40 protein-coding genes (1 of these 40 running past the window's edge) are annotated in these 57,671 nt (G+C 69.8%); 26 read left to right on the top strand and 14 right to left on the bottom strand.

Annotated features, from left to right (window positions below; translation table 11 throughout):
* The 3 genes in view from B0F77_RS22585 to B0F77_RS22575 are tightly spaced (at most 54 nt apart) and all read left to right on the top strand, a layout consistent with a single transcriptional unit that may run on beyond the window.
* A protein-coding gene (locus B0F77_RS22585; RefSeq protein WP_086664951.1) for an RHS repeat-associated core domain-containing protein crosses the window boundary here: on the top strand, positions 1-8,802 show its 3' portion. The gene continues 522 nt to the left of window position 1, outside the view; the window shows 8,802 of its 9,324 coding nt (coding positions 523-9,324); its start codon lies beyond the left edge, outside the window; the stop codon is at positions 8,800-8,802.
* A gap of 13 nt (positions 8,803-8,815) precedes the next feature.
* Positions 8,816-11,050 (top strand): DUF8189 domain-containing protein, encoded by a 2,235-nt coding sequence (locus tag B0F77_RS22580; protein ID WP_086664950.1) that lies wholly within the window; start codon positions 8,816-8,818, stop codon positions 11,048-11,050.
* 54 nt (positions 11,051-11,104) lie between these two features.
* Positions 11,105-14,302 carry a LamG-like jellyroll fold domain-containing protein gene (locus B0F77_RS22575; RefSeq protein WP_086664949.1) on the top strand — a complete coding sequence of 1,066 codons (3,198 nt, stop codon included), beginning with the start codon at positions 11,105-11,107 and terminating at the stop codon, positions 14,300-14,302.
* A gap of 55 nt (positions 14,303-14,357) precedes the next feature.
* On the opposite strand, the gene B0F77_RS22570 is transcribed toward B0F77_RS22575, so the two are convergent.
* From B0F77_RS22570 to B0F77_RS22555, 4 genes are read right to left on the bottom strand one after another with little or no spacing between them, the layout of a single operon-like run.
* Entirely contained in the window at positions 14,358-15,410 is a 1,053-nt protein-coding gene (locus B0F77_RS22570) for a cobalamin-independent methionine synthase II family protein (RefSeq protein WP_086664948.1), read from the bottom strand.
* Between the two features lie 24 nt (positions 15,411-15,434).
* The gene (locus tag B0F77_RS22565; RefSeq protein WP_086664947.1) at positions 15,435-16,832 is read right to left on the bottom strand and encodes a carotenoid oxygenase family protein; all 1,398 of its coding nucleotides are present in this window, start codon (positions 16,830-16,832) and stop codon (positions 15,435-15,437) included.
* The gene (locus B0F77_RS22560) at positions 16,829-18,199 is read right to left on the bottom strand and encodes a M28 family peptidase (protein ID WP_086664946.1); all 1,371 of its coding nucleotides are present in this window, start codon (positions 18,197-18,199) and stop codon (positions 16,829-16,831) included. The genes B0F77_RS22565 and B0F77_RS22560 overlap by 4 nt, the downstream gene beginning before the upstream one ends.
* 16 nt (positions 18,200-18,215) lie before the next feature.
* Positions 18,216-18,707, bottom strand: a complete 492-nt coding sequence (locus B0F77_RS22555) for a DUF3224 domain-containing protein (protein ID WP_086664945.1) — start codon at positions 18,705-18,707, stop codon at positions 18,216-18,218.
* A 188-nt stretch (positions 18,708-18,895) separates the two neighbouring features.
* On the opposite strand from B0F77_RS22555, the gene B0F77_RS22550 reads away from it, so the two are divergent.
* The 5 genes from B0F77_RS22550 (at position 18,896) to B0F77_RS22530 (ending at position 24,513) form a co-directional block, all read left to right on the top strand.
* Complete coding sequence (locus B0F77_RS22550) at positions 18,896-20,419, top strand: amidase family protein (RefSeq protein WP_086664944.1); 1,524 nt, start codon at positions 18,896-18,898, stop codon at positions 20,417-20,419.
* A gap of 301 nt (positions 20,420-20,720) precedes the next feature.
* Positions 20,721-21,662: an NAD(P)H-dependent oxidoreductase gene (locus tag B0F77_RS22545; protein ID WP_158102792.1), complete on the top strand. Its 942-nt coding sequence runs from the start codon at positions 20,721-20,723 to the stop codon at positions 21,660-21,662.
* Between the two features lie 100 nt (positions 21,663-21,762).
* Positions 21,763-22,977 (top strand): glycosyltransferase 87 family protein, encoded by a 1,215-nt coding sequence (locus B0F77_RS22540; RefSeq protein WP_143466856.1) that lies wholly within the window; start codon positions 21,763-21,765, stop codon positions 22,975-22,977.
* Between the two features lies 1 nt (position 22,978).
* Positions 22,979-23,866, top strand: coding sequence for a decaprenyl-phosphate phosphoribosyltransferase (locus tag B0F77_RS22535; protein WP_086664941.1), 888 nt, complete (start codon positions 22,979-22,981; stop codon positions 23,864-23,866).
* Positions 23,863-24,513 (top strand): methyltransferase domain-containing protein, encoded by a 651-nt coding sequence (locus B0F77_RS22530; RefSeq protein ID WP_086664940.1) that lies wholly within the window; start codon positions 23,863-23,865, stop codon positions 24,511-24,513. Before B0F77_RS22535 ends, B0F77_RS22530 begins: the two co-directional genes overlap by 4 nt.
* An 8-nt stretch (positions 24,514-24,521) precedes the next feature.
* On the opposite strand, the gene B0F77_RS22525 is transcribed toward B0F77_RS22530, so the two are convergent.
* Positions 24,522-25,109 carry a TetR/AcrR family transcriptional regulator gene (locus tag B0F77_RS22525; protein WP_086664939.1) on the bottom strand — a complete coding sequence of 196 codons (588 nt, stop codon included), beginning with the start codon at positions 25,107-25,109 and terminating at the stop codon, positions 24,522-24,524.
* A gap of 105 nt (positions 25,110-25,214) precedes the next feature.
* Between B0F77_RS22525 and B0F77_RS22520 the strand changes: the two genes are divergently transcribed.
* From B0F77_RS22520 to B0F77_RS22510, 3 genes are all read left to right on the top strand, one after another.
* Positions 25,215-26,705, top strand: coding sequence for an MFS transporter (locus B0F77_RS22520; protein WP_086664938.1), 1,491 nt, complete (start codon positions 25,215-25,217; stop codon positions 26,703-26,705).
* Entirely contained in the window at positions 26,702-27,019 is a 318-nt protein-coding gene (locus B0F77_RS22515; protein ID WP_086664937.1) for a hypothetical protein, read from the top strand. The genes B0F77_RS22520 and B0F77_RS22515 overlap by 4 nt, the downstream gene beginning before the upstream one ends.
* Positions 27,020-27,293: 274 nt before the next feature.
* Complete coding sequence (locus B0F77_RS22510) at positions 27,294-27,653, top strand: VOC family protein (protein ID WP_211293934.1); 360 nt, start codon at positions 27,294-27,296, stop codon at positions 27,651-27,653.
* On the opposite strand, the gene B0F77_RS22505 is transcribed toward B0F77_RS22510, so the two are convergent.
* Genes B0F77_RS22505 through B0F77_RS22495 form a run of 3 tightly spaced genes read right to left on the bottom strand, consistent with a single transcriptional unit; the run spans position 27,640 to position 31,347 of the window.
* The gene (locus tag B0F77_RS22505) at positions 27,640-28,818 is read right to left on the bottom strand and encodes an MFS transporter (protein WP_086664936.1); all 1,179 of its coding nucleotides are present in this window, start codon (positions 28,816-28,818) and stop codon (positions 27,640-27,642) included. The genes B0F77_RS22510 and B0F77_RS22505 overlap by 14 nt on opposite strands.
* Positions 28,819-28,828: 10 nt before the next feature.
* On the bottom strand, positions 28,829-30,061 hold the full coding sequence (locus B0F77_RS22500) for an ABC1 kinase family protein (protein WP_086664935.1): 1,233 nt from the start codon (positions 30,059-30,061) through the stop codon (positions 28,829-28,831).
* Positions 30,058-31,347: an aminotransferase class V-fold PLP-dependent enzyme gene (locus B0F77_RS22495; protein WP_158102791.1), complete on the bottom strand. Its 1,290-nt coding sequence runs from the start codon at positions 31,345-31,347 to the stop codon at positions 30,058-30,060. Before B0F77_RS22495 ends, B0F77_RS22500 begins: the two co-directional genes overlap by 4 nt.
* A 223-nt stretch (positions 31,348-31,570) precedes the next feature.
* On the opposite strand from B0F77_RS22495, the gene B0F77_RS49935 reads away from it, so the two are divergent.
* The 3 genes from B0F77_RS49935 to B0F77_RS22480 are packed head-to-tail and all read left to right on the top strand — an operon-like array spanning position 31,571 to position 35,381.
* Complete coding sequence (locus tag B0F77_RS49935; RefSeq protein WP_143466855.1) at positions 31,571-32,287, top strand: SRPBCC family protein; 717 nt, start codon at positions 31,571-31,573, stop codon at positions 32,285-32,287.
* A gap of 11 nt (positions 32,288-32,298) precedes the next feature.
* Positions 32,299-33,906, top strand: a complete 1,608-nt coding sequence (locus B0F77_RS22485) for a peptide ABC transporter substrate-binding protein (protein WP_143466854.1) — start codon at positions 32,299-32,301, stop codon at positions 33,904-33,906.
* Positions 33,888-35,381 (top strand): ABC transporter substrate-binding protein, encoded by a 1,494-nt coding sequence (locus B0F77_RS22480; protein WP_143466853.1) that lies wholly within the window; start codon positions 33,888-33,890, stop codon positions 35,379-35,381. Before B0F77_RS22485 ends, B0F77_RS22480 begins: the two co-directional genes overlap by 19 nt.
* On the opposite strand, the gene B0F77_RS22475 is transcribed toward B0F77_RS22480, so the two are convergent.
* Positions 35,320-35,784, bottom strand: a complete 465-nt coding sequence (locus tag B0F77_RS22475) for an acyl-CoA thioesterase (RefSeq protein ID WP_211293933.1) — start codon at positions 35,782-35,784, stop codon at positions 35,320-35,322. The genes B0F77_RS22480 and B0F77_RS22475 overlap by 62 nt on opposite strands.
* 193 nt (positions 35,785-35,977) lie before the next feature.
* Between B0F77_RS22475 and B0F77_RS22470 the strand changes: the two genes are divergently transcribed.
* The 5 genes from B0F77_RS22470 to B0F77_RS22450 are packed head-to-tail and all read left to right on the top strand — an operon-like array spanning position 35,978 to position 46,092.
* Entirely contained in the window at positions 35,978-37,807 is a 1,830-nt protein-coding gene (locus B0F77_RS22470; protein ID WP_143466852.1) for a CRTAC1 family protein, read from the top strand.
* 1 nt (position 37,808) lies between these two features.
* Positions 37,809-38,801 (top strand): enediyne biosynthesis protein UnbU, encoded by a 993-nt coding sequence (locus B0F77_RS22465; protein ID WP_211293932.1) that lies wholly within the window; start codon positions 37,809-37,811, stop codon positions 38,799-38,801.
* Complete coding sequence (locus B0F77_RS22460) at positions 38,798-44,365, top strand: type I polyketide synthase (protein WP_143466851.1); 5,568 nt, start codon at positions 38,798-38,800, stop codon at positions 44,363-44,365. Before B0F77_RS22465 ends, B0F77_RS22460 begins: the two co-directional genes overlap by 4 nt.
* On the top strand, positions 44,346-45,341 hold the full coding sequence (locus B0F77_RS22455) for an NAD(P)H-dependent oxidoreductase (protein WP_086664929.1): 996 nt from the start codon (positions 44,346-44,348) through the stop codon (positions 45,339-45,341). The genes B0F77_RS22460 and B0F77_RS22455 overlap by 20 nt, the downstream gene beginning before the upstream one ends.
* On the top strand, positions 45,325-46,092 hold the full coding sequence (locus B0F77_RS22450) for a class I SAM-dependent methyltransferase (RefSeq protein ID WP_086664928.1): 768 nt from the start codon (positions 45,325-45,327) through the stop codon (positions 46,090-46,092). The genes B0F77_RS22455 and B0F77_RS22450 overlap by 17 nt, the downstream gene beginning before the upstream one ends.
* Here the strand turns inward: B0F77_RS22450 and B0F77_RS22445 are convergent.
* The 3 genes from B0F77_RS22445 to B0F77_RS22435 are packed head-to-tail and all read right to left on the bottom strand — an operon-like array spanning position 46,085 to position 48,922.
* A complete protein-coding gene (locus B0F77_RS22445) occupies positions 46,085-47,083 on the bottom strand; it encodes a DUF1702 family protein (RefSeq protein WP_086664927.1) in 999 nt (332 codons plus the stop codon). The two genes, B0F77_RS22450 and B0F77_RS22445, sit on opposite strands and share 8 nt — an antisense overlap.
* A 24-nt stretch (positions 47,084-47,107) precedes the next feature.
* Positions 47,108-48,322, bottom strand: coding sequence for an NAD(P)/FAD-dependent oxidoreductase (locus B0F77_RS22440; protein WP_086664926.1), 1,215 nt, complete (start codon positions 48,320-48,322; stop codon positions 47,108-47,110).
* 57 nt (positions 48,323-48,379) lie between these two features.
* Positions 48,380-48,922 (bottom strand): hypothetical protein, encoded by a 543-nt coding sequence (locus B0F77_RS22435; protein ID WP_086664925.1) that lies wholly within the window; start codon positions 48,920-48,922, stop codon positions 48,380-48,382.
* Positions 48,923-49,173: 251 nt separating this feature from the next.
* Here B0F77_RS22435 and B0F77_RS22430 point away from each other — a divergent pair, with 251 nt between their 5' ends.
* A complete protein-coding gene (locus B0F77_RS22430) occupies positions 49,174-49,494 on the top strand; it encodes a VOC family protein (protein WP_086664924.1) in 321 nt (106 codons plus the stop codon).
* Positions 49,495-49,507: 13 nt separating this feature from the next.
* Here the strand turns inward: B0F77_RS22430 and B0F77_RS22425 are convergent, their stop codons facing one another.
* Both B0F77_RS22425 and B0F77_RS22420 read right to left on the bottom strand, forming a co-directional pair.
* Positions 49,508-50,056: a carboxymuconolactone decarboxylase family protein gene (locus B0F77_RS22425; RefSeq protein WP_086664923.1), complete on the bottom strand. Its 549-nt coding sequence runs from the start codon at positions 50,054-50,056 to the stop codon at positions 49,508-49,510.
* A 55-nt stretch (positions 50,057-50,111) separates the two neighbouring features.
* Positions 50,112-50,732, bottom strand: a complete 621-nt coding sequence (locus B0F77_RS22420) for a MerR family transcriptional regulator (protein ID WP_086664922.1) — start codon at positions 50,730-50,732, stop codon at positions 50,112-50,114.
* A gap of 217 nt (positions 50,733-50,949) precedes the next feature.
* Between B0F77_RS22420 and B0F77_RS22415 the strand changes: the two genes are divergently transcribed.
* The 6 genes from B0F77_RS22415 to B0F77_RS22390 form a co-directional block, all read left to right on the top strand.
* Positions 50,950-51,438, top strand: a complete 489-nt coding sequence (locus B0F77_RS22415) for a hypothetical protein (protein WP_245848545.1) — start codon at positions 50,950-50,952, stop codon at positions 51,436-51,438.
* A 22-nt stretch (positions 51,439-51,460) separates the two neighbouring features.
* Positions 51,461-52,429, top strand: coding sequence for a hypothetical protein (locus B0F77_RS22410; protein ID WP_086664920.1), 969 nt, complete (start codon positions 51,461-51,463; stop codon positions 52,427-52,429).
* Positions 52,430-52,544: 115 nt separating this feature from the next.
* Positions 52,545-52,991, top strand: a complete 447-nt coding sequence (locus B0F77_RS22405; protein WP_086664991.1) for a DUF4240 domain-containing protein — start codon at positions 52,545-52,547, stop codon at positions 52,989-52,991.
* A gap of 428 nt (positions 52,992-53,419) precedes the next feature.
* Positions 53,420-54,106, top strand: a complete 687-nt coding sequence (locus B0F77_RS22400) for a glycoside hydrolase family 11 protein (RefSeq protein ID WP_086664919.1) — start codon at positions 53,420-53,422, stop codon at positions 54,104-54,106.
* A 96-nt stretch (positions 54,107-54,202) separates the two neighbouring features.
* The gene (locus tag B0F77_RS22395) at positions 54,203-54,961 is read left to right on the top strand and encodes an SDR family NAD(P)-dependent oxidoreductase (RefSeq protein ID WP_158102790.1); all 759 of its coding nucleotides are present in this window, start codon (positions 54,203-54,205) and stop codon (positions 54,959-54,961) included.
* Positions 54,962-55,370: 409 nt separating this feature from the next.
* Positions 55,371-57,671: immunoglobulin-like domain-containing protein (locus tag B0F77_RS22390; protein ID WP_211293931.1), on the top strand; the 2,301-nt coding region annotated here is incomplete at its 3' end.

Genomic DNA, 57,671 nt, shown 5'->3' with positions numbered 1-57,671 from the left:
GCCGCCGACGAGGTGGGCATCAGCTTCGCCAAGCAGGCCGACGCCGCCGATCTGGTCACGCTGACCGTCGATGAGAACCACTCGGTGTCGTACACCCTGGCCGGCGCCGCGGCTTCCACGCCCAAGGTCGACGGCGCCACCATCACGTATCCCGCCGTCAGGTCCAAGGTGGACCTCAAGCTCGAGTCACGGCCGGGCGGGGTCAAGGAAACCCTCGTGCTGTCCGGGCCGGACGCGCCGACGAGTTTCACCTTTCCCCTGCGGCTCAAGGGACTGACGCCGCGGATCAGCGACGGCCAGGTCGTGTTCATCGACGAGAAGGGCGCGACCCGTGCGGTCATCCCGCCCGGCGACATGGTGGACGCCAAGGGCGTTGTGTCGAAGGGCGTGGCCTACCGGCTGGCCGGCGGTGCGCTCGAACTGACGGTGGACGCCGGCTGGTTGACCGAACCGGGCAGGGCGTTCCCGGTCGCGGTCGATCCGACCGTGCAGCTGCCGGTCAACAGCGGCTCGGCGGACGCGAGCATGACGGCGGGTTCTGCCGGCTCCGGCGAGCTCGCGGTCGGGTCGAACGCCAACGCCTACATCAAGTTCGGCGACCTGGTGAACCGGCTGCAGTTCCACACGATCTTCGGTGCCCAGCTGTGGATGGTGAACTTCGAGGCCGAGTCCTGCGCCCCGCGCCCGGTCAGCGTCCACCCGGTCACCGAGAACTGGTCCTCCGGCTCCGGAACCTATCCCGGGCCCGCCGTCGGCGGCGCGCTGGCCAGCAAGTCCTTCGCGCACGGCTACATCGCGTTCGGGGAGTCGTCCTCGGCCTGCCCTCGCGCGGGTGAGCTGTTCAACCTCGGTGGAGCCGGCCGGGATCTGGTGCAGCGCTGGGTGAACGGCGAACAGCCCAACTACGGTCTGTCGATCCGCGGGTCGGGCGCCAAGAAGTTCACCGACCGCGGCACCGCGAACCCGCCGAAGCTCTACGTCACGCACAGCCCGTACAACGCGACCTACAAGCTGACCGATCCACGGCCGAACCCGCCTGTGCTGCAGAACCAGGACGGCAAGGTCAAGATCCAGGTCACCAACAAAAGCGCGTCCGCGTGGGCTCCTGGCGACTACTACCTGGCCTACCGCGCGTACAAGGCCGACGGCAGTGCCTTCGGCCAGCAGCGTGCGGCGAACCTCACCACGACCGTGCAGCGCAACGGGAAAGTCACGCTCGACGCCACCATCAAGGCGATGCCGCCCGGCAAGTACTTCCTCGACTTCACTATGGTCAGGACCGGTGGCACGGTCTTCACCGACCACCAGGTCCCACCCGGCCGGATCATCCTGCAGGTCTTCGACATCCCGCCGGTGCTGCAGGAACTGTTCCCGCCCAACGGGTACCAGGCGCCGACGCTGACGCCGCAGCTGTGGGCGCGAGCGCTGGACGTCGACGCGCCGCCCAGCGTGAACCTGCAGTTCAAGTTCGAGATCTGCGAACGCGACGCGGCCGGCAAGCCGATCAACTGCACGAACTCCGGGTACGGGACGAAAACGGCGTGGACGGTCCCGGCCGGCACGCTGAGCTGGAGCAAGGCGTATCTGTGGCGTGCGTTCGTGAAGGACGCCACGACCGAGGTGCCCTCGCAGTACTCGACGCTGCTCACGAACGTGCCGCAGCCGGAGATCACCGCGCGGGTGTCGTCGTCGCCGGGCGGTCTGCAGGAGCGGGACTTCGACCCGCAGACCGGCAACTTCACCACGTCCGCGGTCGACGCGGCCGCCACCACGGCCGGACCGGCGCTGTCCGTGACGAGGACCTACAACAGCATCGACTCACGTCGTGACGGCATGTTCGGCGCCGGCTGGACGAGTGTGTTCGACATGAAGGTCGTGCCGGACGACGACGGCTCCGGCAGCGTGGTCGTCACGTATGCCGACGGGCAGACCGTCCGATTCGGACGCAACGCCAACGGGACCTACGTGCCACCGACCGGCCGGACGGTGTCGCTGACGCAGGACAGCTCGTCCTGGAAGCTGCTGGACCAGTCCGGCACGACCTACCAGTTCGCGCTGACCGGCAAGCTCTCGAAGATCACCGACGTGTCCAACCGGTCGATCGTGCTGACCTACCAGGACGGCAAGCTCCGCAAGGCGCAGGTGGCCAACAGCCAGACCAACACCGCCGGGCGGTCGCTGACGTTCACCTGGACCGGCAACCACGTGACCAAGCTCGACACGGACCCGGTCGGTGGAGCCGCGTTGAGCTGGAACTACAGCTACACCGGCGACCTGCTCACCAAGGTGTGCGGGCCGACGCCCGGCTGCACGAACTACGAGCACAGCGCCGGTTCGCACTATCGCAGCGCCGTGCTCGACTCGCGGCCCGAGTCGTACTGGCGGCTGGGAGAGGACGAGGGCACCACGGCCGCGAGCGAGGTCGCGACCAACCTGGGCAAGGACAGCGGCACGTACAGGAACGTCACGCCCAACGCGGCCGGCGCACTCGCCGGCACGACCGACACCGCCGCGTCGTTCAACGGCACGTCGTCCACTGTGGACCTGCCCAAGGGAACGGTGAAGAAGAGCCGTGACGGTGCGGTCGAACTGTGGTTCCGCAACTCCCTCACCGGCTCGGGCGGCCCGCTGATCGGCTACCAGGACAAGGCCCTGGGCTCGGCGAGCACCACCGGCGTCCCGGTGCTCTACGTCGGCACCGACGGCAAGCTGCGCGGCCAGTTCGGCACCGGGTCGGTCAACCCGATCACCTCGCCGGGCCAGGTGAACGAGGGCCGGTGGCACCACGTCGTGCTGTCGTCGATGGGTTCCACCCAGACGCTCTACCTGGACGGCGTGAAGATCGGTGAGCTGACCGGCAAGACGATCGACCACAGCCTGCTGACGTTCAACCAGATCGGTGCCGCCTACGCGAGCACGCCCGGCTCCTGGCCGGCGTGGGGCACGACCGCCCAGAAGTCGTACAACGGCATGATCGACGACGTCGCCCTCTACTCCGGCCCGCTCGGCGCGGCGTCGGTCGCGGCCCACTACCAGGCCGCGATCACGCAGGCGGACCTGATGAGCAAGGTCACGCTGCCCAGCGGCCGGGTCGACTCCATCGCCACGTACGACGTGGGCCGTGACCGCGTCAAGCAGTACACCGACGGCAACGGCGGTGTGTGGAAGGTCGGCGCGCCAACGGTGTACGGCGGCGACACGGACCTTCGCCGCAGCATCGAGGTGCTCGACCCCGGCAACCGCACCAGCCTCTACGAGTTCGACGCGCTCAGCGGTCAGTTGCTGCGCCTCGGCATGCCGCTCGGCATGGAGACCCGGTCGGAGGACAAACCGGGTGAGCCGGCCGAGACGCCGCCGGATCCCGTGCGGCAGTGCACCCAGCCCGACCCGAACGACCCCGCGTTCTGCACCGTCATCCCGGACGACTCCGGCGGACCGGTGTTCGTCCGCTACGGCGTGGACGGGTTGAGCATCCGCACCTTCGAGTACAACGACGACGGCGTGCTGACCACGGTCCGGGACGAGAACGGCAACCCGACCACGATGACGTACGACGCCCGCGGCAACGTCACCTCGACGAAGACGTGCCGCGACACCAGCGCGAACCAGTGCAACACGTCGTACAAGTCCTACCCCGCAACGGTCACGAACCTCTACGACCCGCGCAACAACCTGCCGACCGAGAGCAGGGACGCGCGCTCGGCGAGCGCGACGGACAACACCTACCGGATCCAGTACGCGTACCACCCGAGCGGTCAGCTGGCGACGCAGACGTCTCCTGACGGCACGCAGACGTCGTACAGGTACACGACCGGAGGCGAAGGGGCGGTCGGCGGCGGTACGCAGCCCGCAGGCCTCGTCGACTCGATGACGAACGCGCGGGGCAAGATCACCAAGTACGCGTACTACGCCAACGGTGACCTGGCGAAGGTCACCGAGCCGTCCGGCCGGTCGACCGAGTACACCTACGACGCGCTCGGCCGGATGATCAGCAAGAAGGACGTGTCGGACAGCTTCACCGCCGGCGTGGTGACCACGTACACCTACGACGGCATGTCCAGGCTGCGCACCACCACGCTGCCGGTGACGACCAACGCGGTCACGAACGTCAAGCATCAGAAGCGGATCACCAACACCTACGACTCGGACGGCAACGTCACGGCGGTCGAGGTCGCCGACGCGCTCGGCAACGACCCCGCCCGCATCACCTCGTCGACTCTCGACGAACACGGCCGCACGATCACGACGACCGACCCAGAAGGCGCCCAGACCTGGTTCGACCACGACGCCTTCGGCAACGTCACGTCCACCACGGACCCCAACGGCAACAGGTACGACTTCGCCTACACCGGCCGCAACACGCTCGCCGAGGTCCGGCTGCGCGACTGGCGCAGCGACCCGGCGGGCGCTCCGGCGACCACGGGGGACTACCTCGTTCTCCAGGCGTACAGCTACGACTTCGCCGGACGACTCGCCAGCCGGACCGACGCGATGGGGCGGCGGATCGAGTACACGTACTTCGACGACGGCCTGCTGGCCAAGGCGGTGCTCAAGAGGTTCCGCAACCCCGACGGCACCACGCGCGACTACGTGCTGGAGGACAACACCTACGACGGCGACGGAAACCCGACGCGTCAGGTGACCGCCAACGGCAAGACGGTCAAAACCAGCACCTACGACAAGCTGGGCAGGGTCGCGACCTCGACCGCAGATCCGGCCGGCCTGATGCGCGGCACGGCGTTCACCTATGACAGCAACGGAAACGTCAAGACCGTCACCACCACCGGGAAGCCGTCGAACGTTCCCTGGGTCACCGGCAACAGCCAGGAACAGGTGACCTACGACTACGACGACGCCGACAACGTCACCCAGGAGACCATCTCCAACGGCACCGTCTCCCGGGTCACCAGGACGCGCTACGACCAGCGCGGCCTGGCGACGTCCACCATCGACCCCCGCGGCAACGCCGCCGGCGCCGACCCGAACGCGTTCACCGCGCGGCTGACCTACGACGAGATCGGCCAGTTGGTCACCTCGGCCGCGGCGCCGTTGTCGGCGGAAAGCGGCGGTGCGGCCGCGAGCACGGTCACGCCGACCGCGACGACCGGCTACAACACGTTCGGTGAGCTCGTCGATCACCGGGACGAGCTCGGCAACGTCTCCCGCACGGCCTACGACCGCAACGGCCGGGTGACCAGCTCGGCCAGGCCGCCATACCAGGCACCCGGTGCCGCGCAGGCCGTCACCCCGACGACCTTCACCAAGTACGACGGCAACAGCAACGTGGTGGAGGTCAAGGACCCGCGCGGCAACATCACGCGGACCACCTACGACCAGCTCAACCGGGTCGCGAAGGTCGACGCGCCCGCGTCGACCAACGACGAGCGCGCCATCACGACGTTCGGCTACACCCGCACCGGCCGGGTCCTGTCCACTGTGGACCCGACCGGGATCCGGACCGAGGCCACCTTCGACGACCTCGACCGCCAGGTGACGACCACCTCGATCGAACGCGTCCCCGCGGCGGGAGCGTTCACCAGCAAGGTGGTCTACGACGACGCGAGCAACGTGGTCAGCGCGATCACTCCCAAGCAGGCCACGACGACCAACACCTACGACGCGCTCAACCAGCTGACCAAGTCCGTCGACCCGAACGGCGTGCAGGTCCAGTACGGCTACGACTTCGTCGGGCACACCGTCCGCGCTGCCGACGCGCAGGGCCGCACCTCGCAGGCGATCTACGACCCGTTCGGCCAGAAGATCGCCGACAACGTCCTGAAGGCCGACGGTTCGACCCTGCGCAGCACGACGTACGGCTACGACCTGGCCGGAAACCTGATCACGGTCACGGATCCGAACCAGACCGTGCGCACCTACACCTACAACTCGGCCAACCAGCTGATCAGCCAGGTGGAGCCGGTGGCGGACAACAAGTCCATCACCAGCTCGTACGGCGTGGACGCGGCCGGCCATCGGACCCGCTACACCGACGGCCGCGGCAACTCCACGATCACCACCTACAACGGCCTCGGTCTGCCCGAGTCCACGATCGACCCGCCGACGACCGCGCACCCCGCCGCCGCGGACCGGACGTGGACGACCGGCTACGACGAGAACGGCAACGCGGTGCAGATGACCGCGCCGGGCGGCGTCGTCACCAGGCGGGACCACGACGCGGCGAACCGGCCCAAGTCGGAGACCGGCACGGGTGCGGAGGCGCAGACCACGACGACCACCTACAGCTACGACCTGTCCAACAGGTTGCGCTCGGTCAGTGCGGTCGGCGGCACCAACACCTACCTCTACGACGACCGGGGCAACCTGTTCACCACGGCGGGTCCGGGCGGTGTCGCCGAGTTCCGCTACGACGAGGAAGGCAGCGTCGTCAGCCGCAAGGACGCCGCCGGGACCGCGGCCTTCGGCTACGACAAGGGCCGCCTCGACACCGTGGCCGACGGCCTCACCGGCACGAGCCAGAAGTTCGGCTACGACAACACCGGGGCGATCAAGACGATCGACTTCGGCGCCGGCCGCAAGCGGACCCTCGGCTACGACGACTTCGCCCGGCTGAGCTCGGACGTCGTCACGAACTCCGCCAACGCCACCGTCGCCTCGACGACGTACGGGTACAACCCCACCGACACCCTCGCCAGCCGGACCACGACAGGTGTGGCCGGTGCCGGCACCACGACCTACGACTACGACAAGGGCTACCGGCTCAAGAGCAGCACGTCCGGTGGCGTGACCACCGGTTACGAGTGGGACGACGCGGGCAACCGCACCAAGATCGGCTCGAAGCAGTCCACCTTCGACGAACGGAACCGGCTGCTGTCCGACGGCGACAGCACCTACACGTACACGCCACGAGGAACGCTGCGGTCGAAGACGACCGGTTCGCAGACCCAGCAGTTCGGTTTCGACGCGCTCGACCGGATGATCACCGCCGGGGCGCGGACCTACGCCTACGACGGTCTCGACCGGGTCGCGACCCGCGACGGCACGACGTTCACCTACGCGGGCCAGAACGACGAGATCGTCTCGGACGGGAGCGAGAAGTACGCCCGCGGGCCGAGTGACGAACTGGTGGCGACCGGCAGGGGCGACACCAAGCGACTGTCCCTTTCGGACGCACACGGCGATGTCGTCGGCGGCTTCGACCCGGCGGACACCACGCTGGGCGCGTTGCCGGACTCGACCACGTACGACCCGTTCGGCAAGGTGATCGCGAAGGCGGGGAACACCGGCGCGCTGGGCTTCCAGGGCGACTGGACCGATCAGTCGACCGGCCAGGTCGACATGGGCGCACGCTGGTACGACCCGTCCACCGGCGGATTCGTCTCCCGGGACGACGTGGACACCAGCGGCGGCTCGGCGGTGAACGCCAACCGTTACGGCTACGGCGCGGGGAACCCGGTGTCCAACACCGACCCGACCGGCCACTACTGCCAGGCGGGCAAGGGATACACCGTGTGCGCTCCGCGCGTGCCCGTGCACATCACGCCGCCGAAGATCTCGTGGTGGTCGCGGATCGGCAAGGGCGCCAAGTGGGGACTGGGCCGGATCTCGATTCCGGCGTGGTTCGCGTGGCAGGTGCTCAAGCCGACCCAGATGCCCTACGACGGGTGCGAGCACTGGTCCGGTGGGCTGAGCTGCGGTGACTACTACAAGTACAGCCACAATCCGCAGTCGGTGCGCGACCAGTTCTGCGACACGCACGCGTGGACGAAGCAATGTGGTGGTGGCGGCGCGTCCCCGTGGGAGTTGGCGAACGAACCCGACACCGACGAGGACGTCGACGGTGATGGTGACGTCGACACGCAGGACGACGCCGCGGCCCGCGCCGAGGCCGCCCGGATCGCCGCGTATCTCCGGGCGAAGGCGATCTCGGACAAGGCGCGCGCGGACAACGCCGCCGCGGCCAAGAACACGCCGATCGCGGTGAGCGCTGGCGCGACCAAGCCGATTCTCCTGCCGGGTGACCAGGTGTCCTCGACGCCTGACGCACCGGCCGGACACGTTGGTGCGCAACGGGATGTCGTCGACGACGCACGAGCCGACGCGAATGACATCTACCAGCGCGCGGTGCAGGTGGCCGGCCAGATCATGCACAACGTGTCGTCCGCGTCGCGGGCCGTCGTGGTCACGATCAACACCTCCGACGAGCGGCACCGGTTGATCCCCGACCAGCGGCAACGGCAGAAGCGCGACTGCCGCCAGTCGTTGCCGACGCCGAACTACATGCCGGTGGACTCGGCGCACGGCAACCGGGCGACCGGCGTCGAGGCGTGCATCACCGACCTGTCCGAACGCAACGAGGCCGTGCGCGGTCCCGGTTACGAGTGGACGCAGAAGCACGTCGCTCTGAACTACGGCGTGGAAGCGAGCAAGACCATTAACTCGTGTCACCTCCTTGCCGCCGTGCTCGGCGGTGACGGGAGCAGGTACGAGAACGTGGCGACCTGCAGCCGTGCCGCGAACACCTACGTCAGAGGTGCCGGCCGGGTCGGTGACAACATGCGCCGGTTCGAGGCGAGCGCGGCGGACGCCGTCAGGGGTGGTCAAGTCGTCTACTACAAGGTGATTCCCCAGTATGCGGGCGACCGCACGGTCCCGGTGTCGTTCGAGATGACCGCCGAGGGCTTCTACAAGGACGGTCGCCCAGGCGGCATCAACAAGCACGAGGTCGTGCCCAACTTCCTCTACAACCCACGAGGTCACCGGGGCAACACCCCCGGCATGACCAACCTCGGGCTGCTGCAGGACCTCGACGGAAGACCCGCGCCGACGGGTTTCACAAAGTGAAGAGAGTGAATCCGTGTTGAGAACACTGAGAGCCACCCTGGCGGCCGTCCTGGTCGCGACGGTGTTGCCCCTCGCCGGGACGCAGGCAGCGCACGCCGACGCGGCGGGCAAGGGCGGCGACTACGTCCCGGTCCCGTCGTCACCGGTGGTGCTGAACACCCTGACCGGTGTCGGTGCGACCGGGGAACGCGGCGAGGCCAGCACGACCACGTTCACGGTCACCGGGGGAGCGGTGCCCACGACCGGCGTCGGCTCGGTGGTGCTGCGCATCGGGCTGCTCAAGCCGACCGAGGCGACGTGGGCCGTGGCGTGGCCGGCCGGCCAGACCCGGCCGGGCACCACGATGATCTCGGCGGGCGTGGGTGAGCAGATCTCCAACACCGCCGTGGTCGAGGTCGGCGCGCAGGGCAAGGTGTCGATCTACAACGCGTCCGGCAAGACCCACATGGTCGCCGAGGTCCAGGGCTACTTCACCAGTGCCCAGGGTGCGACCGGCGGCGGCTTCGTCCCGGTGAACCACACCAGGGTGGTCGACACCCGCAACGGCACCGGCACCACGACCGGCACCATCCCGGCCGGCGGCAGCCGCACGGTGACGCTGACCGGCGGCGTGATCCCGGCCGGTGCCGCCGCGGCGAAGGTGAACCTGCTGGTGCCGGGCGCGCCCGCGGACGGCTACCTCGCCGCCGGGCCCGGGACCTCGGTCAACCGCACGGTGTTCAACTTCGAGGCGGGATCGACCCAGTCCGGTGCGGTGCTCGCCCTGTCGACCGACGGCAAGGCGACCATTCGCAACAACGGCCCGGACGCGATCAACCTGGTCGTCACCGCCGAGGGCTACTTCGGCAAGGTGTCCAACCAGGGCGCGGGATGGCGTGAGCTGACCAAGCGCCTGATCAACACCAGGACGGCGGGCAACGGCGCGCCGCTCGCGGCGAACGCCACGGTCGACGTCCAGGTCGGCGGGATCACCGGGATGGCCACGCAGGGCGTCGCGGGCGCGGCCGTCAACCTGATCGTCACCCCGGAGGCCGCCGGCTACCTCAAGGCGTGGCCGGTGGGGCAGACCGAACCCGCGGTGTCCGTGATGGACTTCAAGGCGGACGTCTGGCGCGGCAACATGATCGTGCTCAAGCCGGGCACCGACGGCAAGATCCGCATCCGCAACGGCAGTTCGAAGCCCGCGCACGTGATCGTGGACCTGCAGGGCTGGTTCGCCGACCCGGCACCGGCCGTGCCGATCGAGCAGGACTCCAAGATGTCCATGACGATGGCCGCTCCGGTGGGCGAGGCACCCGCGGGCATCCTGCACCACACCTACGTGGACGACGGCGGCGACATCCGCTGGGGCAAGCAGACCCAGGTGGACGTCGAAGGTTCCGTCACGTGGACGGTGCTGTCCGAAGGGCAGTCCTTCACCGGCCAGCCGGCCATCACCCAGCTGTCCAGCGGGCAGATGCGGATCTTCGCCCTGCGGCCCAACGGTGCCGTGTGGTCGCGCACGCAGACCGGTCTGGACACCCCGAGCTGGGACCCGTGGGCGGACCTGGGCGGTTCCATGGCCGCACCGCCGGAGGTCGCCAAGCTCGGCGGCGGTACGGTCGTGCTGTTCGCTTCCGACAGCGAGGGCAAGCTGTGGGCGTACGCGCAGACCGGCTCCGTTCCGTTCTGGCGCGGCCTGGGTGACCAGGACCTCGTGCCCGGCACGGTCCGTGCCGTCGAGGTGCAGGGCGGCGTGCGGATCTTCGGTGTCAACGGCGCCGGTGCGGTGAAGACGATGCAGTACTACGACGACGGTGGCCTGTCCGGCTGGACCGACCTCGGTGGTCAGGGGCTCAACGGCAAGCCCGCCGTGGTGTTGCGGCCCGGTTTCGTGCCGCAGCTGTTCGTACGTGGTGCCGACGGCCTGGTTCAGACGAAGCTGCAGGACCAGAGCGGTGCGTGGCCGACCGAGTGGCAGGCGATCAACGCCGGTCTCACCGCGGGCGCGCCCGCGGCCGTGAAGGACCCTGGCTCGAGCCGGATCGCCGTGGCGTACCGGGGAACCGACAACGAGATCTACCGGTTCTACGAGACCACGACCGGCAGCAACACGTGGGGCGACCGGGAACTGATCGCCGGTACCGGCAACACCGACCCCGCGTCGAGCGATCCGACCACGATGACCTTCCTCAACTCCAACGGTCAGACCATCATGTTCGGCTTCATCACCATCAACGGCGTTCCGCGCTTCTACTCCCGGAAGTGACCAGCTGACAGCGCAGCGGGGTCAGGCCTGGCCTGGCCCCGCTTTCTCGTGGACATGGGGGCAAACGTGCGGTCACTGCGCGTTCTTCTGCTAGTTCTTCTCCTGATTCCCATCTCGGCTCCGACCGCGGCGGCCAGCGGCGTCAGCGTGGTCGGCGCGCACCAGGTGCTGTACCGCGGTGGCACCAACGGGTACGGCTGCTTCCGGATTCCCGCACTCTCCCGGACCGCGTCCGGCACGCTGCTGGCGTTCGCGGAGGCCCGCAAGTCGGCCACGTGCGCGGATCGCGGTGACATCGACCTGGTCGTGCGCCGGTCCACCAACGACGGCCGGACCTGGGGCCCGATCCGCGTGGTCGCCCAGGGCACGCCAGCCGATCCGTTCGCGCCGTTCACCCGCGGCAACCCGGTCCCGGTGGTCGACCGGACGACCGGGAAGATCCTGCTGGTCACCACGTCCAACGAGGCGACGCCGACCGGCAAGCGGCTGCCGTGGATCCAGCAGAGCGCCGACGACGGCCTGACCTGGACCGCGCCGAAACCGTTGGGCGCCAGCATGGACGGCACCAACGACGGCTGGTTCGCCACCGGCCCCGCACACGGCATCCAGCTCGAACACGGTGCCCACGCGGGCCGGCTGATCGTGGGCGCGCACCATAAGCCGTCCGCCGGGACCGTGCTCGCCGGTGTGCTCTACAGCGACGACCACGGCGAGACCTGGCAGGCCAGCAAGACCGAGAACTCCTATGTGGACGGTGTGCTGAGTCCCGGCGAGATCGTGGTGACCGAGCTGCCGGACGGCTCGCTGTACGCCGGAGCGCGCAACGAGGTCGACGACAGCGACCACCGGGCGAGGGCGGTCAGCACCGACGGCGGCACCACGATGCCGAAGTTCTCCCTGGTGCCGTCCCTGGTCACGCCGAACGTGCAGGGCGCGGTCCTGGCGCTGGAACAGACCTACCGCACCACCCCCGGTGACGTGCTGATCTTCTCGGCGCCCGCGGACCCCCAGGACCGCAAGCAGATGCGGATCCGGTACTCCACCGACCGCGGCACCACCTGGGCCGCCGCGCCCAACGGCCTGGTCACCGGCGACCGCTCCGGCTACTCCGACATCGCCGAGCTGACCGGCGGCGAGATCGGCCTGCTGTACGAGGGCGGGACCACGTTCTCCGCCGACGAGATCCGCTTCACCAGGTTCACCGCGGCGCAGCTCGGTCTGCCGGGCACGACCACCGGAACACCGTCGGGTCAGCCCGCCCAGGCCGCCGGACCGACCACTCCGGACAGCACGCCCGAGGCGAACGACGCGTACCTCAGGGGAAACGCGACGATCAACGACGGGTTGCTGCTCGACGGCACCGGCGACTACGCGGACGTGCCGTACTCGCGCACGATCGACCCCGGCGGTGGTGACTTCACGCTGTCACTGCAGTTCCGGTACCAGGCCACGGCTTCGACCCGCGACCAGGTGCTGTTCTGGGGCTATGGGACAGGTGCCGGCATCCCGCAGGTCTGGGTGCGCCTGCAACCCGGTGACGACCAGGTCACCGCCTGGGTGCAGGGCTCCGATGGCGGCGCGACCGCGTCCGTGAAGGACAGCAGCGCCACGGTCGCGTTCGGCGACAACGCCTGGCGTCAGCTGACCGTCGTGCGGACCGGTGGCCAGCTGCGGCTCACCGTGGGCACGGCGTCGGCGACCGCTCAGGGCATCGCGGGCGCTGTCAGCGGCGGTGTGACCGGCATTCGCCTGGGTGCCAAGCAGGACACCGGCGTCAGCGACGCGTTGGCCGGTCGCATCAGGAACGTCGCGCTGACCCGCTCCGGCACCCGCGTCCTGAGCCTCGCGATGACCAAGGTCGACGGCGCGGTCGTGCCCACCCGCACGACGACACCGATCGCCGAGGACGTCTCCGGCAACTGCGCGACCGCCGCCGTGCTCGGCGGAATCCAGTCGGACGCCGGGCGCACCGAGACCGGCAGGGCGCTGAAGATCGACTCGGCGCACCCCGGGGTGGAAACGCCTTTCTCGCAGACGCTGGATCTCGGATCGGGTGACTTCACGATGGCCGCCTGGTTCAAGTACAGCGCCACGTCGAGCAGTCCGAACCAGGCGCTGCTCTGGGCTTACGGCACGACGTCCGGCAAACGTTCGGTCTGGGTGCGGGCACAACCGGGCCAGGACCGGCTGCTCGCCTGGCTGGAGACCCCGGCCGGCTCGGTGAGCGTCGCGCTGCCGGACACCGCAGGCCGGACGGCGTTCGGTGACAACGCCTGGCACCTGCTCGCCCTGACCCGCACCGGCGGTCAGGTCCAGCTCAGCGTGGACGGCGGTACCCCAGCCACGGCAACAGGTCTGACCGGATCGGTGAGCGCCGACCAGGCAGACGGCATCAGGGGCCTGCGGCTCGGGTCCAAGATGGACGGTACCGACGTGCTGCAGGGCTCGCTGGACGACTTCCGGCTGTACCACCGGGCGTTGACCGGCGCGGAGCTCGACACCGCGGCCACCGGTCGTTTTCCGGCCGATCCCGCGTTGTGGTGGACGTTCGACGGCCAGAACACCCAGGCGCACGACGTCGCGGACCCGGTGACCGGCCCGCAGACGCCGGACGCCTCGGTGCACTGCGTCAACGCCAGGGTGCTCGGCACGCCCGCGGTCGTCGCCGGCCGCTACGGCACCGGCCTGCAGTTCGACGGCACGGACGACGAGGCCTACCTGCCCTGTCGCCCGAGCGTCGCCCTGGCCGGCGGCGACTTCACCATCTCGACGTGGGTGAAGTACTCCGCCACCGCCACGACCGCAGACCAGGTCATCTTCTGGGGTTACGGCACGGGCGCCACCGAGCGGTCCATCTGGCTGCGCGCCCAGCCCGGCCAGGACCGCTTCTACGGTTACGTCCAGACCGACACCGGCTCCTACGAGATGTCCGTGCCCGACCCGTCGGCGTCCGCCGGATTCGGTGACAACGCCTGGCATCTGGTCACGGTCCGGCGGTCCGGCACCACGGTGGAGCTGCTGGTGGACGGCAACCGGTCGAACGGCCCGGTCGCCGGATCGCTGACCTACGGGGACACGTTCGCCGTGGACGGCATCCGGCTCGGGAGCAAGCCCGACGGCACCAACCGGTTCAAGGGGACGTTGGACGAGTTCCGCGTCCACCGCCGGGCGCTCACCGACGCCGAGCTGACCGGCAACGCCGACCTCGGCCCGGTGACCGCCGTGCACCTGCCCTTCAGCAACGCCTCGTGATCGCACCGGGTGAGGGCTGCGCGGCCCTCACCCGGTGCCTGCGCCCTGGTCGCGGTCAGACGCCGAGCACCTCCGCGGCCAGCCTGGTGCCCTCGACCCTGGCCGCGATCTTCGCGAACGCCGTGTCGCGGGACGTCGAGCGGTCGTCCGCGAACGGGGCGAACCCGCAGTCGTCGCAGGTGCCCAGCCGCTCGGGCGAGATGTACTCCGCCGCTTCGAGCACCCGGTCGCGCACTTCCTGCGGCGTCTCGATCCTCGGGTCGATCGGGTCGGTCACGCCGATGAAGATGGTCTGGTCCGGGCGCGAGCTGGCCTTGACGGCCGCCAGCACGTGCCCGCGGTCGGGTTCGCTGGCGAGCTGGACGTAGAACCTGCCCGCGTTGAGGGAGAACAGGTCCGGCAGGAGTTCGGCGTAGTCGACGTCGAGGCTGTGGGTCGAGTCCTGGTCGCCGCCAGGACAGGTGTGCACGCCGATGCGTTGCCGTTCGGTCGGCGAGAAGCGGTCCAGCACCAGGTTGTTGAGCTCGACGAACTGGCGCAGCACACCCTTCGACGGGTCGAGCTTGATCGAGAGCCGGCCCTCGGTGAAGTCGAGCTGGACCGACGCCGCGCCGCCGTCCAGGCAGGCTCGGATGTCGGCCTCGCACTCGTTCGTCAGGTCCGTGAGGAACTCCTCGCGCGGGTAGCCGTCGATGCCGTCGGCGGGGTAGATGAGGCTCAGCGCGGACGGGGCGATCACCGGTTGTTTGACGGCGAGATCGGTGCGTGCCAACGCCTTCCGCAGATAGGTGTGCGCGTGGCCGGTGTAGCGGAACGGCCCGCCGGTGAGGCGGGGGAGCTGACGGGTGTGGCCGTCGGCGAACGGGATGATCGGGCCTTCACCGTCGAGCCGGTCGCCGCCGGCGAGCGGATAGGTCACGAAGCTCGGCTTGCCCTGCTCGCCGTCGGTGATCACCGTCGATCCCGTCTCCGCGAACCTGGCGATCGTCTCGGCGGTCGCCTTGTCCACCAACTGTTCCAGCTCGTCCGCACCGGCCTTTCCGGACAGTGCGTCGAGCAGGTAGTCAGGACGCGGGATGCTGCCGATCGGTTCGGTTGGAATGGCCACGCTGACTCCCGGGGTTGTGATTTCTCAGGTGGTGTAGAGACCGTGGAAGCCGAACGGGATCGCGTGCGGTACGACCACGCGGCCGATCTCGCGCAACGACGCCGCGTCCAGCACGAGCAGGAACGAGCGGTTCTGCCCGGGATCGAGCACGACCGACAGGAGCACGCCCGCGTCCTCGGCGGAGCCCTCCGGTGCCGCCACGAACACCGGTTCGCCCGGATATCGGCCCGGCTCGTACCAGGTCGTGGCGACGCCGGTGCGGGTGTCGAGCTTGACCAGCTGGTCGAGGAAGTCCCTGCCGTCCTCCGCGCGTGAACCGACGCCGTAGCAGTAGGAGTGCGGACGGGTGTGCGTCGCCGCGTGGTTGATCCGCGGGAGCTCGAGTGACGCCGAGCCGAGCTGGCGGAACGAGATCCGGCCGTCCCGCACCCGGTAGCGCCGGGGGTGAGCGAGCGGGACGCCACCGGTCGTCGTCAGCCGGTCCAGATAAAGACTGTCGATCACCGAGGCGTCGTCGTACGCGCAGAGGTCGAACACGATGTCGTCGCCTTCCTCCCACGCGTTGACGTGGTGGAAGCAGAAGAACGGTTCGGTCGTGTGCCGCCCGACCACCCGCCCCGTCTTGGTCTCGACGACCACGATCCCGGTGCCCAGGTCGGGACGCCAGCGGTAGTTCTCGATGAACGGCTTGCGGCGCAACAGGAGTGTGAGCGGATCGACGACGAACGGGAACACGACGAGCACCACGTGCCTGGCGGTGATCGCGAAGCTGTGCACGTACCCCGGCAACTGCCACGGGATCGCGCACACCAGTTCCGGCGACGAGCTGTGCGTGCCGTGCCGGTAGACGCGGTACTCGCTGTTCTTGCCGAACTTCAGCGCGAACGTGATCGCGTCACCGGTTTCCGGATCGACGTGGGGATGGGCTGTCGCGTGCCTCGTTTCCCGGTCACCGAGCGGTGTGACGCCCACGGTCCGCAGCGTGGTGGGATCGAACTGGACGGCGAGCGGCACCTCGGTGAGCGCGAGGGTCCTGCCGCCGATCAGCGCGACGTTGACGTTGGCGTTCGGCACCTTGGCGCGCCGGAGGAAGAACGAGAAGACCCTGCCGAAGTAGCTCCCGCAGGGATCGGTCGCGAACTGGCTGTGCCGCAACACTCCCGTCGCGGCGACCGACCTCCGCGCGCTGCTCTCCAGGTACTTGTTGCGGTAGGAGACGCGTGAGCCGCTGAACGTGAACGCGTGCACCATCGCGAGTCCGTCGAACCAGTGCCGCAGCGCGGGGCGGGTGTCCTCGAAACACGCGGGGCCGTTGCGGATCAGCGTGCCGTCGAGCCAGTCCGGGATCCGGCCGCGCACCGGCAGCGACTCGACGTGCCGTTCCTCCGGCAGCGTCCGGAACCCCTTGGCGTACGCGGTCATCGTCGCGCCGGAGGACGGTGCGCGAGTTCGGCGACCGCCTGCTCCAGCGCACGGGCGTGCAACCGGAGCACACCGCGGTCGACGTTGCCCGGTCCGTCGCACGCGATGGCGCGGCACGGGTCGTAGGGTTTGCCCGCGCGGCCGCCGTAGAGCGCCTGCTGCCGCCAGGTCTTGGTCCCGGTGGTGCCCGCCGTGAGCGTCGCGGTGGGGACACCGATGTCGGCGAACGGCCGGGCATCGGACTCCGCCGTGCCGCCGAGTCGTTCGTGGGGTTGGTGCCGCCGGTCGAAGTACCTGTCGAACACCGTGGCCACCGGTCCGCGGTTCCACCAGGCATCGGCCCGCGCGTGTCCGTGCACGCCCACGATGTGGTTGCGCGAGCCGATGGCGTCGACATCGACGTACGCGGCGATGCTCGCGGCTTCGTCGGGCGGCAGCGTGAAGGCGTAGTGCGTCGCGCCTGACGCGTGCACCTCATGGCTGCCGAACCACGCGAACCGCACGGCGTGCTGGGGTTGCTGGCGGCTCATCCGCACCGCGAGATCGAGCACCGCGGCGGCGCCAGAGGCGTTGCTGTTGGCACCGGGCGACGACGGTGCCGAGTCGAGGTACGCGCCGACCACGACGATCTCGCCGGTCGTCACCGCGCTGGTCTGCGCGGTGAGGTTGCGGGTGAGCCCGGCCGTCGTGACCGGTCCTGTCGCGAGCTGTGCCGTGGTGCCGGGTCGCGCGAGCCGGGCACCTGTCTCGAAGCTCGCGCTCAGCACGGGAATCGTGACCCCCGGCGAGGAGAGGTTGCCGAACAGCTGGCTCACCCGGCCCGGCTGGCCTTCGTTGAACACCACGGCCGCCACGGCTCCCGCCGCCTGGGCGTTGAGGGCCTTGGTCCGGTAGTTGCAGGTGCCGCGTTGCAGCAGCGCGATGTGGCCGGCCGGGAAACCGGTGAAGTCGGCGGGCTCACAGCCGCTGCTGGACGTGTCCGGCGCCGGTCCTGGTGGCAGCACGAGATCGACCCCGGTCACCGGCGCGGTGACGGTGCCACCGGGGGAGTGGAGCATGGTCGAGAAGTCCCGGCCCGCGGTGTAGTTCGTGGTGCCGATCCGCAGCTCGGGCTTCGAGGTGTAGACGGGGAACGGGTAGTCCTGCACGACCACCTCGTAGCCGGCGGCCCGCAGCTGGCCGGCCACGTACTCGGCGGACGCGTCGTAACCCGCCCCGCCCGACGTTCGCGTCCCGCCGTTGGCGACGGCGATGTCGTGCAGTGCCGTGAGATGACGGTGCACGCCGTCGTAGGAGGAGGATTCGGGATCGGCGTGGACCGCTGTGGAGCCGAGCAGGACCACCAGCGCGCATGCTGCCGCGATCATTCCGCGCACGACGGCCTCACTCGAACCGGTAGGTCAGCGTGTAGGTGACGAACGGCCAGGCGTCCGAGGTCGCCACGTGGCCGCCTTCACCGCGCAGGCCGGTCAGTCCGTCGCTGCCGGTGCCCGGCACGACCTTCCACGTGCTGCGGGCGGCCGTGCCGTCGAAGCCCCCGCGGACCTCCAGCAGGAAGCTGCCGTCCCGGCCGCCGACGCGTCCGGTCACCCGCACGTACCCGGTGAACTGCGAGGTCCCGTCCGGGCGCACGACCGCGACGGAGTCGGAACCGCCGGAGCCGGTGATGCCGCCCCGGAAGGTCTGGGTCGTCGCCGTCGTCTTCATCCGGGTGCCACCGGGAAGGTCTCGCAGCGGAGTGTCCACCCAGGTGTGTATCTCGAACTGACCGTGGGCCTGGTCGCGATGGCGCAGGGCCGGGTCTGCCGCGGCCGACTGCATCCCGAGGAGCAGGAGAGTCGCCACGATGGCGGGAACGCGGGCGGGAAACGGCACGACGAACCACCGTCCACTTCGAGTTGAGGCAGCGGAGTACGACAAGTGGCCGAACGATATTGAGGCGGTGAACGGGTCAGCTATGCGTATCTTGCGGTCTGGGCGGCGTTGCGGTGAGCGACGGTGGATGTTGCGCCTTCGTCCGAAAAGTCCGGTCCTGACCGGCCGTTCGGCGGTAGGACGGGGCCATGGTGGTTCAGCGCGTTGTGCTCGGTGTCATCGGGTTGGTGCTCGTGGCGAGTTCCGCGTCGGCGGCGGATCCGGCTCGCGGTGGCGGGGTGGAGGTCGACCGCCTGTCCATCGCCGGTTTGCAGCGGGCGATGGACTCCGGCCGCCTGACGTCGGTGCGCCTGACCGGCATCTACCTCGGTCGCATCGCCACGAAGGACCGGACGGGGCCGCGCGCGGTCATCGCCACCAACCCGCAGGCGATCGCGAAGGCACGGGAGAGCGACGCCCGGCGGGCCGGCGGCACGTTGCGCGGCCCGCTCGACGGGATTCCCGTGCTGCTCAAGGACAACATCGGCACCGGAACCGAGATGCCGACCACGGCGGGATCGCTCGCGTTGAAGGACGCCCAGGGACCGGACTCCGTGGTGGCGAGGCGGCTGCGCGACGCGGGCGCGGTGCTGCTGGGTAAGACGAACCTGGCCGAGTGGAGCGACTTCCGCTCATCGCAGTCGTCGGCGTCGTGGAGCGCGATCGGCGGTGCGACGGAGAACCCGCGTGCGCCCGGCCGCAGTCCGTGCGGGTCGAGCGCCGGCTCGGCGGCAGCCGTGGCAGCCGGGTTCGCCCCGGTCGCCGTCGGCACCGAGACGGACGGGTCGATCGTGTGCCCGAGTGCGGTGACGGGGCTCGTGGGACTCAAGCCGACGCACGGAGTGGTCGACACCGCGGGACTGGTGCCGATCTCGGCCCAGCAGGACGTCGCGGGACCGATCGCGCGCACGGCGGCCGATGCCGCGCTGGTCTTCGACGTGCTGTCGGGCGGACGGACCGCGTTGGCACCGGAAGGCGCCGCGGCGGTGAAGGGCAAGCGGATCGGGGTGTGGCGGGCGGGGCTGACCGGGCTGAGCGGTGAGACCGACGCGGTGCTGGAGAACGCGGTGCGGGTGCTGCGGGAAGCCGGGGCGGTGGTGGTCGACCAGGCCGACGTCGCCGGGGTCGACCGGGTGCGCGGGCTGGAGTTCGCCGCCCTGCTGTGCGAGTTCGAACCCCAGATCGGCGCCTACCTGAGCCAGGTGCCCGGTGACCGGCCGAAGAGTCTCACCGACCTGATCGCCTTCAACCGGGCGAACGCGGACGCGGAGCTCAGGTACTTCGGCCAGGAGATCTTCGAATGGTCCGCGGCCGCGCCGGACGACCCCGCCGCCTGTCACGAGGCCCGCTCGGCCGCGCGGACGGCCGCCAAGGGAGCGCTCGACACGGTCCTCGACGGGCTCGACCTCGACCTGCTGATGGCGCCGACGACGTCACCGGCTCGCATGATCGACCTGGTCAACGGTGACCACCCGGCGTTGTCCAGCGCTACCCCGGCCGCCGTCGCCGGCTATCCGAGCATCGCGGTTCCGGCGGGTGATTCGTTCGGTCTGCCCATCGGCGTGACCTTCACCGCCCGGCCGCTCCAGGACGCAAAGCTGCTGGCCGCGGCACACGCCTTCGGTCAGGCCGCTGGCCCGTTCGGTGCAGCGAGTTACCCTGAACGCACATAGATGAAAGTTGAGATTCCGTTTAATATCTCATTTGCTTCACTGTGAACGACCGAATGTGGCCAAACATTGTGAACGGGCCGCGCTGTCATTCGACGTGAATGGATGAGCCGGCTGGGGGCGGCATCCAGGGAACGGGCACGTCATGGACCATTACCGGGGAGCCCTGGGAGTGTGGTCCGGCGTTGCCGCTGTCGGGTGAGTGTGTCCGTGCATTGTCAGTGAGTGGATGTTTCGCAAAGGGGGGCGAAGTGGAATTCTACCTATCAGGTATTCTAATGAGTCATGCGGTAGGGGCATTGTGATGGGAGGCGGAACCCGTGTGCTTCTGGTCGCGGGAAGCACCTCCCGGCAATCACGTACCCGCACACTCGCTCATCTGGCCGCCGCGACTCTCGAAGGGACGGGTGCCGACACCGCGGTCTGGGATCTCGCCGAGCATCGCATCCCGATGCCCGGCGCGGACGACGATCGGGTCAAGAGCTTCCGGTCCGCGGTGCGAAGTGCGCACGCGCTCATCCTGCTCACGCCGCTGTGTCACAACTCCTACTCGGGCGTGCTCAAGAACGCCCTCGACCACCTCGAACTCCAGGACGTCCGCAACCGCCCGGTCGCGTTGATCTCGGCCGGCGGCGGATCCGGCAGTCCTCAGGCCGTGGACCACCTGCGCATCGTCGTACGCTCGCTGCACGCCGTCGCGATCCCGTGCCAGGTGGTGGCCCAGCACGCCGACTTCCAGGCCGGACCAGCCGGTGGCGAGGTCGCCTGTGCCGACCTCGGGCGCGCGGTGCGGGAACTGTGCCGCGAACTGCTGTGGTTCGCGCGCAGCCTCCGCACCGGGGCCACGTCGGTGACCGAGTCCGTGATTCCGTCGCCCAGGGCGAACCCGCAGCCCGACGAGGACGACCCGTTGCGGCGTGCGCTCGACTTCATCCAGGAGAACTTCACCGACAGCGACCTCTGTCTCGACGACGTGGCGCGGCACGCGTATCTGAGTCGCTACCACTTCTCGCGCGTCTTCAAGGCGCGCACCGGTACCGGTTTCGTCGGGCACGTGACGGAACTGCGGCTGGAGAACGCGAGCACGCTGCTGCTCACGACGGACATGTCCGTCACGAGCATCTGTCACGCGGTGGGGTACCGGGATCTCAGCCACTTCGAGCGGGTGTTCCGGAAACGGTACGGCGTCACGCCGTCCACGTATCGCACCCGGACGGCGCAAGGGGTCCGGGAACGGGCGAGCTGACGCCGGTCCGCACGCAAGAAAGTCCGAGTCGACGGGCTCCGCGTGGCCGTAGGATTGATCCACTGTGGACCTTCCCGTTGCCTGTGGGAGGTGATGTCCGTTGCCACGCAACGGAAGAATCGCACTCGCCGTGATCGCCCAACTGGCGGTGGTGGCGTTCGTGCTGGGTACTGATCGATTCCGGTCACTCGACCTCGACGTCTACCGGCTGGCCTCGCTCGCGTGGCGCGACGGTGGCGACATCTACGACCTGCCGCCGCTGCACACGGCGGCGGGGGAGCTGAAGCTGCCGTTCATGTATCCGCCCATCGCGGCGGTCGCCTTGTCCCCCTTGACGTTCCTGCCGCGCGGGCTCGCGATCGGAGCCTGGTGGCTCGTGTCGCTGCTAGCACTCGTGACGGTGGTGTACGTGGTCGTCAAGGCGATCGCGAAGAGGTGGCCAGATCTGGACGTGAAGCTGACGGCGGCCGCGGTGCTGCCCTTCGCGACCCTGCTCGGCCCCGTGCGGGAGGATTTGACGTTCGGTCAGGTGAACCTCGTGCTGATGGCGCTGGTGTGCCTGGACTGCCTGGTGGACAGCCCCAGATGGCCGCGCGGTCTCCTGGTCGGCATCGCCGCGGCGATCAAGGTGCTGCCCGCCGTGTTCGTGCTCTTCTTCTTGCTGCGCAAGGATGTCCGCGCGGCACTGGTGGCAGCGGGCACCGCGATCGTGCTGACCGGCCTCGGTCTGCTGCTGGCACCGGGGAACTCGATCGCCTACTGGACCGGTGTCGGCTTCGACACCTCCAGGACGACGGATCTCGTCGGCGGTCTGTGGTGGGCGCCGAACCAGTCGCTGCACGGTCTGCTCGGCCGGTTCCACTGGCTGCCGATCCACACCGCGGTCGTCTACGCGGTCAGCGCGGTGGTCGTCGTGGTCGCGGTGCTGGCGATGCGCAAGGCGCTGCGGCGGGCCGAACACGGTCTGCTCATCGCGTTGTCGCTCAACGCGTTGATCGCACTGCTGGTGTCGCCGATCGCCTGGACCTACCACTGGGTGTGGGTGCTGCCCGCGTTGCTGGTGCTGGTCAGCGAGGCGATCGCGCGCAGGGACGTGGTGCTGGGCGGTGCCGCCGGACTGGTGGCGGGCGTCTTCTTCATCGCGGTGCCCTGGCTGATGGTCAGCTACACCGGTGGCGAGCTGAAGTTCACGGTGTTCCAGTTCCTCGCGGTCGGCGCGTACCCGTTGCTGGGCCTGGCGGCGCTCGGCTGGCTCGCGGTGACGCGGTCAGGTGCGGGGACGTCGCCTGAACAACGCGAACGGCTGGTGCGCTGACATGACCGCGCCGGCGCGGCGGTCCTCGTTCGCGGCGGCGCTGGCCCGTGGTGCGCGGCCGCGTCAATGGCTGAAGAACGGCATGGTGTTCACCGCGCCGCTGGCGTCCGGAGCGCTGCTGCACCTCGACGGGCTGCTCCGGTCGCTGGCGGCGTTCGGTGTGCTGTGCCTGGCAGCGAGCGGCGCGTACCTGATCAACGACGCCGCGGACGCCGAGTCGGACCGGGCGCACCCGCGCAAGCGGCACCGCCCGGTCGCGGCCGGGCTGATCTCCGTGCGGGCGGCCGCGACGGCGGGAGCGCTGGCGATCCTCGCGGCCCTGGTGAGCGGGTCGCTGGTGCTCGGCTGGTGGTTCGGCGCCGTGGTCCTGGCCTACCTGGTGCTGAGCACCGCGTACACGCTCTGGATCCGGCAGATCGCCGTCGCCGATCTGGCGGCGGTCGCGACGTGTCACGTGCTGAGGGCGCTCGCGGGCGCGGTCGCGGTGGGTGTCGACGTCACGAACTGGTACCTGCTGGTCGTGTCCATGGGAGCACTCGTGCTGGTGATCGGGAAACGGGAGTCGGAACTCCGGTCCGGCGGATCGACGGTCACCCGGCGCACGCTCGACGCCTACACGCTCGGCTATCTCGTCACCGTCCGCGCCACCTGCTCCGGCGTCATGATCGTGACCTACTGCCTGTGGGCGGCACACCTGAGCGGAGGCATCGCGCCGACGGTGCACGCGGCCGGGATCGTGCCGTTCCTGCTGGCGGTGCTCAGGCTGAACCTGCTCATCGACAGAGGTGACGCGGAGGAGCCGGAGACGTTGCTGCTGCACGATCGGCAGCTTCAGGTGTACCTCGTGCTCCTGGCCCTCTGCCAGCTGGTGGGGAGTCAGCTGCGATGAGGGCGCGCGACCTGGTCCGGCTGGCCGCCGCGCTGTACCGGGGCCGGGGGTTCGGCGTGTGGCTCAGACAGGTGCACCGCCCGTGGATCTGTCCGTTCGAACTGGTCGTCGCCCACGTCCCGGCCGGTGCGTCGGTGCTCGACGCCGGCTGCGGGTCCGGGTTGCTGCTCGGACTGCTGGCCGCGCTGGGCCGCGAGATCGACGGGACCGGCTTCGAGGTGTCCGGCGCCGCGCTTCGGGAGGCACGGCTGGTGGCCGAACGGGTGCGGGACACGGGTGCGCGGCTCGAGTTCGGGTACGGCGACGTTCGCGGAGACTGGCCCGACCGCGAGTTCGACGTGGTCTGCCTCGTGGACGTCCTGCACCACGTGCCGGTCGCGGACCGCGCCGCGGTGCTGCGCCGGGCGTGTGCCGCCGTCCGCCCGCGAGGCGTGCTGATCTACAAGGACATGGCGTGCCGGCCGAGGTGGCGAGCGGTCGCCAACCAGCTCCACGACCTGGTGATGGCGAGAGAATGGGTGCGACACGCGAAGGTCGGCGAGGTGGCCGACCTGGTAGTGGAACGCGGGTTCCGGTTGGCTTGCTCGGTGGACGTGACCAGGCTGTGGTACGCCCACGAGCTCAGGGTGTTCAGCCGCGCCGGATGAGGCGCGGCTCAGTTCCTCGCGCGCAGGCCGGCGGCCATCACGTCGACGAACATCTGCCAGCGCCTGCTCATCATCGCGATCGAGTGCGACAACCCGTAGAGCAGGCCCTGGAGGTCCTCGACCGACACGTCGGGCCGCATCACCTTGGCCTCGTGCGCACGCGAGATGATGGTGGCGAGCAGCCCGGCGTACTCGGCGCTCTCCTCCTCGCACAGGTCGAACGTGGCCACCTCGCTGAACACCTCGCACAGGCCCGCGTCGCGCGACATCGCCTCGCCACTGCTGACCAGGAACGACGTCAGGCTCATCCACGGATCGCTGAACGCGAGCGCCGTGGTGGCGTTCTCGATCCGTTCGAGCACCCACTGCCGGGTGATCTCGGCCAGCAGGGCGTGCTTGGTGGGGAAGTGGCGGTAGAGCGTGCCCACGCCGACGCCCGCCCGCTTGGCGATGGCTTCCATCTGCACGTCCGCGCCGTCGGCACCGAGTGCGCTCTTCGCGGCCACGATGATCCGCTCGCGGTTGCGCCGCGCGTCCGCGCGCAGCGGGCGCTGAACGGGGGACTGACCCTCGGTTGCGGTGGGAGAGGTGCTCATGCCTGCAACTCTACCGGGTCGTTGACACCGGAATCTGCATTCCGTATGGTCGCCCTCCTAAACGGAATGGAACCTCCTCTTCCGGTTGTAAGGGGGTAGACCCTCATGTCGACATCATCGGCCGCGGCACCGAGAACGGGCCTCGCGCTCGCCCTCCTCGCGGTCACCCAGTTCGTCCTGATCCTCGACGCGTCGATCATGAACGTGGCGTTGCCGTCGATCCAGCGCGGCCTGGACTTCCCGCAGGACGACCTGTCCTGGGTGTCGAACGCGTACACACTGGCCTTCGGCGGCTTTCTGCTGCTGGGAGGACGTGGCGCCGACCTGTTCGGCCCTCGCCGGCTCTTCGTGTTCGGCCTGGTCCTGTTCACCGCGGCGTCACTGCTCGGCGGTCTCGCCCAGACACCTGTCTGGCTGGTCGCGGCACGGGCGGCCCAGGGCCTCGGCGCGGCGCTGGTGTCACCGGCCGCGCTGGCACTGCTGATGATCACCTTCCCCGCCGGCCCCGGACGCAACAAGGCGCTCGGCGTGTTCGCCGCGATGTCGGGAGTCGGCGGCGCCGCGGGCGCGATCCTCGGCGGTGTGCTCACCGAGTGGATCGGCTGGCAGGCCGTGCTCTTCGTGAACGTCCCGGTGGGCATCGCGGCGGTGCTGCTGGCACCGGCGCTGCTCCCCGGCCTGCGCGCGACGGCCCAGGCGAGGTCGACCGACCTGGCCGGCGCGATCACCGTCACCCTCGGCCTCGGGCTGCTCGTCTACGTGGTGATCAACGCGAACACCGTCGGCTGGACCTCGGCGAACACGCTGCTGCTCGGCGCGCTCGCGATCGTGTTGCTCGCCGCGTTCTTCGTGATCGAGTCGAAGTCCGCGGAGCCGCTGGTGCCGCTGCGGGTGTTCCGGCAACCGGTGCTGCGGGGCGCGAACATCACCGCCATCGCGCTGACCGCGGCGGCGTTCCCGTACTTCTTCTTCCTCACGCTGTACATGCAGCAGGTGCTCGGGTTCTCCCCGATGCAGTCCGGGCTGGGCCAGCTCCCGGTGGCGGTCGCGCTCGCCGTGACGGCCAACCTCACCGCCAAGGTGGTGGCCCGGATCGGGTTCAAGAACACGCTCGCGCTCGGCCTGGTGGTGATCGGCGCCGGCCAGTTCTGGTTCGCGGCACTGCGCCCGCCGGGTGACGGTGGCGGGTTCCTGATCGACGTGCTCGGCCCGTCGATCCTGACCGGCGTCGGTTCCGGGCTCGCGTTCGTCGGCGTGATCATCGCCGCGACCGCGCTGGCACCGCCGGAGGAGGCCGGTCTGGCGTCCGGTCTCATCAACACCACGCAGCAGATCGGTGGCGCGGTCGGTCTCGCGATCCTCGTCGCCGTGGCGACCAGCCGCACCACCGCGGCGGTCGCGGACGGTCGCACCGGGCCCGGCGAGGCGGTCGTGGAGGGCTTCTCCCTCGCCCTGCTCACCGCCGGCGGCTTCGCCCTGGTCGGCGCCGTGCTCGCGCTGCTGCTGCTCAAGATGCCGGCGACACCCGCCGCTCCGGCACCGGCCGCCACGGCTGATGTCGCCGACGAAACCCAGGAAGGACGGACCACTCGATGACTGCCACCGCCAAGGACGCGTTCGAACAGCTCACGGAGGAGATGACTCCGCAGGGTTTCACCGCGTCGAAGATGTTCGGCCTGCCGTGCCTGAAGTACTCCGGCAAGGCGATCGTCGCGTTGTTCGGTGACGGCGTCGCGTTCAAGCTGGGCGCGGGCACCGACGAGCACGTGAAGGCGATGAAGTCGAAGGACGCGTCGGAGTTCGACCCGGCGAAGAACGGCAGGCCGATGAAGGACTGGGTGCTGCTGCCCGCGTCCTCCGCGAAGACCTGGCCCGGGCACGCCAAGGTCGCCGCGTCCCGTCTCGGCTGACGGCGGGTCACCCGTCACGGCCACCTCTCCGCGGGCCGGGGTGGCCGCCCGCCGGACCTCGCGGAGGTCCGTGCTCTCCACCTCGCCGGCACCAGCTCCATCCCCCGGATGGTGGTGGTGGGGAAGGGGAAACCGCGAGGTTCGCACGGCCGCGTCCACCACGGTGGGCGCGGCCCTCTCGCGTTCGTGGAACGGCCCCTCGAACAGGTGGAAGTGGTTACCCGGCCGGGTGTCGCGGAATGCGGGCCGCCCACGGCGTCACTAGCATCGACGTGTGTTCGCGACCGCGTTCCCGATCATCGCCACCGAGAACCTCGAGAAGTCGCTGGGGTTCTACCAGGACCTGCTCGGCTTCACCGAGACCTACCGCTTCGCCGAGGCCGGCGAGAAGTACGTCAGTCTGAGGCTCGGCGACTCCGCCCTCGGCATCGGTGAGAATCCCGCCCGCCCCGCCACCGCGCCCGCCGAGCGGTTCCAGCTGTGCGTGTACGCGGACGACTGCGCGAAGGCCGTGGCGCATCTTCGTGAGCACGGCGTCGAAGTGCTGTCCGAACCCGCGTTGCAGCCGTGGGGCGAGCACATGGCACTCGTCGCCGACCCCGACGGGTACCACGTCGTGATCATGTCGAAGTAGTGCTGACGGCACGGCCGGACCGGCTGAGCCGCAGTGCCAGCGCACCCGTCGTCACGCAGGCCAGCGCCGCGAAGGACGCGGGCACACCCCAGTGGTCCCCGAGCACGCCCGCCAGCGGCTGCAGCGTCGCGATGATGAGCGTGTAGACGAGGCTCTGCAACGACAGCAGCGTCGCGCGGACCGCCGCGGACGCCTGTTCGTTGAGCAGCAGGGCCAGCAGCGGGCGGAAGACGCCCTGACCGAAGCTCAGCAGCACCATGATCGCCACGCCGAGCCACCACCACGGGCCCGACAACGCCACTCCCAGCAACAGCACGGTGAACGCCAAGGGTGCGAGGAGCAGCCAGCGCGGTGCGTGCGCGGCCCGGACGAGGTGGGGACTGAGCCGTGATCCCGCCACCGAGGCCAGCCTGATCACCAGGAACAACGCCCCGAACCACGTCACCGGCACCAGGTGCGCGCCCAGGTAGGGCTGGAAGAGCACGAACACCACGACCCAGACCGCGGCCGCGACGAGCGACGTGTAGAGCATCAGGTAGCGCACCTGCGGGCGAGCGCCGACGAACGCGGCCGCTTCGGCCAGCGTCTCCCGATATCCCCGCTTCGCGGTCTGCTTCTCCTGGGCGGGTTCACGCAACCCGATGAGGAACACCAGCGACAGCGCCGTGAACACACTGGTGGCGAGCATCGGCAACGGCAGCGAGATGCCCGCGAGCCAGCCGCCCGCCACCGCGGCGACACCCTGGGCGAGCTGCACGACGGCGAACGACCTGGACGCCACCGAGTGGTAGTCGGCCTCCCTGCCCTCCCGCGCCAGCGAGTCGAACAGCAGCGCGTGGTCCGCTCCCGACTGCAGCGCCAGCCCTGCCGACCACACCAGGTACGAGGCGAGCACCCACGCGTACCCCGACGCGAAGGTGACGAGGGCGGCGCCCGCCGCGACCAGCACGGAGCCGAGTGCGAGCGAGGTCTTGCGGCCGAAGGTGTCCGCGACGGCACCGGCCGGCACCTCGGCCAGCGCGGTGACGAGCCACGAGATGCCCAGCATCACGGTGATCTCGGTGAGCGTGAGGTGGTGGACCGCCTGCATGAAGAAGATCCACACCGGCATGAACAACGAGAGGTTCGTGAACGCCTGGTACAGCAGGATTCTGCGCACGGTCACCGGCTTCTCCTCACTTCGCCATCGCACGCAGGAGATAGGGCGTCGCCGCCGCCTGGAAGTCCAGGTCCGGGTGGAGGTCGCGCAGTGTTCCCTCGAGCACGAGGATCGACAGCAGCGGGAAGACGAACCGGGCGTCGCCGTAGAGACCACAGGTGCGCTGCAGGTCGAACAGTCCCGCCGTGAAGCCGGCCATGCTGAACTCCTTGGCGGGCACGCGTGCGTTGCGGGCCACCAGATCCGCGACGCCCTCCCGGAAGGCGGCGAGGTCCGCGTCCTGCCGCCGCGACACCGCGCTGTCGATCATCACCTCGGCGCAGCGTTCTCCGTTGCCGTTGCCGAAGTGGTAGAAGAACTCGGTGAACTGGCGGTGCACCCGATCGGGCAGCAGCACGCAGAAACCGGCGTCCAGCACGACCACCTCGCCCGCGCGGGTGTAGTAGAGGTTGCCGGGGTGCAGGTCGCAGTGCACGAACCTGTCGATGAACAGCATGCGGAAGAACACCTTGAGCGTGTCCCGCGCCAGCCGCACCCCGGTCTCTCCCCGGTGCTCGATCGTCGAGGACAGGCCGGGCACGTAGTCCATCACCACGCAGTCGGTGGTGCTGAGATCGTGGTGCACCGCGGGCACGAGCGCGGTGGAGATGCCGGACAGGTTGTGCCGCAACGAGTCCAGGCTGCGGGCCTCGGCGACGAAGTCCAGCTGGCCGCTCACCGCGGCGCACACGTGCCCGGTCATCTCGGCGATCGGCACACCGCGCACCACCGTCGCGAGGACTCGGGCGGTTCCGCGGACCAGCGCGAGATCGGCGCGCATCGCCCGGTCCACTCCCGGCCTGCGCACCTTGAGCGCCACCTCGCGGCCGTCGTGCCTGCGCGCCCGGTACACGCACGCGATGCTGCCCGCCGCCACCGGCCGTTGGTCGACCTCGCGCAGGAACGGCATCAGCGGCCGCAGCACCGCGCGACTGCGCCGGGCGGACAGCGGCCGGACGGACTCGGTGAGCACGGACAGCTCACTGATCACCTCGGCCGGCAGGAGGTCGCGCCGGGACGCGACCAGTTGTCCCACCTTGACGAACGCCGGTCCGAGCGCCTGGACGACGCGGACCGCCGCGCGGGCGGTGCGGCGTCGTGCGGAGGGCCTGGACGTGACCACGAGCAGAACCCCGTACAGGACGGCGAGCGCGGGCGTGCTGATCACGGTCACCGCGACCACCCGTGCGACGCGGAACCAGACCGTCATGGCCGCAACCTGGCCACCGCGGCCGCCGCCCGGTCGACCTCACGCGGCGTCGTCACGATGGACGGCCCCATCCGCACGTAGGACGGCCGGTACGGGGTGTCGGTCGCCGCGACCTGGTGCTGGTGGAACAGCCGCTCGACCGCACCCGTGGAGTCGAAGCCGTCCACCTCGAAGCACACGAGCCCGGCGGACAGGGCGGGGTCGCGCGGCGTGATCAGCCGGACGTGCCGCATCTCGCTCAGGGCCGCCTTGAGCCTGCTCGCCTGCTCGACGACCCGGCCGGCGATGCGCGCCTGCCCGATGCGGCGGTGGAAGTCGAGCGCGGCCGGCACCGCCCAGCGGTTCTCGAACGTGTGATACCCACCGGGGGTGTTGAGCTCTCCCGGTGGACCCACGGGTGGTTTGCCCTCGATCCAGCCGAGGATCGCGGGGATCGAGAAGCTCGGGACGACCGGCGTCACGCGGCGCCACGCGTCCTCGGTGCCCCAGACGAACCCGGTGCCGCGCGGACCGAACATCCACTTGTGCAGCGAGGAGATGAAGAAGTCGCAGCCGAGCCGCGCGACGGTGACGTCCTGGGCGCCGAAGCCGTGCACACCGTCCACGCAGAGCAGCACGCGGTGCGCGGGCGGGCGTTCGGCGTTGACCGGCCGCAGCGCCGCGGCGATCTCGGCCAGCGGCAGCTTCACGCCGGTGCTCGAATGCACCCAGGTCAGCGCGAGAGCGCGGGTCTCCGGCCGGATCGCGGCGATCAGGGAACCGACGATCCGGTCGGTGGACGCGGCGGCCGGGTCGTCGTAGAGCCGGATGCGGCGCACGACGGCGCCGCTCGTCGATGCCTTGAGCCGCAACGCCTCGTGCGTGGCGTAGAAGTCGTGCTCGGTGGTGACCACGTCGTCGCCGGGCGCGAGGCCGAGGCCGCTGTAGAGCAACCCGATGCCCATCGTCGCGCTGTCGGTCAGCGCCACCTCACCGGGTGCGCCGCCGAGGTGGTCCGCGAGCGCCGCGCGGATCCCGACGCCGTGGTTGATGTCGCTCGCGCCCAGGCCGTGCAGATAGGGATCGACGTCGAGTTGGTCGCGGACCTTCGCCACGGCCTCGCGCACGGGTGCGCTCTGCGCGGAGAGCATGTACGCCGAGAACTGGAGGTAGTCGTGCGACAGCCGGAACTGGCGTCGCACCGACGACCAGTCGCCGGGATCGAACGGGCTCGCGCTCGCGGTCGCGGGCAGCAGCGCACTCGCGGCAATTACCGTTCCTCCGGTCAGGAGTGCACGTCTGCGCACCTGAGAGACATTTTCCCCAGGGATCATGGCGGACCTTTCCCCGATGTCAATTGGCGCTGAACATAGCTGCTGGTGGGGTGTGCGGCAAGCAATGAGGACTATGTTGCGGAAATTGGTCGGCGCACCGCAATATCTGCTCTACGGCAATTCTTGCTAAGCGTTGTGCGCATTGTCTCCGCTCGGTTAGAAAGGTGGGCGTAATTCGCCGGGAGGTTAGGTGCCGATGAAGCGGAACAGCAGCAACACGATCATCATCGAAGCGGCCAGGGACCGGGTGTGGGCAGCGCTCACCGACACCGGCGAGCTCAACCGGTGGGAGACCACCGACGCCCACCTCGACCTGCGGGTCGGCGGGTCCTTTCTCTACGAGTACGCCTACGGGCCGTCTCGTCCCGGCACGTTCATGGTGGTCGACCCACCCCGGCGGCTCGTGCAGGACAACCTGGTGTTCAACGACAACGACAGCTACCACTACCTGAACACCATCGACCTCGAGGACCTGGACGACCGGCGCACGGCGGTGACGGTGCTGCTGGAGGGCTACGGGTCCGGGGTCGCCGAGCAGTGGCTGCGCGAGAGCATGGACCTCGGCTGGGCGACGGACCTCAAAGTGCTCAAGGCCTACGTCGAGGACGGCGAGGACATCAGGCCGGTCGTCTGGCAGGGCCTGCGCATGGGACTGCGGTACGTGAGCGCGGACGTCGTGACCGAGGGGCAGCGCGGCATCCAGGTGCTCGCCGTCGTCGACGGCGCGCCCGCGGCGGACGCGGGGCTGCGGCCGGGCGACGTGGTGGTGGCCCTGGACGACCGCGAGTTCGACGACTTCCGCGGCTTCCGCGCGTTGCTGAGCCCGTACAAGCCGGGGGACGGGGCGGTGTTCGGCGTGCTGCGCGACGGCATGCCGCACCGGGTGCCGCTCACCTTCGGCTCGGCGATGTAGAGGTGGTCGTGGTGCCCGCGATCGGTTACGAGGCCGTGGTGGTCGGCCTGTGCGAGGAACCGGACGTGCTCGTGCAGGACTTCAGCCTCCGGCACGCCAGCTGGGCCGTGCTCAGCACGGTGATGCTCAAACTCGTGCGCTACGACGACCGGTGGCGGCCGTGGCCCGAGCTCGCGACCGAGATCCCGACCCGCGCGAACGGCGGCTGGCGGGTCCTGCCGGACGGGCGCACCGAGGTGCGGTGGCGGCTGCGGGACGGCGTGCGGTGGCACGACGGACGTCCCGTCACCGCGCACGACGCCCTGTTCACCTACGAGCTGCTGAGCTCGACACCGCCCCCGTACCCGCACCACACGGTGATCGAGAGCATCAGCGAGATGCTCGTCCCTTCCGACGATCCGTTGACGCTCGTGGTGCGCTGGCGCGCCGACCGGCCGTTCGCTCCCTTCGAGGAGTGGGGGACCGTGCTGCCGAGACATCTGCTGGCCGGTGAGGACCTGCACCGCCAGGAAGTTCGTGACGTGCACCCGTTCCTGCGCGCACCGACGTACAACGGCGCGTACTGGTTCGAGGAGTGGGTGGAAGGCTCACACCTCAGCGTGCGCGCCAACGGCGAGCATCCGCGGGGATGTCCCGTGGTCGAGCGGATCGTCTTCCGCTTCTACCCGGGGCCGGAAGAGCTGCGGGAGGCGGTGATCGCGGGCGAGGTCGACGTGACCGACCTGACCTCGTTCAGCCCGGCGGACGGCGCCTACATCGCCGAGCGCGCACCTCAGGTGGAGGTGCGGTACACCGATTCCCTTCTGTGGGAACACATCGACTGCAACCTCGACGACCCGGTGCTGGCCGACCGCCGGGTGCGGCACGCGCTCGCGCACGCCATCGACGTCGAGGAGATCTCGCGGGAGCTGCACAGCGGCGTGCCGAAGCCGGCCTCCTCGTGGTTGCCGCCCAGCCATCCCGCGTACCAGCCGGCGGCGCAGACCTACCCGCACGACCCGGAACGGGCGCGGAACCTGTTGCGGGAGGCGGGTTTCACGGACGGGCCGGACGGCGTGCTCGTCGATCGCGCGGGCGAACCGCTGTCGCTGTCGCTGCTGACCACGAAACCGGCCGCGACGGGACGGTGGACCGCGTCGTCGACGAGGCCGGAGGCGGCGTTGATGCTGCAACGCCAGCTCGGCCGGGTGGGGGTGGACCTGCGCGTGGAGCTCGCGCCCGCCGACGAGGCGTTTCCGCGGTTCCGCCGGCGCCAGTTCCCGCACCTCGCCATGTTCGCGTGGTCGATGGGCATGGAGAGCAACGGTTACCTGCTCTGGCACTCGTCGAAGATCCCGGACGAGAACGAGTGGTACGGGATCAACGTGTGCGGATGGCGCGACGCCGAGAACGACGCTCTGCTCGATGCGATGACCACGGCCGAAGACGACCAACACCGGTGGGAGCTGATGCGGGCCCAACAACTCGTGTGGTCGCGTGAACTGCCGTCACTGCCGTTGTTCTTCCCGCCCGGTGTCACGACCGGTCACCGCGGCCTGAGCAACGTCCGGCCGGTCGGCATCTTCGGTTCGTACGTCACCTGGAACGCCTGGGAGTGGCGGTGGACCGAAGCGTCGTGATCGCGCGGGCACAGGGCACCGGCGTGCTCAACCCGATCCTCTACAGCGACCTGGCGACCGGCGAGGTGCTCAACCGGATCTTCGACCACCTCGTGCTCACCGATCGTGCCGGGCAGCACGTGCCGGGCCGGCTCCTGCGCGGGTGGACCCGGTCGCCGGATGGGCTGACCTGGGACTTCGAGCTGTTGCCCGAGGCGCGCTGGCACGACGGCCGCCAGGTGACCGCGCACGACGCGGTGTTCACGTTCGAGTCGATCCTCGATCCGGAGGTCGCGAGCGCGCGTCGTCCCGAGTTCCTCGTGCGGGGTGAGCCGATCCGCTTCTTCGCGGTGGATCCGGGACATCTGCGAGCCGTGCTGCCCGCGCCCTACGCGCCGTTCCTTTCGGCGCTGGCGTGGCGGCCGATCATTCCCCGGCACGTCTACGCGGACGGTCCGCTGCGCGACCACCCGGCCAACGCGGCGCCGGTCGGGTCCGGCGCGTTCCGGTTCGCCGGCCGTTCGGACTCCGAACTGGTGTTGCGTGCGCACACCGGTTACCACCTCGGCAGGCCACCGCTCGACGAGGTGGTGTGGCGGGTCGTGTCCGATCAGGACAGTGCGCTGGAGCAAGTGCTGACAGGACAGGCGGACTTCGTGCCCGGCCTGTCGCCGAGGCTCGCGGCCAGAGCCGAAGCCGCCGCGGAGGTCCGGCTGGTGCGCTCGCTCGACGCCGGCTTCACGTACCTGGGCTTCAACACCGGCCATCCGAAGTTCGCCGACCGGCGGGTGCGGCGCGCCCTGTGTCACGCCGTGGACCGGGCCGCGCTCGTCGCTCGGGTGCTGGGTGGCGAGGGACAGGTCGCGCATGGTCCGTTCGCTCCCGGCGGTTCGTGGTACCGCGACGACCTGCCGAGGTTCGAGCACGACCCGCGGCTCGCCCGGCACCTGCTGCGCGAGGCGGGGATCGGCGATCTCGCGTTCACGATCTCCACGGTCGAGGGCGACGAGGTCAAGCGGCAGACGGCAGAGCTGATCGCGACGCAGTGCGCCGAGATCGGGGTGGACGTGCGCATCGAGGCCCTGCCGATGGCGGACCTGCTGCACACCCGCGTGCGGACCCGTGAGTTCGAGGCGCTGGTGATGGCGCTGGTGCCGCACCCGGATCCGGCGTTCCTGCACGCGTTCTACCACTCGTCGATGCTCACGCCGGTCGGCTGGAACCGGCTCGCCTACCGCGACCGCCGGGTCGACCGCCTGCTCGACGCCGGCCAGACCGAACTGGACGTGGCCGCCCGCAAGGAGCTCGTCGGAGAGGCGCTGCGGACGATCGTCGCGGACGCCCCGCAGCTCTTCCTGTTCCACCCCGTCGTGGTGGACGCCGTGCGGGACACGGTGGTGATGCCGGAACTGCCGGAGACGGCGGCGAACCGGTTCATGTATCTGCACCAATGGCGGCTGGCTGGTTCCCGCGCAGATAGGCATCAATTGCGGTGAGCAATTCATCCGGTACCTGATCGGGAAGGAACCGCGCGCCGTCGCGCACCAGCCAGGCGAGTTGCTGTTCACCCCTGGCGACGAGTTCCTCGCCGTTCTCGCCGATGCGCCAGTACTCGAACAGCAGGGTGAGCCGGTTCGTGGTCACCTCGCCCGCGTGCATCCGCACCGCGACCTCGTCGAACGCCATCAGCTCGGCGAGGTACTCGCAGCCGCACCGCGTCGTCACGATCGCCTGCGAGGCGTCCAGCTCGGCGAACACCGAGGGTGCGTACGTGCGCAGGAACAGTTCCCGGCAGTGGCCCTGCCAGCGCACGTAGTGGGCGAAGTAGACGTTGCCGAGCAGGTTCGTCTCGTCGAGCGTGACCGTGTGCCGATACTCGTAGCGCGTTCGCATGACCATCGAATCTAGGTTGGTGTTCGCGTTTGAGTCAATGCTGCCGATATTGCTCCTTATATTGCGCGTTGACACTGCGAGGGGCATTTTCGGATACTTAGTTGGTCAGTCGACTAGGGGGTATTCGGTGAGTCGCCCGTCGGGTCTGAAGAAGTACTCTTCCGCATTCTTCGCGGTAATACTGATCTTTGTCGTCGCATTGTTCACGAGACTGCCGTCAGCCGCCGCCGGCGACCCGGCCGAGTTGCGCGACCGGTTCGCGTTCGACCGCACGCCGATCGCCTCGGTCGCGGTCGACGGCATGCGGACCGAGCGTCCGGTCGCCGCGGAGCTGGAGAAGATCTCCGCGTGGATCTCCGCGGTCGGCGCCGCCGTCGCGATGGGGGATCTCGACGGCAACGGCCGGGCCGACGACCTGTGCCTGTCCGACCCGAGAACGGACACGATCACGGTGTCGCCGGCCCACGCGACCGAGCGCTACCGGCCGTTCGTGCTCGACGTGGCGCCGCTGCACATGGACAGGACGATGGCGCCGATGGGCTGCCTGCCGTTGGACGTCGACGGCGATGCCGACACCGACGTGCTGACCTACTACTGGGGCCGCACACCGGTGTTGTTCCGCCACGACCCAGGTCCGTTCGGCCGTGGGGTCTTCACGCCGTCCGAACTCGTGCCCGACCGCGATCAGCGCTGGTACACCGACACGGTCCTGAGCACCGACGTCGACGGTGACGGCAAACTCGACCTGATCGTCGGCAACTACTTCCCCGACGGCGCCCGGCTGCTCGACCCCAGCGCGAAGTTCGAGCCGGCGACGCAGATGCAGGACTCGATGTCGCGGGCCTTCAACGGCGGGATCGACCGGATCTACCTCGGTGACGGCAAGGGCGGCTTCAGCGAGGCGCGCGACGTGCTCACACCGGACGCGGCCGCGGGATGGACTCTCGCCATCGGCGCACAGGACCTCAACGGAGACCTGTTGCCCGAGCTGTACTTCGCGCACGACTTCGGGCCGGACCGGCTGTTCGTGAACCGGTCGACGCCGGGCCGGGTCCGGCTCGCCGAGGTCCGCGGCGAGGCGGGCTTCGCCGTGCCGCGGTCGAAGCAGCTCGGCGTCGACTCGTTCAAGGGCATGGGAATCGACTTCGCCGACATGAACTCCGACGGGCACACGGACATGTTCGTCAGCAACATCTCCTGCGAGTTCGGTCTGATGGAGAGCAACTTCGCCTGGCTCAACACCGGCAGCGCGGACGATCTCGACGCCGGCCGCGCACCGTTCACCGACCGCAGCGAGGATCTCTCGCTGTCGCGCAGCGGATGGGGCTGGGACGCCAAGTTCGGCGACTTCGACAACGACTCCGTGCCGGAACTGGTGCAGTCGACCGGGTTCACCGAGGGCACAGCGAACCTGTGGCCACAGGTCTCCGAACTGGCCATGGCCAACGACGGACTGCTGCGGTACACGGGCGCGTGGATGAACCACACGCCGGGGTGGGAGCTCGCGGGCAACCAGGACGACCAGTTCTTCGTGCGCGGACCGGACGGCCGCTGGAGCAACGTCGCGGACGTGATCGGGCTGCGCGACGCCGGCGTGAGCCGGGGAGTCGCGACCGCGGACGTGAACGGCGACGGAAGACTCGATCTCGCGGTGGCCCGCCAGTGGGCCGAGTCGTTCTTCTACCTCAACCGCGGTACCGGCGACGAGCGCAGCACGGTGTTGCGGCTGCTCCTGCCGCAGGACGGGACCGCGTTCCGGATCGCAGGGGGAGACGAGGGCGACAAGCTGCGCGGCACGCCCGCGATCGGCGCGACGGCGACGGTCGTCCTCACCGACGGACGCAGGCTCACCGCCCAGGTCGACGGCGGCAACGGGCACGCCAGCGTGCGCAGCGCCGAGCTCCACTTCGGCCTCGGCACGGCGACGCCCGTCTCGGTCGAGCTCAGCTGGCGGGACGCCAAGGGCGCGGTCCGGCACCACACCTCGGCCGTGACGACAGGCCGTCACACCATCCTGTTGGGAGCGTGACATGGCGATCAAGGCGACGCGGCCCGCACAACCGCACGAGGTGATCGCGCCACCGGCGGCCGCCGCACCAGCCACTTCGGAGCCCGCCGCACCAGCACCTCCAGCGAGTGCGTTGGTGCCCAAGGACAAGCGGCTCGCGGCACTGCGGCGGTTCGCGACCACGATCACGATCTTCACCGTCGTGGGGCACCTGTGGCTCGGCCTGGAGACGCCGTGGGCGGCACCGGTGGTGTCCACCCTGACGTCCTACGCGGCCGCGCTGCTGCTGGAGATGATCGACGCGTGGGGACACGGTCGCCGCGCCGAGTACCGCGGCGGGGTGCTGCGGCTGGTGAACTTCCTGCTGCCCTCGCACATCGCGGGCATGGCGATCGCGCTGCTCATCTATCCGGGCGGCATGCTGTGGCCGTTCGCCTTCGCCGCGGTCGTCGCGGCGGGCGCCAAGTACCTGTGGCGCGCGCCGGTCAACGGGCGGATGCGGCACGTGTTCAACCCGTCGAACCTCGGCATCTCGGCCACCCTGGTGATCTTCCCGTGGGTCGGCATCGGCATGCCGTACCACTTCACCGCGACGTTCGGCGGTCCGCTCGACTGGATCATTCCCGCCCTGCTGCTGATGAGCGGGCTGATGATCAACACGCAGCTGACCGGCAAGTGGCCGCTGATCGCCGGCTGGGTCGGCGGGTTCGCCCTGCAGGCGATCCTGCGCGCGGTGTTCACCGACATCTCGGTGCTCGGCGCGCTCGCGCCGATGACGGGCGTCGCGTTCATCCTCTTCACCAACTACATGATCACCGATCCCGGCACGACGCCCACGGGGAAGCGCAACCAGGTGGCGTTCGGCCTGGCCAGCGCCGCCGCCTACGCGTTCTTCATGCTGATCCACGTCTCCTACGGGATCTTCTTCTGCCTCGTCGTGGTGTGTGCCGGCCGCGGTCTCTACCTGTGGGCCCGGCACACCCGCGCGAAGACGACCGAGAGGCGGCTGTCGTGACGGACGACGCGCTCGCGATCATCGGCATGGCCTGCCGCTACCCGGAGGCCGACGACCCGAGCCGGTTGTGGCGCAACGTGCTGAGCCAGCGCCGGTCGTTCCGCCGCCTGCCGGACGAGCGGCTGCGGCTGGCCGACTACCACTCGCCGGATCCGGCGGCACCGGACATGGTGTACTCCACCCACGCGGCGGTGCTGGAGGACTACGAGTTCGACCGGGTGCGTCACCGCGTCTCCGGTGCGACCTACCGGGCCACCGACCTCACGCACTGGCTGGCGCTCGACGTGGCGGGGGAGACGCTGGCCGACGCGGGCTTCCCCGGCTCGGTGCCGGTGGACCGCGAACGGGTCGGGGTCGTGCTCGGCAACACCCTGACCGGAGAGTTCTCCCGCACCTCCGTGCTGCGCCTCAGGTGGCCCTACGTCGGCAGGGTCGTCGCGAACGCACTGCGCGGCAAGGGATGGGAGGACCCGGACGTCACCGAGTTCCTCACCGAGCTCGAACGGGAGTTCAAGGCGCCGTTCGCGCCGATCGGCGAGGATTCGCTCAGCGGCGGGCTGTCCAACACCATCGCGGGCCGGATCTGCAACGAGTTCGACTTCAACGGCGGTGGCTTCACCGTCGACGGCGCGTGCGCGTCGTCGTTGCTCGCGGTGGTCAACGCCGCGCAGGCGTTGCGGCGGGGCGACCTCGATCTCGTGCTGGCGGGCGGGGTGGACCTGAGCCTCGACCCGTTCGAGCTCGTCGGGTTCGCGAAGACGCAGGCGCTGGCGACCGGCGTGATGCGCGTCTACGACCGGGCTTCCTCCGGCTTCTGGCCGGGCGAGGGGTGCGGCATCGTCGCGCTGGCCCGGCACTCGGACGCGGTCGCGTGGGGTGCCCGGATCCACGCGTTGATCCGCGGCTGGGGTGTGTCGTCGGACGGCGCGGGTGGACTCACCAGGCCGGAACGGGCCGGGCAGTTGCTCGCCCTGCGCCGTGCCTACGACATGGCCGGGTACGACATCGGGACGGTCGCCCTGTTCGAGGGCCACGGCACCGGCACCAGCCACGGCGACGCGGTCGAGCTCGCCGCGCTGAGCGAGGCCTGCCGGTCGGCCGGTGCCGCGCCCGGCGGCGCCGCGATCGGGACGATCAAGGCGAACATCGGTCACACCAAGGCGGCCGCCGGGGTGGCCGGACTGATCAAGGCGGTGCTGAGCGTGGACCGGCAGGTGTTGCCGCCGGTGACGGGGTGCGAGAACCCGCACGCCGAGCTGCTCGCCGCCGACGCGCCGCTGCGGGTGCTGCGCGAGCCGCGGGTGTGGCCGGCCGATCGGCCGGTGCGGGCCGGGGTGAGCGCGATGGGGTTCGGCGGGATCAACACCCACATCACCGTGGAGGGCGCCACGCCCGTCCGCCGCACGACGCTGACCGGCCGCGAACGGCTGCTCGCCCGCACCGCGCAGGACGTGGAGCTGATCCCGTTCGCCGCGGCGTCGCGGGACGAGCTGCTGGCCGAGGTGGCCGGGGTGCGCGCGGCCGCCCGCGGGATGAGCTTCGGGCAGGTGCGCGACCTCGCGACCGAGCGTGCTCCCGCCGATCTGCCGTGGCGGGCCGCGGTGCTCGCGGACAGCCCGGCCCAGCTCGTGACGCGCCTGGACGCGGTGCTCGCGGGGACGCCGTCGCCCGGCACCTGGCTGGGCGAGCACCGGCGGCCACCGCGCATCGGGTTCCTGTTCTCCGGCCAGGGATCGCCGACCCGGCTCGACGGCGCGGCGCTCGCCCGTCGCTTCCCCGTCGCGGCCGAGGTGTTCGCCGACGCGGGCCTGCGGGAGCCGGCCGACGGGAACCTCCGCGACACCGCGGTCGCCCAGCCCGCGATCACGACCTGCTCGGTCGCCGCGCTGGAGGTGCTGCGCGCGCTCGGCGTGGAGGCCGACGCGGCGATCGGCCACAGCCTCGGCGAGCTGACCGCGTTGCACTGGGCGGGCGTGTTGTCGAGACGAGCGCTGCTCGACGTGGTGACCGCACGCGGCCGGGCGATGGCCGACTGCCCCGGCAGCGGCGCGATGCTCGACGTCGCGGCGAGCGCGGCGAGCACCGCAGAGTTGCTCGACGGACTGGCCGCGGTGGTGGCGGCTCTCAACGGTCCCACCAGGACCGTGGTCTCCGGCGAGGCCGACGCCATCGCCGAGGTCGAGCGCAGGGCGGGCCGGCGCGGGATCCGGGTGACACGGTTGCGGGTGTCGCACGCGTTCCACTCGGCCCTCGTCGCCCCCGCGATCGAACCGCTGGCCGACGCGCTGGAGGAGGTGCCGTTCTCCGCTCCCGCACGGCAGGTCCTGTCCACCGTCACGGGAAACGCGCTCACACCGGACACCGACGTGCGCGCGCTGCTGTGCGACCAGGTCGTGCGGCCCGTGCGGTTCCACCCCGCGCTGCAGCGGCTGGGCGAGACCGACCTGCTGGTGGAGGTCGGCCCCGGCCGCGTCCTGGCCGACCTCACGGGTGCGGCCGCGGTCGATGCCGGCGCGCCCACCCTCGCCGGCCTGTTCTCGGTGCTGGCACAGGCTTTCGTGGCAGGTGCGCGGATCGCGTTCGACGTGCTGGCCGCGGGCCGAGAGCGCCCGGAGCGCCCGGCGCTGGAGCCACGGACGTTCCTGGCCAACCCGTGCGAAGTGGTGCCCCCGGCCGAGGACCTCGTCCCGGCACCGGTGGTGGTGCGCGACGAGGGCGGCGACGAGCTGACGTTGCTGCGCGGTCTGATCGCGGCCCAGGCGGAACTGCCCGTCGACGCGGTCGGCCAGGACGCGCGCCTGCTGACCGAGCTGCACCTGAACTCCATCACCCTGGTGCAGATAGCGAGCGAGGCGGCGGACCGGCTCGGCGTGCGCCCGCTCGACGAGGCCGTGTCGTTCGCGGACTCGACGGTGGCCGAGCTCGCCGCGCTGCTGGCGGCCTCACCACCGCACGACGGCACCTCGGGCGTGGTCTCGCCGGTCGTGCCGTGGGCCAGGACCTTCACCGTCAACTGGGTGAAGCAGTCACGCGGGCACGCGCGCACCACACCGTGCCGCTGGAACGTGGCCGTCGCGGACGACCACCCCCTCGCGCTTGGCGTGCGGGGTGCCTTCCGCTCGTCCGAACCCGCCGCGGCGAAGGGCGTCGTGGTCTGCCTGGATCCGAGACGCCGTCCTGCGGACGCCGAGCACCTGCTGACCGCGGTGCGCGAGGCGTGCGCTGACCCCGAGGTGACGCGCCTTGTGGTGGTGCAGCACGGCGGTGGCGGGGGAGGCATTGCGCGCTCGGTCGTGTTCGAACGTCCCGACCTTGTGGTGCGCGTGATCGACGTGGCGGTGGACGCCGCTGCGGAGTTGCTCGACGAGGCCCGTGTTGAGGCGGAGACCGGGGACGGGTTCGCGGAGGTCCGGCTGGGGTGGGGCGGGATCCACCGGTCCGGGCCGGTGCGGCAGGTGCCGGTGTTGGCGGTCGCTGATCGGGGTGGTGATCCGCTCGGCGACGGTGGTGTGCGGCAGGTGGCGGATCGGGGTGGTGAGTCGGTCGGCAACGGCGCCGTGCGGCAGGCGCCTGTGCCGGCTGCCGCTGACCGGAATGGTGACTCGCTCGGCGAGGGTGCTGTGCGGCAGGTGCCGGTGCTCGTCGCCGCTGACCGGAATGGTGATTTGGTCGGCGAGGGAGCTGTGCGGCAGTTGCCGATGCCGGCCGCCGCCCACCGAAACGGTGACCCGCTCGGCGAGGCCGCTGTGCTCGGTGCCGGCGATGTCCTTCTGGTAACGGGCGGCGGCAAGGGGATCGGTGCCGAAGCCGCACTGGCGCTGGCGCAACGCTGCGAGGCACGTGTCGCGTTGCTCGGCCGGTCCGCACCCGACGACCCCGAGGTCGCCGCCACGCTGGCCCGGTTCGACGCGCTCGGACTGAAGGCCCGGTACCTGAGTGCCGACGTCACCGATCACGCGGAGGTCGCGGCGGCGGTGGAGCAGGTGCGGCAGGACCTCGGTGAGCCGACGGCGATCCTGCACGCGGCCGGCACCAACCATCCCGCGTTGCTGCGCGATCTCGACGGCACGGCCCTGTCCGCCGCCCTCGCGCCGAAGGTCGTCGGGCTGTCGGCGGTGCTCGACTCGGTCGAACCGGAACGGCTGCGGCTGCTCGTGGCGTTCGGGTCGGTGATCGGCGAGATCGGCATGCGCGGCGAGGCGCACTACGCGCTTGCGAACGACTGGTTGCGGCTCGCGGTCGAAGAAGCCGCGCGACGTCTGCCGCGGTGCCGGTGCCGCACGATCGAGTGGTCCGTGTGGGCGTCGGCGGGCATGGGGGACCGGCTCGGCGTCCTGGACTCCCTCGTGCGCCGAGGGGTGATGCCGATGTCCACAGAGGACGCTCTGGCGTTGCTCACCAGGATCGTCGACGAGGACGACCTGCCCACGACCGTATTGGTGACCAGTCGGTTCGGGCTGCCGCCCACCGTCCGGTTCGCCGCTGCGCCCCTGCCGCCGTTGCGGTTCCTGGAGAAGACGGTGCTGCATTACCCAGGCACGGAACTCGTTGTGGACGCGGAGCTGTCGACCGCGACCGATCCCTACCTGCTCGACCACGCGCTGGGCGGGACACCGCTGTTGCCCGCGGTGACCGGTCTGGAGGCGATGGCACAGGTGGCGCACGCGCTCACCGGCCTGCCCGTCACCGGGTTCGCCGACGTCCGGCTCGCCCGACCGGTGACGGTGCCCGAGTCCGGTCGCACGATCAGACTCGCCGCCGTCGTGACCGCGCAGGGCGTCGAGGTGGCGTTGCGGTGCGGCGACGTCGACCACTTCCGGGCGCGGTGCCTGCTCACCGAGGTGTCCGCCATCGAACCCGTGGCAGCTGAGGAAGCGAGCCTCGTCGAGCAGCCGGACCTCTACGCGCGGCAGCTCTTCCACGGCCGCAGGTTCCAGCGCGTGCGCGGATATCGCGAGCTGCAGGCACGGCGCTGCGTCGCCGACATCGCGGTCGACGCCGGCGCGGCGTGGTTCAGCGCGTTCCTGCCGCCCCGGCTCGTGCTCGGCGACTTCGGTGCGCGGGACGCGTTCATCCACGCGGCGCAGGCCTGCGTGCCGCACCGGCGGGTGCTGCCCGTGGCGGTCGAGCGCATCGAACTGACCGGGCGCCACCACGGTGCCGTCGTGCGGGCGGTCGGTGTCGAGACGGACAGCGGACCGGACGAGCTGACCTACGACCTCACCGTGCACAACGCCGATGGCGAGGTGACCGAACGCTGGACCGGGCTGCGGTTGAGGATGGTCGAACCGCTGCCGCTGCCCGATTCCTGGGCACCTGAGATCGCGGCCGCGTACGCCCAGCGCCGGCTGGCGGAGCTCACCGGCCGGGACGTGCGGGTGCGGTCCGGCGACGGTGGGCTGGTCGTGCTCGACACCGCCCGGCGCGCTCCGGACCAGGACACGGACGACGGCTGGTCGGTGCGGGGCGGCGTGATCACCTGGCACGGCCGGGTCGACGGCGCGGACGTCGTGCTGCGCGTGCCGTCCGACGAGGGGGAGCAGGGTGGACCGGACACCACGTGAACCCGTGCGGGTGTTGTTGCTGGGCGGCAGCCTGACCGACCCCTCCCGCTCGGGAGCGCTGCTCGAGGTGGCGGCCGGGGCGGTGGTGGCCAAGGGCGGCGAGTCGCACCGGTGGCACCTGCACGGCACCGCGGGCGAGGACCGCGCCGAGGAACTGCGCGAGGCGGCGCGGGTCGCGGACGCGATCGTCCTGGTGACGCCGCAGTACCACAGCTCGTTCTCCGGCAGCCTGAAGCAACTGCTGGACCAGCTCGACTCCGGTCAGTTCGCGGGCAAGCCCGTGGGCCTGATGTCGACCAGGGGCGGGCAGGCGGTCATCGCCACCGAGCACCTGCGTTCGGTGGCGTCGGCGATGCGCGGCCTGGTGATCCCGACCGAGGTGGTCGCGCACGACAGCGACTTCCTGCGGATGGGGGACCGGTACGAGCTGACGACGCAGGAACTGTGCGAGCGGGTGCTCAGGTTCGTCGAGGAGTTGCTGTGGTTCGCCACGCGGTTGCGCGGGGCGGCCGAGTCCGGTGGCGAGACCAGCGACGGATCAGGGCCGCCGAAGCCGTGGGCGGGGCAGTTGTCGCCGGGCATCACCGCCGCCGTCGCGTTCATCCGGGAGAACTACGCCGAGCCGGATCTCACCCTGGACGCCGCGGCGAAGTGCGCGCACATGAGTCGCTTCCACTTCTCCCGCACCTTCAAGTCCCAGACCGGCAGGCGGTTCATCGACTTCGTGACCATGCTGCGGCTCAGCGGTGCCCGCAAGCTGTTGTCCGAGACCACCGATCCGGTCTCCGGCATCTGTCACGCCGTGGGATACCGCGATCTCGCGCACTTCGAGCGCACCTTCAAGTCGTGGTTCGCGATGTCACCGTCGGACTACCGCGCGAAGTACCGGACCGAGGTGAGGGTCGTCGTGCCACCGGCCGCTCTCGCCGCCAGAACCACGACGCTGAAGGCGGTGGGTCATGACAACGACGGCTGATACCCGCGAGCACGACCTGTGGCGCGAGTTCTTCGCCGACGACGACTACGTCCGCATGGTCGGGTCCATCCTGACCACCGAACGCACGGCCGCCGAGGTCGCCGCGCTGAGCGCGCTGCTCGGACTGGAACCGGGCTCCCGCGTGCTCGACCTCGGGTGCGGGCAGGGCCGCATCGCGGTGCCGCTCGCGGTGTCCGGCGCGGTCGTCACCGGGTGGGACGGCTGTGCGCCGCTGCTCGATGTCGCCGCTGCCGCCGCGCGTTCCGCCGGGGTGACGGTCGACTGGGTGCACGCCGATTTCGTGAACCTGGACCGGACGTCGGAGTTCGACGCCGCGTTCAACGTCGGCACCGCGCTGGGGTACGCCGCCGAGACCGACGACCGGGCGACCCTGGCCGCCGTGCGCGGGGCGCTGCGGCCGGACGGTGTGTTCGTGATCGACACGGAGAACCGGGAGCGCATGCTGTCGTCCGCGCGCAGGACGTGGTTCGAGCGGGCCGGCGACCTCGTGTGCTGCCAACGTGATTTCGACGTCGTGACCAGCCGGTGGCACGAGACGTTGCGCTGGACCACATCGGACGGCACCCGGCGTGAGCGGTCGTACAGCCTGCGTCTCTACGGCGCCACCGAGCTGGTGAACATGCTGCGGGACGCGGGTTTCCTCGGTGACGTGACCGTCCACGGCGGACTGGACGGCGCGCCGCACGCCGAGGGCAGTCCCCGGCTGGTGGTGCGCGCGTCGGTCAGCTGATCAGCTGACCGACGCGCGCCCGCGTCCCGTGCCGCCAGTGCTGGTAGAACGCCTCGCGCTGGTCGCGTCGCACGAGGTCGTCGCGGACCTCGTGCACGACGCGCACGGCATCGAGCACCCGCCGCCGGTGCTCGGGACCGGCGGCCGCGAGCTGTTCGTCGAACAACGGCCGGTCGGCCAGCTGGCGTGCCTCCCAGCCGAACGCGGCACCCTGCGCGAAGTCCGGCCTCAGCTCGGCGGGCACCTGGGCGAGCACGGTGTCGAACCCGTGCGGCGCGTCGAGCCAGCTGTAGGCGCAACCGAGTCCCAGGCCGCTCACGCAGTCGCCGCGATGGTCGGTGCCGAGCCGCTGGATCGTCGTGAGCGCCTGACCGATGTCTCCCATGTGGACGAACCACAGGCTGCGCCCGAAACCCTGGTGGCACACGTGGGAGCCGTCCTCGCCGTGCCGGGCGAACGCGGCCGTCCTCGCTCGCGAGCCGGCGTTGAGGAACCCGACGCGGAAGCCGAGCCCTTCGTAGGGCAGCAGCCGGTACCGGTGGTCGAGCCGCGCGGTGCAGGCGGCGATCGCCCGTGGCCGGCGGGCCGCGACCATGCCGAGCCACCAGCCGAGTCCCACGTAGTTCTGGTAGAGCGTCGCGGGCGTGAGTTCGTCGAGGTGGTCCGCGAACTCCGGCAGCGCGACCCCGTGCAGGTACGACCAGGGACCGAAGCCCATGCCCGCGCCCTCGTACGCGAACGGGCGGTAGAAACGAGGGACCTCGCTCACCGCCGTGTGCACCTCTGCCAGGCTTTCGGCGGTGGCCGCGGCGTTGTAGCCGACGAGGAACGAGCGGCCGATCGTCCGGACTCGGTCCCGCTGCCAGTCGCCGTCCAACGTGAACCGGGCCATCACGGGGTCGAGGAACGCGGGATCGCGCGTGAACAGAGGCCGGAGCGCCCGGCGGAGCACGGCGGGCTTGCGCACTGGCGCCGACACGAGCGGGATCACGGCTGCTCCTCCGGAACGTAGGGCCTATGCCGACACGGGCGTCAGGGAGTCGACGAGACCGCGCAGTCGTTCCGCGACCGGCTCGCCGAAGACGTCGCGGGCGACGTGCTCCGCGTTGTTCGCCAGGTCGCGGGTCGCTCCCGGCAGCGTGAACAGCAGTCGCAGCCAGCCGAGGCCCTCGCCCGCCACCGGTCCGCGCCGGGCCAGTCGCAACGCCGCCTCCAGCGTCGGGAGGATCCGCGCGTCGCGGGCCTCCCGATAGGCCTCCATGGCGGCCGCCCACGTCTGGTCGCCGTGCAACGCGTCCGCGACGGCGGGAGCGAGCAGCCCGGCGGACATGACGGCGTGGTCGATGCCCGCGCCGATGCACGGATGCACGGCGGCACCGGCGTCACCGACGAGCGCCCAGCCGGGCCCGGCCGGCGTCCGCAGGTAGCTCTCCAGCTTGGCGGTGCCCAGCACGCGGCCTTCCCGGCGCGCGTCGAGCAACCGGGGTGCGAGCGTGTCGATGGTCGCGAGCCTGCGCTCGAACTCGGCGGTGCGGTCCTGGCGCCACAGCGAGAACTCGTCGGTCGGCGACATCACGCAGACGCAGTGCAGGTCGTCGTCGCACGGTGCCACGAGCACGACGTCCGAACCCCACCAGAAGTACTCGAAGGTCGGAATGGGCATGGGGGCGACGCCGCGGTAGTAGGCGTAGTAAGCGCAGCGCACCGCCGGATGCTCCACATAGGACTCCGCAGCCACCTGCCTCGCGATGGTGGATCCGCGTCCGTCCGCGCCGATCACCACCCGTGCGGGCAGTTCGGACCGCCGTCCGTCCGGATCGCGTATCAGCACGCCGGTGACCCGGCCGGTGCTGTCCCGCGTCAACCCTGTGGTGCTGTGGCCCTCGAACCAGGTGACCTCTCGCTGTGCCAACGCCCGTTCGAGCAGGATGCGGTCGAGGCGTTCCCGGCGCAGCGCCAGCACGTGCGGTGTGACCGCGAGATCCCCTTCCGTCGCGCATCCCGCGACGTCGGTGCGGAAGCGGGTGATCACGGGCGCTCCCGCCTCCAGCAACTCGTGCGTGACGCCCAGCGCGGCGAACGCCTCCCAGTCCCCGAAGACGTGGGTGGACAGCGTGGGCCCGCACACGTCGTCACGGTCGAGCAACGCGACCCGGACACCTCGCCTGGCGAGCAGTGTGGCGGTGGCCGCGCCCGCGACCCGTGCCCCGACGACGACGCAGTCGAACAACTGTCCTCCCGGATGACGAACGCCGGGCGGACCTCGGCGGCCCGCCCGGCGCGGTGGTCACGCCTCGTTGGCGCAGGCCCACAGTTCGAGGTAGCGCTCGCCCTGCGGGGTGTAGAGCGGCACGTCGCCCTTGGACTCGAAGCGCGAGCCCAGCGGCGGGATGCGGTACAGCGTGCCGGTCATGCGGATCGGCGTGGTGTTGTGCAGCGTGCCGATGGGCGTCTCGACGGTGAGGTACAGCACCTGCTCGCTGGTGACGCCCTCTTCGAGGCTGCGGTCCGCGGGGATGAGAACGGAACCCAGGATGGGCCGCGCGTCGGGTGCGCTCAGGGCGCCACCGAGCACGCTGACCTTCTCGCCCGGCCACAGCGTCTCGCTGACGCCGACCAGCTCGAACCGGATGATCTCGAGGCTCAGCATCAGGTCACCGGTGTCGCTGACCTCGGGCTGGTGCACGATGAACTCCGTCGGGCACGCGGTCTTCATCAGCACGCGCTCGGAACGGCCGTCCATCGTGCGCAGACCGACCTCGGACTCCGCGTACTCCAGCTGCTGCACGACGTCGAACTCGGTCAGCGTCCTGGTGATTGCGTGGGTCATGGTGATTCCCCTTCGTCGCCGCCGGGATTTCCCGGCACCTCGACTATCGGCCTCCCGCAGGTGAATCACCTGTCCTATGTTGCCGACTATCTTTTCCGCTTTGCCGCAACGACGCATTGCGGCCGTTGCGGCCGAACAGCTCAACAAGTGCGGGTACCGCCGATGTTGCGCTTCCGCCGCAACCACCCCCGAGCAGGCTGCGTCGCGCGCATGAAGGCTGGCGGACACACGTACCCGACGAGAGGAAGCCCATGTACGGCAAGCTCGCGACGTTGCTCATCGAATGCGAGAACCTGACGGCGGCGAAGTCCTTCTACGTCGGCACGCTGGAACTGCCCGTCGTCGACGAGGGCGAGGGATGGGTGCGTTTCGACAGCGGTGTGGACCTGGTGCTCTGGCAGGGACGCAAGGACGAGGTCGTGCCGGGGTTCGCCGGCGCAGATCTGGAGGCGGCACTGGAATCCCTGCGCCTCAAGGGATGTGAACCGACCCCCATCGCGGACCACCCCGGCGGGCGGCACTTCTACGTGACCGATCCCGGCGGCAACACGTTGATGGTGGGCGGAAGCTGAGCACCTGCCCGACTCAGCCGGGCTGCATCGCCGCGACGTAGCCGACCTCGACGATGCGCCCGGCGAAGTCCGCGTACTGGCCGGGTTCGGCCGGCCGTGAGGTCGCGAGCCCGTCCACGTACCGGTTCGCCATGCAGAACATCGCGGCGATGAGCACCGTGTCGTGCAGCTCCAGGTCCGTCGCACCGACAGCGCGGGCCGCCGCGATCATGTCGTCGGTGACGTTCCGGCCCGACGACGCCACCGCCCCCGCGATCACGAGCAGGGCCGAGATCTTCGCTGGCACGGCGGCCTGCGGTCCCTGGGAGCGAACGTCCGTTACCAGCGGCATGCCCTGATCGAGCTGGGCGGCGGCGAACTCCGCGTGCGACGACGTGCAGAACTCGCACTCGTTCAACGACGAGACGTACGTCGCGATCAACTCCCGTTCGCCGCGCGAGAGACTGTTCTCCTGGCGCAGCAGAACATCTGCCATCTCACTGATGAGCCGCCCGGTGTCCGGCCGGTACTGCAACAGGCCCATGATGCCGGGCAGCGTCGGGTCGAGGTCGATGTGCGGCATTCGCTCTCCATCGTCGTTCTGGTGTGGTCGGCAGAGTCTCACGACGCGACCGGGTTCAACACTCGGCAGTTCGTGCTGAGCTCGCCGACACCTGTGCGTGGGCGAGTCTGCGCATCGTGGTGAGCAGCGCGTTGCCGATCACCAGACCGACCACGGCGTCCTCGGCGGAGGTGTCCTCTGCGTAGTCCAGGTCGGCACACGCGATGACACGAAGCCCGGCGAGATAGTCGTCGAGCAGCTCGTGGAAGCGGTCGTGCCCCAGCAGGCGTGCCGCCGAGAGCGCCGCGGCGAGTGCCGTGGTCACCTCCGCGACCACCTGGCCGTCGCCGCCGGCGTGATGCCGTGCCACGAACTCCTCGGCCTGCCGCCGGGCGACCGGATCGGCCCGGACGTCGGGCTCCGGGTTGATCGCCGCCCACGTCGCCTCGAGCCGGTCGCCGGCCGACTCCCGTGTGCCGTTGCCGAGCACCCCCAGCACGTTCTTCACCGCGGCGATCGACAGGCCGCCGACGTCGAGCATCGCCCGCACGAGCCGCAGTCGCTCGAGGTGGCTCTCCCCGTACCGCGCCTGGTTGCGGCAGACCGGTTCGCCCGCGCGAAGCAGACCTTCGCGCAGGTAGTACTTGATCGTCGGCAGCGGGACCCCGCTGCGCTTCGACAGTTCGCCGACCCGCACAGCGGCAGCGTATTTCCGCCTGGTGGCGAGCCGCTCACCATTCGTTGCGGTGCGGTCCTGGAAGTGTTGCTGTCTGTCCCCGCGCGGCACCCCGACTCTTCAGCGCCGGTTTACGCTGCGGCCAAAGGGTTCCGCGTTCACGAGGATTCCCGCGCGGGTTCAACGCCCATTCCGTTCTGCGGCTGTCGGATCTCCACCAACCGGAAGGATGACCCTGATGCGTCACCACGACCGATGGTTGGCCGTGTTCATGGTTGTCGTGCTCGGGCACTGGGCCGAGCACATCGCGCAGGCCGTGCAGATCTACGCGCTCGGATGGCCGGTGCACCACGCCCGTGGCGTTCTGGGTCTCGCCTTTCCGTGGCTCGTGCACAGCGAATGGCTGCACTACGGCTACGCGCTTCTCATGTTGATCGGACTCATCGTGCTGCGCCACGGCTTCACCGGCCGGGCGCGCACTTGGTGGAACGTCGCATTGGGAATCCAGGTGTGGCACCACTTCGAACATCTGCTGCTGCTCGTGCAGGCACTGACCGCCTGGCACCTGATGAACCGGCCCGCGCCGACCAGTCTGCTGCAGCTGGCCGTGCCGAGAGTGGAACTGCACCTGTTCTACAACGCCGTCGTGTTCGTTCCCATGATGGTCGCCGTGATCATGCACATGCGCACGCGACGTTCGATTCCGTCAGAGGTAACGGTTTCCTGAGCTCACACTGGGAGGAGTTCACATGCTGAGGAACGATCCCGAGGTCACTCAGGTGCGGCCGATCGCCACGTCCGCGTTCGTCAACGGTCACTTCCCGCGGCGCCGTGGCCTGATCATCGCGCTGAGCGTCCTGGCCGGTTTCGCGCTGACCGTGGTGTGGTCCGCACACTTCGTCGACTCGACGATCGGCGACAACGTCGCGAACACCTTGCTGGGACACAACGCGAAGGCCGAGCCGATCACCGGGGTGATCGGGGGCGTCGTGTTCGCGTTCGTCACCGGCCTGGCCGGCACGTTCACCGCGTGCAACATCGCTGCTTTCGGTGCCGTCGCACCGATTCTGGGCGACTCCAGCAGCCGTGCCGAACGCATCCGCGGCGCACTGAAGCCGCTGCTGTGGCTGTCGGCCGGCATGCTCGCGGTCTCGGCGGTGTACGGCGCGATCGTCGGACTGGCAGGCACCTCCATGCCCCAGTTCTCGACGGAGGCGGCCGCCGCGGGCAGGTTGTCCGGACGCAGCCTGCAATCCATGGTCGTGTTCGGCGTCATCGGCCTGGTCATGACCTACCTCGGCCTGGCCGCACTGGGCGTCGTCCGCGACCCGTTCGCCCGCATCGCCCGGCGGTTCCCCAACGCGCCCATGATGTTCATGGGCGTGCTCATCGGCGGGTTCCTCATCGGCCGCCCCTTCGGACTCTTCCGGCAGCTGTTCAGGGACGCCGCGGAGAGCGGCAACCCGCTGTACGGCGCCGCGGCCTTCTGCCTGCAGTCACTCGGTAACATCCTGGTGCTCGCACTGGCCCTGGTCCTGACGGCCGCATTGCTCGGCGACGGGCTGCGGCGCTGGCTGACCGCGAAGCCGGCGCGGCTGGCCGTGATCACCGGCGTCGCGCTGATCACGATGGGCGTCTTCACGTTCCTCTACTGGGACGTGCGGCTGCTGGCCCGCCGTGAGCTGATTCCGTGGTACCCGACGGCCCCGTGGGCGTGAGCGCTTCCACGCTCGGCCGGTGGTGCTGCCCGCTGCTCCGATGCCTCGGTTGACCGCCGTTCTAAGCTGCGAGCATGACTCGCCTTGATCGGTTTGCGGAGCAGATCACCCTGTGGTGACGGAATTCTGGGACATCATCGGCGAGAACACGCTGCGGACGGAAGACGATGTCGACGCCGCGCTGGAGAGAGTCTCCGCGCGGCTGGCCGCCTTGCCCACCTACGACCTGCTGAACTTCGTCGACGGCCTGCACGAGGCGTTGTTCAGGCTGGATCGCCGGGAGTTCGCGGAGATCCCGGTCTTCGTGCGGGACCTGGTGATCCCGCAGTCGGAGGACGGTTTCCAGTACGCCCGGTGTGCCTGCGTTCTCGCCGGTCGGCGAGTGTTCGAGGACGTGCTCGCCACTGGTGAGGGGTTCGGGCCGTACACAGTGCCGGCGGTTCAGGCCGAGCGGTTGCTGTACCTGGCGGATGAGCACTACGAGGCCAAGACGGGGTTCCCGATGGAACCGCGGAACGGCTGTCCGATCGACATGATGTCGAACCCGGACGGCTGGGGCTGAAGCCGGCTGCTCGCGGTCGGGGCCGCGGTGGCGGAGTTCTGGGACCAATGCCGTTGTTTGCGCTCCGCGGCTTTGCCGCGTCGAATTGGTCAGCGTATTCCCAGCCAGTGACGTTGTCGAACTGCATTCGACAACATGACCTTGGATCGACAACGTGAAGTGCGCTGCCATGGAACTTTCGAAACTTTATCGATTGTTTCCCGTGTTGGGCGCGGTCGGCTCGACAATGCTAGCGTCGACCAGGTTCAACCATGGCCGATCCAGGTCTGTCGAATCCGGGCCGGTCGCTCATAATCGCTGTCGGCCAATCCCCGCGAATGGCCCGACATTGACCACGGCCGTCATCGCGATCACCGCCAGTCCTCACCGGTCGTGTCGCGCTGTCCGGCTGCCGCCGCCGCGCCAACCTCAATGGCGAGGAGTACCGCATGACCGAAGCCGTTGTCCGATCGTCGCGCCGCAGGCGCGCACCGCTCATCTACAGCGCCTGCGCCGCGCTGGTCATGGCGCTGCTGCCCAGCGTCGCCAGCGCTGACGTGGGTATCACTGCCACGTGCTCCAGCCAGACGGGCAGCCACGGCGGTTACTACTACTCGTTCTGGACCGATGGTGGTGGCCGCGTCTGCATGGAATTCGGGGGTGGTGGCAACTACAGCACCTCGTGGAGCAATGTCGGCAATTTCGTCGGCGGTAAGGGCTGGAGCAACGGTTCACGACGGACCGTGAACTATTCCGGCAGCTTCAACCCGTCCGGTAACGCGTATCTGACTCTGTACGGGTGGACGTCGAACCCGCTCGTCGAGTACTACATCGTCGACAACTGGGGCACCTATCGACCCACGGGCACGTACAAGGGCACGGTGACCAGCGACGGCGGGACGTACGACATTTACCAGACGATGCGCTACAACGCGCCCTCCGTCGAAGGCAACAAGACCTTCCCGCAGTTCTGGAGCGTCCGGCAGCAGAAGCGGACGGGCGGATCCATCACCACCGGAAACCACTTCGACGCGTGGGGCCGCGCCGGCATGCGGCTGGGCAACTTCAGCTACTACATGATCCTCGCGACCGAGGGTTACCGGAGCAGTGGCAACTCCAACATCACGGTGAGGTGAGCCTCTCGGCCCGGAGTGTGCCGATCCGGCGCACTCCGGGCCGGCCTGGTACGAGTGGTGACAAGATCGTCCCAGGGCGCAGGAGGTATGACCGGAATGGAACGACGGGTCGCATTGGTCACCGGCGGAGCGTCCGGCATCGGCGCCGCGACGTGCGTGGCGCTGCACGAGGACGGGTTCGACGTCGCGGTGCTGGACCGCGACGGGCGCGGCGCCGAAGCCACGGCGCAGCGGTGCGGCAACGCGCTGGCGCTGACCGTGGACCTCCGTGACGAGCGGGCCGTGCACCAGGCCGTCGCGGACGTGGTCGCGTGGCGTGGACGGCTCGACGTCGTGATCAACGCCGCCGGAGTGCTGCACCGGACCGGGTTGGCCGACACCGACGCCGAAACCTGGGCGAGGGTGCTCGACATCAATCTCACCGGCGCCTTCCGGGTGTGCCAGGCAGCGCTTCCCCACCTGCTCGACGGTGCCGGGAACGGGACCAAGCGAATCATCAACATCGGCTCGTGCGCCGGCGAGATCGGCTACGCCTATCCCGCGTACACCGCCTCGAAAGGCGGAATCATCGCGCTGACCCGTCAACTCGCCGCGGAACTCGCGCCGCACCGCGTCACCGTCAACGTCGTCAATCCGGGGTTCATCCGCACCCCGATCAACGACGACGCCTTCGCCGATCCCGCGCAGGAGCAACGCGTCGCCGAGCGCATCCCGCTGGGCCGCATGGGGCATCCCGACGAGGTGGCCGCGGTCGTCCGCTTCCTCGCCACGCCCGCGGCCGGGTACATCACCGCCGAGACGATCAGGGTCGACGGCGGCCAGACCGCGATCGGTGCTGTCGCGTCCCCGAAGTAGACCGGGGGAGCGGGCGGGAAACAGTCCCCGAGCCGGCGATCTCTTGACGGCTTCGTGGCGGAGACCGCATCATCTGGAGCGTTTTCCACGGCCTGGGTGAGTGGCGCTCACGGTGAGCAGGCCCGCAGTGGTGTCCAGGTGACTGCCTGGTGTCGCAACGACGCGAAGGGAACTCTGTGCACCGCTATCTTTTGGCCCCAATTGTTAGCGCTAACATTGACCGGCTGCCGTTCTGGCGCAGCCGAGTCGCGGTGCTGGATCCCCGCTAGCCGACCTTCTGCGGCGCAGTCTTGTTAACGTTCACTCTGAAGATGGTTCGCGGAGGGTCTGAATGCGTTCGAATCGTTCGACAATCTGGCGTCGCTCATTAACGGCGATTCTCAGTGTTGTGGCCCTCGCGACGTCATCAATGAGCGTCACGCCCACCGCCGGTGCGGAAACGACGCTCGACAAAGGGCTCGTTGTTCGCTACGACCTCGCCCAGAGTTCCGGCACCACCGTCGTCGACGCGTCCGGCAACGGCAGAGACGGCACGCTGAGCGGTGACGCCGTCTGGCAGGACGGCGCGTTGGGTCTCGGCGGCTCGAACGGTCACGTCCGCCTGCCCGACAACATCATGCGCGGGCTCACGGACATCACTGTGTCCGTGCAGGTGAACGTCGCCGCCGACCAGGGCACCCCCTACTTCCTCTGGGGGCTGGGAAACACGCTGAACGGCGCCGGGAACGGCTACCTGTTCACCACCGGTGACGGGTACCGCACGTCGATCGCCTCCGGCAACTGGTCGACCGAGCAAACCGTGACCACCAACCGCAACCTCGCGCGTGGCAGCTGGCGCACGCTCACGTACACCCTCTCCGGTGGGGTCGCCCTGCTGTACGAGGACGGCATCGAGGTGGCCCGCAAGACCGACGTGACGATCACTCCGGGATCGATCGGCGGCGGCACCACGACCGCCAACTACCTCGGTCGTTCGGTGTACAGCGCGGACAAGTACCTCAAGGGCCAGGTCCGCGACTTCCGGATCTACGACCGTGCCGTGACGGCGGCGGAAGCGAACGCACTCGGCGAGCGGACCGCCGCCGGCCGTGCCGCCGCCGACGCCGCGGCGCTCAGCCTCGGTGACACGTCCGCCGTGACCGGGAACCTCACCCTGCCGGCGAAAGCCGCGGGCGGCTCCACGATCACCTGGACCTCCAGCAACCCTGCCGTGGTGTCGGCGACCGGTGTGGTCACCCGGCCCGCGCCGGGCTCCGGCAACGCGACGGTGACGCTGACCGCGACCGCCGCCTACGCCGGGTTCACCGCCACCCGCACGTTCACGGTGACGGTGATCGCGGACATCACCGACCGGCAGAAGGTCCAGAAAGCCCTGAAGGACATCGTGATCTGGGACCAGAACGCGATCCGGGGCAACATCACGCTGCCGGCCAAGGGCGCTGGGGATGTCACGTTCACCTGGCGCAGCGACGACAAGCGCGTCGTTTCCGCGGACGGCGTGGTGACACGGCCGCCGTACGGTGCCAAGCCCCGCAAGGCACATCTGAGCGTCCGCGCGACCAAGGGGAAGGCGAGCAGTGTCCGTGACTTCATCCTCACGGTGCTGCCACTGCCCAAGCAGGAAGCGCGGGAAGGCTACGCGTTCGCGTACTTCACGGGTGAGGCGACGCAGGACACCGAGCAGGTGCACTTCGCGGTGAGCCGTGGTGACGACCCGCTGCACTGGGACGAGCTCAACGGCGGCCGGCCGGTCCTGAAGTCGCAGTACGGCGAGACCGGCGTGCGCGACCCGTTCATCATCCGCAGCCCAGAAGGCGACAAGTTCTACCTCGTCGCGACCGACCTGCAGATCAACGACGGACGCGGGTGGGGAGCGGCCCAGCAGCACGGCAGCAAGTACCTGGAGATCTGGGAGTCCACCGACCTCGTGACCTGGTCGGAGCAGCGGCACGTGCGCGTCTCGCCCGACACGGCGGGTATGACGTGGGCGCCGGAGGCGACCTACGACCCGACCATCGGCGCCTATGTCGTCTACTGGGCCAGCATCCCGTTCGCGGCCGACGACCCGGACCACAACAACTGGTCGTACGCGCGGATGTACTACTCGACCACCCGTGACTTCCGGACGTTCACCGAGCCGAAGGTCTGGAACGACCCCGGCCAGGGCGTCATCGACTCCACCGTCATCAAGGACGGCGACTACTACTACCGCCTCACGACCGACGAGAAGGTCATCGGCAAGTGCACGCGCGACATCGTGCTGGAGCGTTCGAAGGACCTGCGCGCCGTGGACCTGCCGACCACGAACCCACGTAACTGGGAACTGGTCGACGACTGCATCCGCACGCCGCTCGGCACGGACTGGGTCGAGGGCCCGACGCTGTTCAAGTCCAACGACGGCAAGAAGTTCTACGCGTTCATGGACGAGACGCCGAACCGCGGCTACATCCCGTTCGTCACCGACTCGCTCGCGAACCCGAACTGGCAGATCCCGGCGGAGTACTCGCTGCCGCGCGCCCCGCGGCACGGCACCGTCCTGCCGGTGACCAAGGCCGAGCTCGAGCGGCTGCGCAAGGGCCCGCTGCCGGTGACCGCGAACAAGAGCGGCGTCATCGCCGACTACGACCTCACCGGCGGCTCCGGCACGACGGTCGCGGACAGCTCGGGCAAGGCCCGCAACGGTGTGCTGCACGGTGACGTCACCCGCTCG

Source organism: Lentzea kentuckyensis, from assembly GCF_002150765.1.
GTDB lineage: Bacteria > Actinomycetota > Actinomycetes > Mycobacteriales > Pseudonocardiaceae > Lentzea > Lentzea kentuckyensis.
Note: the sequence above shows the minus strand (reverse complement) of the source record. Positions and strands in the feature narration are given on the sequence as shown.

Coding starts and splice junctions, on each gene's coding strand:
- B0F77_RS22575 (WP_086664949.1), top strand. CDS start 11,105: ATGGGGGCAAACGTGCGGTCACTGCGCGTTCTTCTGCTAGTTCTTCTC.
- B0F77_RS22565 (WP_086664947.1), bottom strand. CDS start 16,832: ATGACCGCGTACGCCAAGGGGTTCCGGACGCTGCCGGAGGAACGGCAC.
- B0F77_RS22560 (WP_086664946.1), bottom strand. CDS start 18,199: ATGATCGCGGCAGCATGCGCGCTGGTGGTCCTGCTCGGCTCCACAGCG.
- B0F77_RS22550 (WP_086664944.1), top strand. CDS start 18,896: ATGGTGGTTCAGCGCGTTGTGCTCGGTGTCATCGGGTTGGTGCTCGTG.
- B0F77_RS22545 (WP_158102792.1), top strand. CDS start 20,721: ATGGGAGGCGGAACCCGTGTGCTTCTGGTCGCGGGAAGCACCTCCCGG.
- B0F77_RS22535 (WP_086664941.1), top strand. CDS start 22,979: ATGACCGCGCCGGCGCGGCGGTCCTCGTTCGCGGCGGCGCTGGCCCGT.
- B0F77_RS22530 (WP_086664940.1), top strand. CDS start 23,863: ATGAGGGCGCGCGACCTGGTCCGGCTGGCCGCCGCGCTGTACCGGGGC.
- B0F77_RS22525 (WP_086664939.1), bottom strand. CDS start 25,109: ATGAGCACCTCTCCCACCGCAACCGAGGGTCAGTCCCCCGTTCAGCGC.
- B0F77_RS22520 (WP_086664938.1), top strand. CDS start 25,215: ATGTCGACATCATCGGCCGCGGCACCGAGAACGGGCCTCGCGCTCGCC.
- B0F77_RS22515 (WP_086664937.1), top strand. CDS start 26,702: ATGACTGCCACCGCCAAGGACGCGTTCGAACAGCTCACGGAGGAGATG.
- B0F77_RS22500 (WP_086664935.1), bottom strand. CDS start 30,061: ATGACGGTCTGGTTCCGCGTCGCACGGGTGGTCGCGGTGACCGTGATC.
- B0F77_RS49935 (WP_143466855.1), top strand. CDS start 31,571: ATGAAGCGGAACAGCAGCAACACGATCATCATCGAAGCGGCCAGGGAC.
- B0F77_RS22475 (WP_211293933.1), bottom strand. CDS start 35,784: ATGGTCATGCGAACGCGCTACGAGTATCGGCACACGGTCACGCTCGAC.
- B0F77_RS22465 (WP_211293932.1), top strand. CDS start 37,809: ATGGCGATCAAGGCGACGCGGCCCGCACAACCGCACGAGGTGATCGCG.
- B0F77_RS22450 (WP_086664928.1), top strand. CDS start 45,325: ATGACAACGACGGCTGATACCCGCGAGCACGACCTGTGGCGCGAGTTC.
- B0F77_RS22435 (WP_086664925.1), bottom strand. CDS start 48,922: ATGACCCACGCAATCACCAGGACGCTGACCGAGTTCGACGTCGTGCAG.
- B0F77_RS22430 (WP_086664924.1), top strand. CDS start 49,174: ATGTACGGCAAGCTCGCGACGTTGCTCATCGAATGCGAGAACCTGACG.
- B0F77_RS22425 (WP_086664923.1), bottom strand. CDS start 50,056: ATGCCGCACATCGACCTCGACCCGACGCTGCCCGGCATCATGGGCCTG.
- B0F77_RS22415 (WP_245848545.1), top strand. CDS start 50,950: ATGCGTCACCACGACCGATGGTTGGCCGTGTTCATGGTTGTCGTGCTC.
- B0F77_RS22410 (WP_086664920.1), top strand. CDS start 51,461: ATGCTGAGGAACGATCCCGAGGTCACTCAGGTGCGGCCGATCGCCACG.
- B0F77_RS22400 (WP_086664919.1), top strand. CDS start 53,420: ATGACCGAAGCCGTTGTCCGATCGTCGCGCCGCAGGCGCGCACCGCTC.
- B0F77_RS22395 (WP_158102790.1), top strand. CDS start 54,203: ATGGAACGACGGGTCGCATTGGTCACCGGCGGAGCGTCCGGCATCGGC.